A 57421-nucleotide genomic window follows, 5' to 3' on the forward strand; every position below is an offset into this window, starting at 1 on the left:
GTGTCAGGGCGCGCGGGGGTCCGGCTCGGACGTCGTCTCCAGGACGACGTGCACGACTCAGATGTCGACGACGTCGCTGCAGATGCTCGGCGACGGACGCAGGACCTCGGAGCACACGGAGGTGGCATGGCGCGCGGGATGGCCACGATGGCCGTCGTCGGGACCTCGGCGGACGCGGACCCGGTGAGCACGCCGGCAGACGGATCCCCGGTGGTGGCCGACACGGCGGACGCCGCGACCACGACGGTGGCGCCCGATGCGACCGGGACGCGGGGCGGTCCGGTCCTCGGCCCGCCACCCGGCCCGGTCACCGCGGGGCCGCGGACGGCCCCCGACCCGGCGTCCCCGGCGACGGTCGGTCCCGTCCCGGCCGCCCGGACCGCCGACCCGGGCGCCGCGACCGCACCTCTGGTGGCCGCCGCACCCGCCGCCGCACCCGCCGTTGCACCCGCACCCGCACCCGCACCCGCGGCCGCACCCGCCGTCGTGACCGATCGGCCGCGTCCGCGGCCCCGGCCGACGACGGGTCCCGCAGAGCCGACGTCGGGGCCCGCGGAGCCGCCGTCGACCTCCTGGGGCGCCCCGGCCGACCGGGCGACCACGGTTCCCGCCGTCGACCCGGCCGAGGCCGAGGAGTTCCTCCGGCAGTTCTTCGCCGAGGCCGACGAGCCGGGCGCGACCACCGTGAAGGGGGTCGCCGGGCCCGCCGTGACGGTGGACGAGCGGATCGCCGCGGTGCGCGAGGAGATCGCCCGGACGGGCACCTACGTGCACACGACCGCGGAGCTCACGTTCGGCGCGCGCGTCGCGTGGCGGAACTCCGCCCGCTGCATCGGCCGCCTGTACTGGCGCAGCCTGCACCTGCGCGACCGTCGGCACGTGACGGCGCCGGAGGAGGTCGCCGCGGAGTGCGTCGGCCACCTCGACGACGCCACGCGGCGCGGGCGCATCCGCTCCACGATCACGATCTTCGCGCCGGACACGCCTGCGGCCACGGGCCCGCGCATCTGGAACGAGCAGCTGGTCCGGTACGCGGGCTACCGCACCGGCGGCCGCGTCCTCGGCGACCCGCGGCACGTCGGCTTCACCGACCACGCCCGCTCACTGGGCTGGGTGCCGCCGTCGCCGATGGGGCGCTTCGACGTGCTGCCGCTGGTCGTCTCCGGCGGCGGGGAGTGGGCCGAGAAGGGCCCGCAGTTCTACGACGTGCCGGCCGCCTCGGTGCTCGAGGTCGACCTGCACCACCCCGACCACAGCTGGTTCTCCGACCTCGGCCTGCGCTGGCACGCCCTCCCGGTGATCAGCAACATGCGGCTGGACATCGGGGGCGTCTCCTACCCCGCCGCCCCGTTCAACGGCTGGTACATGGCGACGGAGATCGGGGCGCGCAACCTCGCCGACGCGGACCGCTACGACATGCTCCGCGAGGTCGCCGAGAAGATGGGCCTCGACACCTCCAGCGACCGCACCATGTGGCGCGACCGGTCCGCGGTGGAGCTGACCCTCGCGGTGCAGCACTCGTTCGACGTCGCGGGCGTGTCGATGGCCGACCACCACGGCGAGTCCGAGCGCTTCCTGCGCCACCTCGAGCGCGAGGAGCAGGCCGGCCGGAAGTGCCCGGTGGACTGGAGCTGGATCGTCCCGCCGATCTCGGGCGGGCTCACGCCCGTGTTCCACCGGTACTACGACGAGCCGACGGACACCGGCCCGATGTTCCGGGTCGACCCGCAGGCGGCCGCGTGGGGTGCGGGCTGTCCCATGTGAGCTTCGCTCACGTGAGCACTCAAGGTCGCGACAGCGACCTTGAGTGCTCACCTGCGCTCCGCGCACATCCAGCCCCCGTGGTGCTCGTCGACCCGGTACGGCAGGCCCGTGCGCTCGCCCAGGGCCACCAGGTCGTCGGGGGTGAAGCGGCGCAGGTGCCCGTACACCGGGTCGGGGACCTCCTCGTAGGGCACCGCCACGACGATCCGGCGGCGGGCGACGCGCACCATCTCGTCGACGATCACGCCGGACTCGCTCGCCGGCAGGTGCTCGAGCAGGTGGATCGCCGTGACGGTGTCCACCGACGCGTCCCGGAGGGGGACCGCGCGGGCGTCGCAGGCGAGGGTCCGGAGACGGTCCGCGGCCGCGGGCACCACCCCCGCCCGCGCGACGGCGGACAGGAGCGTCATCGTGCCCGGCGTGTGGTCGGTGGCCACCACGTCGAGACCCCGCTCGGCCATCAGGAGCGGGAGGAAGCCGAAGCAGGCCCCGAGGTCGGCGACGGTCGAGCCGGCCACCTCGTCGAGGGCCCGCGCGTGGACCGGGGCGAAGCCGGCCAGCGAGGCCTCCGGCGGAAGGCCGATCTCCGGGGCGGTGCGCGGGTGGCGCAGGACGGCGAGGGAGTTCGCGTAGAAGGTCGCCCAGGCGGTCAGCGGGTCGAGGATCGTCGACCGCACGATCCCGGTCACCACCCGCTCGAACACCGGCGCGGAAACCACGACGGAGCCGAGCTCGTCGGCGACGAAGGTCGAGACGTCGTCGTCGAGCTCGTCCGGCCGGAAGCGGTGGAGCACGAGCAACCGGTCGCCGAGCCGGTGGACCTCGAACCGGTCGGTGCGCAGGAGCGGCGTCCAGCCCTCGGAGAGCCGGACGGGCACCGCGGCCCGGTCGAGGTGGCAGACGACGACCGGGCCGTTCTCCCAGCGACCGGGATGGCCCGGCGCCAGCGGATCGATCCGCAGCGACCCCGCCGCGGGCGTCAGGGTCACCGACGTCACCGACCGATCATCTCGGACACCATGTCGTGGCTGACCTCGGAGAGGCCCGTGAGGTCGCGGACCACCCGGATGCGGTCGCAGAATTCGGCGTACTGCGGCAGGTCACAGGCCCCGAGGCCCCACGAGTACCGCGGCTCCGGGGTGAGCCAGATGGTCTCCCGAGCCCGCCGCGAGATCTCGGCGAACGCCTCGATGTTCGGGTCGTTCCCGTTGCCGCGCCCGTCCCCGAGCACGATGACGGTGGAGCGCCGGTTCACGGCGGAGGCGTGGTCCTCGAGGAACGTCCCGAAGGCCTCGCCGTAGTTCGAGTTGGCGTCCACGTCGAGCATGTCGCCGCCGAAGATCAGCCCGAGGGCGTCCTCGACGGTGTGGTCGGAGAACAGGTCGGTGACCTCGACCAGCTCGCCGACGAAGGCGAACGACCGGACCTGGCCGAACATGTCCTGCAGCCCGTGCACGAGGTGCAGGGTGAAGCGTGCCGTCGCCCGCACCGAGAGCGACACGTCCGCGAGGATCACCAGGCGGGGCTTGTCCTCGGTGCGGCTCACCGTGACCGGGGTGAACGGGATGCCGTCGAAGCGCATGTTGCGGCGCATCGTGCGGCCGGCGTCGATCCGCCCGCGGGGCGACTGGCGGCGTCGGTGGGTCAGTGCGCCGTGCAGGGTCTTCGCGAGCCGGCGCAGCGAGTCCTCGAGCTGCTGGCGCTCGTGCTCCTCGGCCCGGTCGACCTCGGCCTTGTGGGCCTCCTCGTCGGCGTGCCCGCCGTCGACGACCCGCTGCTCGATCTCCATGAGCCGCTCGAGGTGCCGCTTGATCGCCTCGGGCAGGTTCTCGAGCATCCCGGCGAGCCGGCGGCGGAGTGCCATCGCGTCGGACTCGTCGCCCTCGTCGTCGATCCCGTCCTCGACGCCCTGCAGCCACCCGAGGAGGGCCTCCTGCTGGGCGACGTTGAGGTCGGCGTCGACCTTCGTGCCCGACGCCGTCGCGATGTCGCCGGGCAGGCCGCCGCCGTGCAGGCGGTCGGTCTCGATCTGGACCTTCTCGCCGGTGTTGGTCTGGTCGGTGGCGCCGTCCTTGGAGAAGACGATCTCGTCGGTCATCGCCGCGAGGTCGATCTTGTTGGCCTCCTGGTGCAGGTTGTACTGCTGCGCCATGTCCTCCGGGTCGAAGAACTGCTTGATGTCGACCGGCTTGCCGTGCTCGTGGCCCTGCTCCGGGGTCTCCGACGGCTCGTCGGAGAGCGTGAAGTCGTTCAGCGTCCCGTCGTCGGAGAGGTCCTCGTGGCCGTGCCCGTGGCCGTGCCCGGTGTCGGACTTCCCGATCTTCACCAGGGCGAAGAAGGCGTCGAAGATCTCGTCGAAGGTGGCCTCGTCGCGGATGTCCTTGATGAGGGACACCTGCAGCGCGGCCTTCAGCGTCGGCCGGTCGGCCAGCACGCCGGGTTCGCGGGCGCACCGCATCGCGTCGAGGACCTCCGAGGTGGAGATCCGGACCTGACGGATGCGCAGGAGCCGCACGAAGCGGTGGATCGTGGCCTCCATCGGGGGCCTCCCTTCGCTGGTGGGTCGACCCCGACGGCTAGAGCGCGCGCTTCTTGCCCAGCCCGAACGACCGGTTGCCCTGCGAGGAGCTGACCTTGCGCGGGTTGGTCGGGTTCCTGTCCGAGCCGGTCCGCGCGGCCTCCTGGTTGTCCCGGCCCGGCGCGCCGTAGACGCCGGCGTGGCGCCCCGGCTCGTCCTTCGCCGCGCGCACCGCGCGCCCGTCGGGGCCGTCCTCGTCGTCGCTCACCGGCGCGGGGCCCGTGGAACGACCGTTCGTGGGGGCGTCGTGGGAGTGGTCGCCGTCGTGGCCATGACCGTGCCCGTGGCCATGACCGTGGCCGTGCGCGGCGTCGTCGATCGTGGCGTTCGGGTCGACGAGGCCGGGGAGGGCGTTGAGCGCCTTCGTCACGTCCTTGTCGTACTTCACGACGACGCTGACGGTGTCGGAGAGGATCTGCGAGTTGAGGTCGTCGATGCCGAGCACCGCAAGCGTCCGCGCCCAGTCGATGGTCTCCGAGATCGACGGCGCCTTGCGCAGCTCGAGCTCGCGCAGGCCGCGGACGACCTCGACCAGCTCGCGCGCGGCGGCCTCGGGCAGCCCGGTGTTCTTCGACCGGACGATGTCGAGCTCGCGCTCCGCCGTCGGGTAGTCGAGGAACAGGTGCAGGCAGCGGCGCTTGAGGGCGGCGGCCAGATCGCGCGTGTTGTTGCTGGTGAGGATGACGTACGGGGCGTTCTTCGCCATGAAGGTGCCGACCTCGGGCACCGAGATCTGGAACTCGCCGAGGGTCTCCAGCAGCACGGCCTCGAGGGCCTCGTCGGCGCGGTCGACCTCGTCGATCAGCAGCACGACCGGCTCGTCGGACCGGATGGCCTCGAGCAGCGGGCGCGGGGCGAGGAAGCGCTCGGAGAAGAAGACGGAGTCCTGCGCGCCGATGCGGTCGACGGCGGTGGGGATGTCGGGGGCGTCCTCGACGACCTGCCCGATCTTCTCCCGCAGGATCTGGGTGTAGAGCAGCTGCTTGCCGTAGTCCCACTCGTAGAGGGCCTTGGTCTCGTCCTGGCCCTCGTAGCACTGCAGGCGCAGGAACTTCCGCCCGGTCGCGACGGCGAGCATCTTCGCCAGCTCGGTCTTCCCGACGCCGGCGGGGCCCTCCAGCAGGAGCGGCTTCTCCAGCCGGGTGAGCAGGAAGACCGTCGTGGCCAGGCGTCGGTCGGCGATGTAGCCCTGGGCCGCGAGCGCCTCGACGACGTCGTCGACGGACTCGAAGGTGCTCGTGGTCGTCGTGGGCTGCTCGGACGTGCTGGTCACGCGGGGATCCTCTCCTGCGGCGGTCGTTCGGGGAACGCGGGGGAGACGCAGCGCAGCGGAGCTCGACCCGACGTGCCGGTGCCCGGCGAACCGTAAACGGTCCGCCGGGCACCGGGGAATGCGTCGCTCAGCTGAGCAGGTCGTCCAGGTCGCCGTTGAGGCAGTGGTCGACCACGGGGCGCACCGTCGTGAAGGTGCACTCCTTCGGGTTGCCCGGGGTGCAGGCGTCACCGAGGACGTGGTTGGTGATGCGGTCCACGTCGGCGTCGTTACCCGTGATGGTCTTCTCGTTCTCGTAGAACTTGGTCGGGCCGGTGCCCAGACGGTTCTTCGAGTACGAGTCCTGGGTGACGTCGGTGAACTTCTCCGGGATGCCCACGTCGCGGAGCAGTCGGATGGAGGCGGCGAGCGCGGCCTCCGCGGCCTGCACGTCGGTCATGTGCGTGGTGTCCACGCCCATGGCCTCGGCGATCTTCGCGAAGCGCTTGTAGGCGACCGGCATGTTGAACGCCCACACGCGGGGGAGCGCGATGGCGTTGTTCAGGCCGTGGTGGGTGTCGTAGAAGGCCGACACCGCGTGCGAGATCGAGTGGATGATCCCGAGGCCACCGGAGTTGAACGCCTGGGCGGCGATGTACTGCGCGTACATCATGCCCTCGCGGCCGGGGAGGTCCTGGCCGTTCCACACCGCGGCGCGGAGGTTCTGCGCGGTGAGCTCGATGGCCCGCAGCGCGTTGCCGAGGCTCGGCTCGAAGTTCAGGCGCGAGACGTAGGGCTCACTGGCGTGCGCGAGGACGTCGAACCCGCACTGGGCGGTGAAGTCGATCGGGCAGTCGTAGTAGAGCACCGGGTCGTCGATGGCCAGCGAGGTCACCGAGTTGTCGTCGAAGGCGACGTACTTGTGCGGGTTGTTCGGGTCCGTCGTGGTGTCGGTGATGACGTAGGCCCACGAGGTCTCCGAGCCGGTGCCGGCCGTCGTCGAGACCGCGATGTGCGGCGGGTTCTTCGGGTTCTCGGACTGATTGAAGCCCTCGAACTCGTTGACGTTGCGGCCGTCGTGCGCCACCGAGATGCGGGCGCCCTTGCAGGCGTCGTGCGAGGAGCCGCCGCCGATGGAGACGAAGCTGTCACAGGAGTTCTCCTGGTACAGCTTCACCGCGTCCATGACGTTGTAGTCCTTGGGGTTCGACTCGACCTGGTCGTAGATGACCGTCTCGATGCCGTGCCACTTCATGGACTCGCTGATCTTGTGGACGATGTCGGTACCGCGCAGGCCCGACGTCATGATCAGCGTCTTCTTGAAGCCCATCTTCAGGGCCTCGGGGCCGATCAGCTCGTGCGAACCCGGGCCGAGGAGCGCCCGGGGGAACGGGTGGAACTCCTTGATGGGGAACGGCTTGAGCAGCTCGTCGACCTGCATCGCGATCCTCTCGTCGTCTGGTGAGACCCGCCTGGGACTCGAGCCGGTCTCTCGTCGGGCCGGACGCTAGGCGTGCCCCAGGTCACCAGGCGAGGGTCACACCGTGATCCCGTTCACGGAGGCGGGAGATCACCTGCACCTTCGGAGGGTTTCGCGGGCTGCCCTTCGTACCGCGCTCGCTCAGCGCTGCAGTTGCCAGCATTTTGCGACAGTTCCGCGGGGTTCGTCCAGTGATCGCGGGGAACCTCGTCGGGGTGGACAGTGCGGACCTCTCCGGGCGGACGGCGGTGGTCACCGGCGCGAGCCGCGGCCTCGGGCGGGAGATCGCCCTCGGCCTCGTGACGGCGGGGGCGCGCGTCATCGGGATCGCGCGGCCGGGCTCGGCGGTGCCCGACGAGGTCGAGGCCCTGCCGCTCGACCTCGCCGACGTCGAGGCGATCGCCGGGGCGGTCGGCGACGTCGGGGACGTGGACGTGCTGGTCAACGCGGCCGCCGTCATGAGCGCGCGCCGGTCCAAGACCCTCGAGGTGTCCCTGGACGACTGGCGGGCCGTCCGCGACATCGACCTCGACGCCCCGTTCGCGCTGATCTCGGCGTTCGTGCCCGGGATGGCGCAGCGTCGGTGGGGGCGAGTGGTGAACGTCAGCGCCTGCCTCGGGCGCATGACCGGGCCCGGGACGGCCGGTGGCCTCGCGCCCTACCGCGTCGCCAAGGCGGGGCTGAACGCGATGACCCGCAACCTCGCCCACGAGCTCGGCAACGGCCGCAAGGGCGTGCTGATCGACGCCACCTGTCCCGGCCACTGCCGCACCGACATGGGCGGTCCGGACGCGCCGCGCTCGATCGAGGAGGGCGCCGACACCGCCATCTGGCTCGCCGGCCGCGACGCCACCCTCTCCGACCCGCCGCCCACGGGGCGGTTGTGGGAGGACCGCACCGAGGTGCCCTGGTAGGTCCTTCCCGACGGCGGGTGGGGTCGTCTCCGGGTCGCGCGCTCGGCTCGGCTCGGTGGTCAACGGACCCTCGGCGGGCTCACGAGGGGTTCGGGAGCCCGATGAGGGTCCGTTGATCACGCGGCGAGGCGCCGGAGGACCCGGACGGCGAGCCGGTCGAACGCCTTCGGGTCGTGCACCATCGCGGACGTCACCCGCACGACGGTCCAGCCGACGTCGAAGAGGTCGCCGTCCCGGAACGCGTCACGGTTCTGCCCGGTGATGTCGCGGTGGCTCGGCCCGTCGTACTCGAGGGCGAGCTTCGCGTGAGGCCAGGAGAGGTCGGGGTGGACGTACCGGCCGGTCAGCAGCAGGACGGGATGCTGGCACACCGCCGGAGGCACGCCCCGTGCGAGCAGGCCGAGGCGGAGCCGGGTCTCGGGCAGCGACTGCGCCAGCGGGTTCATCAGCTCGAGGACCTCCCGGACCTGAACGATCCCGCGGACCCCGGAATGCGCGTCGGCCACCGCCCGAAGGTCGTCGGCCGTGAACTTCTTCGCGAAAGCGAGGGCATCGACGGCGGCCACGGCCTCGACGAGCGGGGTGCGGCGGGCGAGGTCGAACGCCGTGCGCACGGGCGACGTGAGGTGTGCGCCGAGGGCGACCACCCGCTCCCCGGGGGCGAGGACGTCGACGCGCACGGTCACGCCGTCCGGTGGGTTCCGGCACCGGCGGCCGAGGATGACCTCGCGGTCGTCCCAGGGGCAGTCCGCTCCGTGGGCGAGGGCGGCCAGCGGACCGGCGACGACGCCGCGCCCGTTGCTCCAGAAGTGCAGGGCCTGCACCCGGAGCCGGATGTCCTCGAGATCGGTGTCGGCGCCGACGTACGTGTCCGGGTACAGCCGGATGAAGTCGGGCCCTCGCAGCCGGTCGGGGGTCAGCGCGCCGAGGCGCACCGCGACCGTGCCGCGGAAGGGTTGGGTGGTCGTCCTCGACAGGTGCGTCACATGGGTTCGGACGCAGCCCGGGGCGCGGTGGATCCGTTTTTCTCGCCGCGCGTGATCAGCAGTCCCGTAGCGGGCCGACAAGGGTGCCGCGAGCCCGCCAGGGGTCTGTTGATCAGCGGAATGAGGCGCACGGCGGGGAGGCGCGCTGGTGGGAAGGCGCAGCAGCCGGAGCGAGCCGGAACGACCGACCCGACCCGACGTCAGGACGCGGCGAGGGCGGCCCGGGCGAGGTCGAGGGCGCGCTCGGGGGCGACCCCGAGGTCGTGCATGCGGGTGGCGAAGGCCCGGGCGGCCTCGCGGGCCTCGTCGGGACCGTCCGAGGACTCGACGACGAACGTGCCGAGGCGGCCGCGGGTCTCCACGACGCCCGCCGCCTCGAGCTCGCGGTAGGCGCGGGCGACGGTGTTGGCGGCGAGGCCGAGGTCGACGGCGAGCCGGCGGACCGCGGGCAGGCGGGTGTGGGCGGGCAACGTGCCGTCGTGCACCAGCGCCGTGACCGACGCCCGCACCTGCTCGTAGGGCGCCACGGACGACGACGGGTCGACGTCGATCAGCGAGGTCGGGTCCGGTGCGGTCATCCGAACCCGCGCCCCAGGTCGTCGAAGGCGGCCACGACGAGGGACCGTAGCTCGGCGTCGGGGGAGGCCAGCCACACCGTGAACACGCCGCGCATGGCGGCCACGACGACGCGGGCGAAGACCTGGGGGCGCAGCTCGTCGGGGGACTGGCGCCACCGCGCGGCCGCGTCGAGCGCCACGGCGGCCTCCCACGCCTCGTAGCGGACGGCGGCCCGGGCGGCGACCTCCGGCACCGTCTCGATGAGCGCCAGGCGGCGGCGCAGCGCCGGTTCGTCGCCGGGCGAGTAGGTGTTGACCTGCAGGAACGCCTGGCGGGCGGCCGAGGTGGGGTCGGCGGTCGGGGGCACCTCGGCGAGGGCGGCGACCAGCGCGGCGAGGGCGTCGTCGAGCTGACCGAGGACGACGTCCAGCTTCGTCGGGAAGTAGCGGAAGAACGTGCGGCGGCCGACCCCGCCCGCCGCGGCGAGGTCGTCGACGGTGACCGCGTCGAACCCGCGCACCGTGAACAGCTCCAGCGCGACCGCCTCGAGGCGGCGGGCCCGGAGCGTTCGAGTGGCAGAGGTCACCCGATCAGTGTGCCCCGTGCTGGGACGCCCTCTCCTCGCGCGTAGCAAACGAGACCGCGATCACGCCCCGCCCGATCGGTCGGGACGGACCGTCCACGACGACCGTGTGAATGGCACCCAGTGCCAGTTAGCGTCCGACGCGTCCCGAGGTGGTCGAACGCAGGAGGTCGGTATGGCTGAGCCCACGCACGAGGAGACCCCGCTGGTCGAGGAGACCCTCGTCGAGGAGGTCTCGATCGACGGCATGTGCGGCGTCTACTGATGACCGCGGCACCGGTGGAGGCCCCCACGGCCTCGTCCCTGGAGGCCTCCACCGGCGCCTTCGACCCCGCCCGCCCGTACCGGCTCTCGACGTCGGTCTCGGTGCGTCCGGAGTCGTTCGGCGCCCTCGTCTACGACTTCCACACCCGCCGGCTGTCGTTCCTCAAGACCCGGGCCCTCGTCCGGGTCGTGGAGGCGCTCGCCGAGCACCCCGACGTCCACGGCGCCCTCGAGGCCGCCGAGGTCCCGCCGGAGCAGTGGGAGCAGTACCTCAAGGCACTCGCCGGGCTCGCGAAGGCGGGCACGATCCAGCCGCGGGAGACCACCACATGAAGCTCGTCGACCACTTCGTCGAAGGCCTGAACTCCCCGATCTGCCTGACCTGGGAGCTCACCTACGCCTGCAACCTCTCGTGCGTGCACTGCCTGTCGTCGTCGGGCCGGCGCGACCCGAACGAGCTCTCCACCGAGGAGTGCAAGGCGGTCATCGACGAGCTGCAGCGGATGCAGGTCTTCTACGTCAACATCGGCGGCGGTGAGCCGACCGTGCGCAGCGACTTCTGGGAGCTGCTCGACTACGCCATCGCCCACGACGTCGGGGTCAAGTTCTCCACCAACGGCGTGAAGCTCGACAAGGAGCGCGCGGCGCAGCTCGCGAAGACCGACTACGTCGACGTCCAGATCTCGCTGGACGGTGCGACGGCGGAGGTCAACGACCACGTCCGCGGCCCCGGGTCCTACGACACCGCGATCCGCGCGATGGAGAACCTGTACGAGGCGGGCTTCGGCGAGTTCAAGATCTCGGTCGTCGTCACCCGGCAGAACGTCGACCAGCTCGACGACTTCAAGGCGATCGCCGACCGGTACGGCGCCCAGCTGCGCATCACCCGCTTCCGCCCGTCGGGCCGCGGCGCCGACTCGTGGGACGAGCTGCACCCGACCCGCGAGCAGCAGCGTCAGCTCTACGACTGGCTGGTGGCCCGCGGCGAGGACGTCCTCACCGGCGACTCGTTCTTCCACCTCTCGGCGTTCGGCCAGGAGCTGCCGGGCCTCAACCTCTGCGGCGCCGGTCGCGTGGTGTGCCTGATCGACCCGGTCGGCGACGTCTACGCCTGCCCGTTCGCGATCCACGACCAGTTCCTCGCCGGCAACGTCCGGTCCGAGGGCGGGTTCCAGGGCGTGTGGCAGGACTCGGAGCTGTTCGCCGAGCTGCGCGGCCCGCAGTCGGGTGGGGCGTGCACCAAGTGCTCGCACTACGACGCCTGCCAGGGCGGCTGCATGGCGGCCAAGTTCTTCACCGGCCTGCCGCTCGACGGTCCCGACCCGGAGTGCGTCCTCGGCAACGGGGAGGTGGCGCTGGCGAAGCTGGAGATGGACACCGTCATCCCCAAGCCCTCGCTGGACCACTCGCACAAGAAGACCCGCGGTCCCCGCAAGGACGGCGGGCCGGTGCCGCTGACGTTGTCGGTGCGCCGTCCGGACAAGGCCTGCGACACCGACCCGCTCGCGGGCGAGGGTCGACGGCTGCCGGCGGGCATCCGCGCCTTCTAGGAGACGCAGACGCGGAGCTCGACCCGCCCCATGACCTCCTCCGGCGCCGCGGCCCCCTCGTCGCGGCGCCGGGGTGAGCCATCATGCTGACCGACCCGGCCGCGTTCGGTGCCTGGACGCTGCCCTCACGCGTGCTGTTCGGTCCGCACGCCACCAACACGTCGGCGGACCGCGGGCTCGGGTCCGTCGAGCACTACCGCGCCCGGGCGCTCGGCGGGGCGGGCGTGATCGTCACCGAGGTCGCGTCGGTGACGCCGGACGACCATCCGTACGAGTACGCGCCCCTGGCCGCGTCCTGCGCCGCGGGGTGGGCGGCCACGGCGGCCGCATGCGCTCCGGCGCTGGTGCTGGCCGGTCTCGGGCACGCGGGCTCGCAGTCCGCGGCGCGGGGGCTGCTGCGCGCTCCGTCGTCGGTGCCCGACCCGGCGACGCGCGTGGTGCCGCGGCCGCTGTCCGCGCCGGAGGTCGACGGGCTCGTCGAGGCCTTCACGACGGCGGGTCGTGCGGCCGTCGACGCCGGGTGCGGCGGGGTGGAGATCGCGGCGGGGCAGTACTCGCTGCTGCGCGAGTTCCGGTCGGGGCTCAGTACTCCGACGCCGGACGATCGTGTCCTGGTCACCGTGCTGGAAGCGGTGCGGGCGGCGATCCCCTCGGCCTGGGTGGGGCTGCGGTTGTGCGTCGACGAGCTCGCGCCGTGGGCCGGGATCACGCTCGACGGGTCCCTGGAGACGGTCGATCGGGTCGCGGACCTGGTCGACCACGTCGTGCCGGTGCGGGGGTCGGCGATGTCGGCCGCGGCGACGCGGCCGGACGCCCACGTCGAGCCGGGCTTCATGGCCGAGGCGTGCCGGGTGGTGCGCGCGGTCGTCGCCGGCCGCTGCGCGGTGGTGCTGGCGGGGAGCGTGGTCGACCCGGCGCAGGCGCAGGAGGCACTGGACGCCGGGGTGGCCGACCTCGTCGAGATGACCCGCGCCCAGCTCGCCGACCCGACCCTCGTCGCCACCGTGCGGGCCGGCCGTGTCCCGAGGCCCTGCGTGCTGACGAACCAGGCGTGCCGGGTGCGCGACGTCCGGAACCCACGCATCGGGTGCACGGTGGAGCCGTCGGTGGGCGCGCCCTCCCCGGATGGCAGCGAAGCGTCGTTGCTGTCACCGGGCGACAGCAACGACGCTTCGCTGCCAGGTGGGGGAGGGGAGCTCGTCGTCGCCGGGGCGGGGCCCGCCGGGCTGGAGGCGGCGCGGACGCTGGCGCTCGCGGGACGGGCGGTCCGGCTGGTGGAGCGGGACCGGGAACCGGGCGGGCTCCTGCGGGTGATCGCGACCCTGCCCGGCCGGCAGCGGTTCGCCCGGCTCGCCGACTGGTACGTCGACGAACTCGTCCGCCTCGGCGTGTCGATGCAGGTCGGAGCGGCGGTCGACGGTCCGCCGGACGTCGTGGCCACGGGCGGGCGGGACGCGGACCGCCCGGGGCTGTCGGTCCTCGACGTCCTGCGCGGGGCACCGCTCGACGGGCCCGTCGTCATCGACGACCCGCTCGGTGACGGCAGCGCGGTCGCCCTCGCCGAACACCTCGCGGCCACACACCGGGTCGCCCTCGTCACCGCGGACCAGATCGTCGGCAAGCAGCTCCACGACGTCGTCGGCGCCGCCTCGAGGCTCCAGCTCGCGGGCGTCGAACGCGTCCTCGAGCACCGGGTCGTCGAGCGGCACGCCGACCACGTGGTGGTCGCCGACGTCGTGACCGGCGCCCGGCGCACGATCGCGGGCACCCTCGTCGACGCCGGGCCGCGGGAGCCGAGCCACCACCCGTCGTCGGGAACGCCCATCGGCGACGCCCGGGCGCCGCGCACCGTCACCGCGGCGATCCGCGAGGGGCGCCGCGCGGCCGAGGAGATCCTCCGTGCTGGGTGAGCCGATCCGGGTCGGGCGCCTGACCGTCCGGAACCGGATCGTCTTCCCCGCGCACCTCACGAACGCGGCGGAGGGGAACCGACCGAGCGCGCAGCACGCCGCCTACTACGCGGCGCGCGCCGCCGGGGGAGCCGGGCTGATCATCGTCGAGGAGCAGGCCCTCGACCGGCCCTACGAGAAGGCCGTCCTCGGCACCGACCCCGCCGTCGTGCCCGGCTACCGCGCGATCACCGGGGCGGTGCACGCGCACGGGGCGGTGGTGCTCGCGCAGATCGGGCACAACGGCGCGCAGTCGTCGTCGCTGTACTCGCGCACGGTCGTCGAGGCGCCCGGCCCGATCCCCGACCCGATGTTCCGCGAGACGCCCGTCGCCCTCGATCACGCCGGGATCGCGCGGGTCGTCGACGGCTTCGCGACCGTCGCCCGCCACTGCGTCGCCGGCGGCTTCGACGGCGTGGAGATCCAGGGCTCGCAGGCGTCCCTCGTCCGCCAGTTCCTGTCGCCGCTGACCAACCGCCGCGACGACGGGTACGCCGACGGCGTCCGCTTCCTCCGCGAGGTGCTGACCGCCGTCCGCGCCGCGATCGGCGACCGCGTCCTCGGCGTCCGGTTGCAGGGCGACGAGGGTCTGGACGGCGGGCTCACCGCGGCCGACGCGGCCCGGGTGGCGGTCCGCATCGCCGATCTCGTCGACGTCGTGAACACCGCGGTCGGGGTCGCGACGGCCACGCTCCCCCTGATCGAACCGCCGATGGGGGTCCCGGCGGGGTACGCCGAGCCGGTGCCGTCGGCGGTACGGACGGCGCTGGCCGGCAGCGGCATCCCGGTCATCGGTGTCGGGCGCTACACCACCCCCGACCAGGCACGACGCGCGCTCGAGATGGGTGCGTGCGACCTCGTCGGTGTCGTGCGCGGACAGATCGCCGACCCGTCGTTCGCCACGAAGGCGCTGGCCGGGCAGCGGGTCCGGCGCTGCATCGGGTGCAACCAGGAGTGCATCGCGGCGGTCGGGCTCAACCGGCGGCTCGGGTGCGTGGTCAACCCCGACGCGGGGCGCGAGTCGGCGCCGGTGCCGGCCCCCCGTTCCCGACGACGGGTGCTGGTGGTCGGGGGCGGTCCCGCCGGTCTCGCGGCGGCGGCCGAGGCGGCGGAACGCGGCCACGACGTGCACCTCGTCGAGCGCTCCGACCGGCTCGGCGGGCAGCTCGCGCTCGCGGCGGCTGCCCCGGAACGGCGGGAACTGGCGCACGCGGTCGCCGATCTCGCCCACCGGTGTCGGGACGCGGGGGTGCGGGTGTGGCTCCGCCATGTGAGCAGAAACGGTCGTGATGACGACCCTTTCTGCTCACGTGCGGAGCACATCATCGTCGCGACCGGAGCCCACCCCGCCCCGCCGTCGGGAACGATCGACGTGACCGACGTGCTCTCCGGGGCCGCCTCGCCGTCGGGACGGGTGCTCGTGGTCGACGACCTCGGCGGACCGGCGGCGCCGAGCGTGGCCGAGCTCCTCGCGCAGCGGGGAGCTCGGGTGCGGCTGGTGACGAGCGGGATGGTCGCCGCCGAGGGGCTCGGGCCGCTGCTGGAGCGCGAGCGGTGGCGACGGCGGGTCGCGGCCCTCGGGGTCGAGCTGCTGACCGACCGCGTCCTGCTCGACGGCGGGATCCTCCACCACCCCACGGGCACGCTCGAACCGCTCGACGCGGACGCCGTCGTCCACGCCGGCCCCCGGGTCCCGGCCGAGATCGACCTCGCCGGGACCCGGGTCGGGGACGTCCTCGCCCCCCGCGACGCGGCGGCCGCGATCCGGGAGGGCACCGACGCCGCCCGCGCGATCTGACAGGCTCGCGGGCGATGGACATCAGTGCCGCCCGCTCGGCCGACACCGCCGAGGTCGACCTGCTGCTCGTGCCGGTCGGAGCCACCGAGCAGCACGGGCCGCACCTGCCGTTGGGCACCGACACGACGGTCGCCCTCGCAGTGGCGACCAGACTCGGACTCCCGACGACCGCACCCATCGCCTTCGGCGCCTCCGGCGAGCACGAGGGCTTCCCGGGCACGATCTCGATCGGCACCGAGACGCTCGCCGCGGTGCTCGTCGAGACCGGCCGGTCGGCGTGCCGCTGGGCCCGGCGGATCTGCTTCGTCAACGGGCACGGCGGCAACGTCCCCGCGCTGGTCACGGCGACGACGCTGCTGCGCTACGAGGGTCGCGACGTCGCCTGGCACGCCTGCGGGGTCCCCGGCGCGGACGCGCACGCCGGTCGGCACGAGACGTCGGTGATGCTCGCCCTCGCGCCCGACGACGTCGCCCTCGACCGTGCCGAGCCCGGCAACACCGCCCCGTTGCGCGATCTGATGCCCGCGCTGCGGGCCGGCTCGATCCGCGACGTCAGCCCCAATGGCGTGCTCGGGGACCCGACCGGCGCGTCGGCGGGGGAGGGCGCGGAGACGATCGCGGTGATGGCCGCCGCGCTGCGCGACGCGGTCGCCGACTGGCGGGTCACCGAGCACGGCCGCCTCAGCTGAGGGCCCGCCGGAACGCGGCCACGTCCACGAACGCCTCGAACCGCGCGACGAGCCCGTCGCGGATCCGCAGGACGTGCACCTCGGAGGCGTCGAACGGCCGGCCCGTCGCCAGCGCCTTGCCCCGCGAGCGTCCGATCTGCACCACCGCGTCGCCCGCCGCGAACAGGTCGACGATCTCCACCCGCGGGTCGACGTGCCCGAGCAGCGCGCGCAGGAACTCCCCGACGCCCGCCGGCCCCTCGTACGTGCCCGCCCACGGCAGGTCGCCCGCCTGGTACACCCGCACCTCCGGGTGCAGCATCGCGCCGATCGCCGCCGTGTCCCGCGCGGCGAACCCCTCGTAGAGCCGCCGCGCCACCGCCACGGCCTCACTGCTGGACATCCGTCCCCTCCGTCCTGGAATCTCCTCGTGTGCCCGAAGCGTCCGTCGTCGCGACCGCCCCCGACCAGGGCCGGAGCACTTCCCGGGAGGAAGTGCCGCGTGCGTTCGGGAAACCCGGGCGCCCGGCCGACGACGTCGTCCTGCGCCGCCGCGAGATCTTCGAGGCGGTGGCCCCGCTCCTTCCCGACGGCGGGGCGCGGCGGCTGACCATGGCGGGTGCGGCCCGCGCGGCGGGGCTGTCGGTCGGCGGGCTCTACCACCGCTTCGACGGGAAGCGGGCGCTCCTGCTCTACGGCCTCGCCCCGGAGAACCTCGGTCGGGCCTGCGCGGACTTCCAGGCGACGTGGGGGCACGTCGAGCCGGTGGAACTCGTGTCCCGCGCCCTCGACGGGTTCTCCGACGCCGTCGACCGGTGGGTCCGGCCCTCGGTCGACGCGGCCGGGCAGCTCGGCATCGACGTGCTGCACGGGGCGTTGGCCGACGCGATGACGACGGAGCTGGTCGGGATGGTGCGCTCGGTCCGACGAATGGCGCCCGGGATGACCGACGAGCGGGCCGACGCCCTCGAGCGGTCCCTGCGCCGGGTCTGCACCGCGCACGTGCTCGACCCCACCGCCCGCGACGGCGAACTGCGCGAGCAGCTCCGGCTCACCGTGGTCGGGGCGGTCTCCGGCTGACACCGGATGTCAGCGGTGGCACACGGCTGACACCGGACGTCAGCGGTGGGACACGGCTGACACCGGGTCCGGCCCGGGCGGCCGCGCCTAGACTCCCGTCCGCCATGAGCGCCCCCCGACTGCCGGACGGCTGGACCGTCCGCCCCGACCCCCGCACGTGGCGCGTCGACGGTGGCGCCACGTGGATCGGCGGGTCCCCGCCCCGGGTGCTGCGGCTCTCGGTGGCCGCGCGGAAGCGGCTGGACGGCCCCGAGCTCGTCGTCACGGACGCGACCTCGGCGGCCCTGGCGCGGCTGCTCTCCGACGCCGGCGTCGCGCACCCGGTCGGCGGTGACGGTCCGACGCCGGACGACGTGACCGTGGTGGTCCCGGTCAAGGACCGCTCCGCCGAGCTCGACCGCCTGCTCGTGGCCGTCCGAGCGACCGCACCCGGCATCGGGATCGTGGTGGTCGATGACGGGTCGGACGACCCGGGAGCGACCTCGGAAGTGGCCGAACGCCACGGCGCGAGGGTCGTCCGACATCGGACGAGTCGAGGTCCGTCGGCCGGGCGCAACACCGGGGCGCGGGCGTGCACGACCCCGCTGATCGCGTTCCTGGACTCCGACGTCGTGCCGGAGCCGGGCTGGCTGGACACGCTGCTCGGGCACCTGGCGGACCCGGCCGTCGGGGTGGTGGCGCCGCGGATCGTGGCGTTCTCCGACGGGGGACCCGAGAACGCGGTCACCCGCTACGAGCGCCGGCGCTCCTCGCTGGACCTCGGAGCCCGGCCCGCGCCGGTGACCGCGCGCTCCCGCGTGGCGTACGTGCCGAGTGCGGCGCTCGTGGTGCGGCGCGAGGCGTTCGGGGACGGGTTCGACGAGGCGATGCCGGTCGCCGAGGACGTCGACCTGGTGTGGCGCATCGCCGCCGCGGGCTGGCGGCTGCGCTACGACCCGGCCGCCCGGGTCGCCCACGAGCACCGCGCGCACGTCCGGGCGTGGCTCGCCCGCAAGGCGTTCTACGGCACGGGCGCCGCACCCCTGGCCCGGCAGCACCCGCGCCGCGTGCCCCCGGTCGCGCTCGCCTCGTGGACGGCGGCGACCGTGGCGCTGCTCGGCGTCCAACGGCCCTGGTCCTCCGCGGCGGCGGGGGTTGTCACCCTCGTGGCGACCGCCCGGCTCGCCCGGGGTCTGCGCAGGCCGGGCGAGCCGTGGCTGCGGGTCACCCCCTCGCGGCAGGAAAGCGTCGTTGCTGCCACCGGACGACAGCAACGACGCTTTCCTGCCACGGGGGTGCGGGTCACCGGGCCGGTGCCGCTGGCCCTCGTGCTCGCGCCCTGGGGACTCGGCGGCGCACTCTGGCAGGCGGCCGGGGCGCTGACCCGGCACTGGTGGCCCGTCGCGGCGGTCGGCGCGCTCGTCAGCCGACGCGTCCGACGGGCCCTGCTGCTCGCCGCCGTCGCCGAGGGGCTGGCCGACTGGGCGCGGTTCCGCGACCCGGGCGCGGGCCCGCTCGACGCGCTCGCCCACGTCGCCGCCCACCGCGCCGACGACCTCGCCTACGGTGCCGGGCTCTGGTGGGGCGCGTGGCGGCACCGCACGGTCTCCCCGCTGCTGCCCGACCTCTCCGGGAAGGGGCCCGATGCCTGACGCCGTCGTCCGGTCCGTCGCCGTCGGTCGCGCCGTCGAGATCGCCGGCCCGAAGGACCGCACCACGCTCACCGCGAGCGCGAAGGCGCCCGTCGACGGCCCGGTGGCGGTCCACCGTGAGCACCTCGAGGGCGACGAGCAGGCCGACCTCGAGAGCCACGGCGGCCCCGACAAGGCCGTCTACGCCTACGCCGCCGAGGACGTCGAGTGGTGGGCCGAGGAGCTCGGCCGCGCGGTCGACCCGCAGACCTTCGGGCAGAACCTCACGACGACGGGTCTCGACCTCCGGTCGGTGGTCGTGGGCGAGCGCTGGCGCATCGGCACCGCCGAGTTCGAGGTCGCCCAGCCCCGCATCCCCTGCTTCAAGCTCGGCCTGCACGCGGGCGACCCGAGGATGCCGCGCCGCTTCGTCGCCGCGGTCCGGCCCGGGGCCTACCTGCGGGTCCGGACGACGGGTCACGTCCGGGCCGGGGACGTCCTCGAGGTCCTCGGCCGGCCCGACCACGGGATGACCCTCGCCGAGGTGTTCACGATCTACCACCACGAGCGCCACCGGGCGGCGACCCTCCTCGACGTCCCGGAGCTCGCGCCGATGTACCACCGCTGGGCCCGCGACCGGACGTGAGCCCGTCCGCCGACCAAGGCTCCGGCGGCACCGATCAAGGCTCGGGACGGCGTGTGAGGTCGCCGTGGCGACATGGATACAGGTACCTGTCCGATCGGGCAGGTGAGCACGCTGCCCGGGCCGCCCGATTTACGTCGCCGTGTTCCGGGCTCCGCGCCGGACGGAGCGGCGGATGCCCGCAGACACGGGCGCACGATCACGATCGCCCCGCATCTTCGGAGTCGGGACGGGCACGGGGGCTGACCAGCGCCGCGAGTACCCGCGGCACGCCCCGACCAGGCGTTGCGAGATGGCGATCACGGGGGTGTGATGTGGCCGCCACCACGCTGACGGGCGTGACGGCGTCGTCGCGGCCGGGTCCGACCCGTGATCGCGGCTAGAACACCACCACTGACGACGTGCTCGCCTCTTGTGTCCCGTGCGAAAGCGGGCCTGGGCGTGTGAGGAGTGAATCCATGGCACGCATCCGGACCACCGTCGACGGCCTCGTCTACGAGGACGACGTCGAGCCCCGCATGCTGCTCGTGCAGTACCTGAGGGAACGACTGGGCAAGACCGGCACGGTGATCGGCTGCGACACCAGCAACTGCGGTGCCTGCACCGTGCACCTGGACGGCCTCTCGGTGAAGTCCTGCTCCGTGCTGGCCGTGCAGGCCAACGGCAGCGAGGTGCTCACCGTCGAGGGGCTGGAGCGGGACGGTCAGCTCCACCCGGTCCAGCAGGCGTTCCACGACAACCACGCCCTGCAGTGCGGCTACTGCACGCCGGGCATGATCATGCAGTCGATCGACCTGCTCGGTGACAACCCGGACCCCTCCGAGCAGGAGGTCCGTGAGGGCATCGAGGGCAACCTCTGCCGCTGCACCGGATATCAGAACATCGTGCGGGCGGTGCAGGACGCGGCCCAGAAGATGAAGCCGGGTGCCTCGCAGGCCGCACCCGTCGGGGGAGGCGCCTGATGACCACGGTCGAGAACAACGCACCTGCGCAGGAGATCGGGCGCGACCGGCGCCGCAAGGAGGACCGTCGGCTCATCACCGGGCGCACCCGGTGGACCGACAACCAGGTCCTCACCGGCCTGCTCCACATCTCCATCGTCCGCAGCCCCTTCGCCCACGCGGAGATCGGCAGCATCGACACCAGCGCCGCCAAGCAGGTCCCGGGCGTCGTCGCGGTCTACACCGCGTCCGACATCGGTGCCGACGCGGTGCAGCTGCCCTGCGCGTGGCCGATCACCAAGGACATGAAGTCCCCGCAGCGCCCCGCCCTGGCGGGGAGCCGGGTGAACTTCGCCGGCGAGGGCGTCGCCGTCGTCGTGGCCCGCACCGCGGCCGCCGCGAAGGACGCCGCCGAGCTGGTCGAGGTCGACTACTCCGAGCTCGAGCCGGTGCTCGACATGGAGGAGGCCCTCAAGGAGGGCGCGACCCTCGTCCACCCGGAGCTCGGCACCAACGAGAACGCCCAGTGGGTGTTCGACTCGGGCGAGGCCGGCTCGGGCGGGTCCGCGGCCGAGGCGATCGCCGCGGCGGAGAAGGCCGACGACCAGGTCGTCATCACGCGCCGCTTCCGCCAGCAGCGCCTCGTCCCGGTCTTCATGGAGCCGCGCTCCACGGTGGTCGACCCGACCGGCGAGCAGCTGGTCATGTGGTCCTCCACCCAGGTGCCGCACATCCTCAAGACGATGCTGGCGCTGACGCTCGGCCTGCCCGAGCACAAGATCCGCGTCATCGCCCCCGACGTGGGCGGCGGCTTCGGCGGCAAGATCGCCGTGGCGCCGGAGGAGGTCGTCACGCTGCTGGTGGCCCAGAAGCTGGGCAAGCCGGTGAAGTGGACCGAGACGCGCTCGGAGTCGCTGCTCACCGCGCACCACGGCCGCGACCAGATCCAGGACCTCACCGTCGCCGTCACGAAGGACGGCGTCATCAAGGGCCTGGACGTCAAGCTCCTCGCCGACATGGGCGCCTACCTCGGCCTCGTCGGGCCGGGCGTGCCGATCCTCGGCGCGTTCATGTTCAACGCGATCTACAAGATCCCGGCCTACCGGTTCGACTGCACCAACGTCTTCACCACCAAGACGCTCACCGACGCCTACCGCGGCGCCGGTCGTCCGGAGGCCACCTTCGGCATCGAGCGGATGATGGACGAGGTCGCCGTCGAGCTCGGGATCGAGCCGATGGAGCTGCGCAAGCGCAACTGGATCAAGCACGAGGAGTTCCCGTACACCACGGTCAGCACGCTGACCTACGACACGGGCAACTACGAGGCCGCGACCGACCAGGCCATGTCGATGTTCGACTACGACGGTCTGCGCCGGGAGCAGGAGGAGCGCCGCAAGCGCGGCGACGTCAAGCAGCTCGGCATCGGCATCTCGACCTTCACCGAGATGTGCGGGCTCGCCCCGTCGCGCGTGCTGGGCTCGCTCGACTACGGCGCCGGCGGCTGGGAGACCGCGTCCATCCGGATGCTGCCCACCGGCAAGGCCGAGGTCGTCGTCGGCGTCAGCCCGCACGGGCAGGGCCACGAGACCGCGTTCTCGCAGATCATCGCGGACAAGCTGGGCATCCCGTTCGACGACGTGGAGATCCTCCACGGGGACACCCAGTCGTCCTACCGCGGCCTCGACACCTACGGGTCGCGCTCGCTCGCGGTCGGCGGCATCGCGATGGTCAAGGCGGCCGAGAAGGTCGTCGAGAAGGCCAAGCCGATCGCCGCGCACATGCTCGAGGCGTCCGAGGACGACATCGAGTTCACGGCCGGCAAGTTCTCGGTCAAGGGCACCGACAAGGGCGTGGGCATCGCGGACGTGGCGCTCGCCGTGTTCGCCGCCCACGACTACCCGGAGGGCATCGAGCCCGACATCGACGCCCACGCGACGTTCGACCCGGAGAACTTCTCCTACCCGCACGGCACCCACCTGTGCGCGGTCGAGGTCGACACCGAGACGGGCTTCGTGCAGCTGCACAAGTACGTCTGCGTGGACGACGTGGGCACGGTGATCAACCCGCTGATCGTCGAGGGCCAGATCCACGGCGGTCTCGCGCAGGGCATCGCGCAGGCGCTGTTCGAGGACGCCCCGTACGACGAGTCCGGGACGCTGCTGTCGGGCACGCTGGTCGACTACACGCTGCCCTCGGCGGCCGACCTGATCAACTTCGACACGGCGAACACCTCGACGCCGTCGACGACCAACCCGCTGGGCGTCAAGGGCGTGGGCGAGGCGGGCACCATCGCCTCCACCCCCGCCGTCGTGAACGCCGTCCTCGACGCCGTGCGCCAGTACGGGGTCAAGGACATCGACATGCCGACCACGCCGTTCCGCGTGTGGACGGCGATCAACTCCGGCAAGGGCACCGGCACGCAGGCCGACGAGGCGAACGTCGCCTCGCCCGGCGCCGGCCTCGGCAGCATGGCCAAGAGTGACTCGGTGAAGAACCAGGGAGGCGCGCTGTGATCCCCGCATCGTTCGACTACGTGCGGCCGACGTCCGTCGCCGAGGCCGTCCAGGCTCTCGCCGACGGCGGGGACGACGCGAAGATCCTGGCCGGCGGCCAGAGCTTCATCCCCGTCCTGCGGCTGCGCATGGGCGACCCCTCGCTCGTCGTCGACCTCGGCGGCATCGCCGAGCTCCGCGGCGTCCGCGAGGAGGGCGACAAGATCGTCGTCGGGGCCATGACGACCCACCACGACGTCACCCGCGACGACCTGCTGAACCAGCACGTGAAGCTGATCAGCGAGGCGACGAAGACGGTGGCCGACTTCCAGGTCCGCCACCGCGGGACCCTCGGCGGCGCCCTGGCGCACGCCGACCCGGCCGGTGACCTCGCGGCGCCCGCGCTCGCGCTGGACGCCGAGTTCGTCATCGCCGGCGCGAACGGCGAGCGCACCGTCGCCGCGTCGGACTTCTTCGAGGACTACTTCACGACGGCCATCGGCCCGCAGGAGATCCTCACCGCGATCCGCTTCCCGAAGTACACGGGCTGGGGCGCGCGGTACGAGAAGTTCAACCGCGTCGCGCAGGCGTGGTCGATCGTCGCCGTGGCCGCCACGGTCAAGGTCGAGGGCGGCTCCATCACCGACGCCCGCATCGGCCTGACCAACATGGCAGGTGTCCCCGTCCGGGCGCGGGGTGTCGAGTCGGCCCTCGTCGGGCAGACGATGAGCGAGGAGACGGTCCGCGCCGCGGCGCAGGCCGCCGCCGAGGGCACCAGCCCCACGTCGGACGCCGACGCCGGGTCGGACTACCGCGAGCACCTCGCGAAGGTCCTGACCGGGCGCGCGGTGCTCGCCGCGGCCGGCTGACACGCTCGGCCCAACGCCCTACCGTGAGGCCCGTCCCAGCCCGGGGCGGGCCTCACGTGCGTCCACCCACTCGCCAGGAGGCGTAGATGCAGCTCGAGAACTCCTTCACCGTGCCGGTCGCGATCGACACCGTGTACGACGCCATGAACGACCCGGAGAAGATCACCCCCTGCTTCCCGGGCGCCACGCTGACCTCCGCCGACGGTGACGACTTCACCGGCACCGTGAAGGTGAAGCTGGGCCCGATCTCGATGACCTACAAGGGCAAGGGCACCTTCGTCGAGCGCGACAAGAGCGCGCACAAGATCGTCGTCGACGCCCAGGGTCGCGACTCGCGCGGGAACGGCACCGCCTCGGCCAAGGCCACGCTGACGATGTCGTCGGAGGGCCCGGAGTCCACCAAGGTCACCGTGCTCACCGAGATGCAGGTGACCGGCAAGCCCGCGCAGTTCGGCCGCGGCGTCATGTCCGACGTCGGCGACAAGATCCTCGGGCAGTTCGCCTCGTGCCTGGCCGACGAGTTCGCCGACGCGCCCGCGCCGGAGGCCGCTCCGGCCTCCGCGTCGAGCAACGGCGCGGCCGCCCCGGTGTCCTCGGGCGCCGAGGCCGTGTCCGGCGCGGCCACCCCGGTGTCGCACCCGGCCAGCCCGGCCCCGGTCGCCGCCGGCTCGGGTGCCCCCGAGGCCGCCCCGATGGCGTCGACCGTCGCCGAGGCCCGCACGCAGGACGACGCCGCCGCCAAGCCGGGCTCCAACCCGTCGTCCGGCGCGGGCCCCCGTCCGGTCCAGTCGACGCCGAAGCCCAAGCGGCAGCAGGCCGAGGCCATCGACCTGCTCGACGCCTCGTCCGACGCGCTGGCCAAGCGCCTCCTGCCGGTCGCGGGCGGCGTGGGCGTCCTCGCGATCATCCTGCTGATCATCCGGTTCGCCCGCCGCTGATCGACCCCTCCGACCGCAGGGCACTCCCGACACCGGGGGTGCCCTGCGGTCGTTGCGGGCCAGAATGTCGACCATGACGACGGGACCGCTCGCGGGGCTGCGGGTGCTGGAGATGGGCACGATCATCGCCGGGCCGTTCGCGGCCCGGATCCTCGGCGACTACGGCGCCGACGTGATCAAGATCGAGCCGCCGGGTCGCCCCGACCCGCTCCGTGACTGGGGGCAGGGGGAGTACCGGGGGCAGCACTTCATGTGGACCGTCATCGGCCGCAACAAGCGCTGCATCACCCTCGATCCGCGGACCGGTCGTGGCCGCGAGATCTTCCTCGAGCTGGTGGCGCGCACGGACGTGATCGTCGAGAACTTCCGCCCCGGGACGCTCGAGCGCTGGGGCCTCGGGTTCGACGTGCTCAGCGAGGCCAACCCGGGCCTGATCCTCGGGCGCGTGTCCGGCTACGGCCAGACCGGCCCGTACGCCTCGAAGCCGGGCTACGCCTCGGTGGCCGAGGCGGTCAGCGGGATGCGCAGCATCAACGGCTTCCCCGGGGAGGCGCCGCCGCGCATGGCGGTCTCCCTGGGCGACTCGCTGGCCGGGATGGTCGCCGTGCAGGGGGTGCTCGCCGCGCTGTACTCGCGGTCGGTGACCGGGAAGGGCCAGGTCGTCGACATCGCGATCACCGAGGCCTGCCTGTCGGTGCTGGAGTCGTCGATCCCCGAGTACGACAAGCTCGGCGCCGTGCGCCGCCCGGGCGGCACGAAGCTCGACGGCATCGCGCCGTCGAACATCTACCGGTCCTCCGACGGGCTCTGGATGGTCGTCGCGGCCAACCAGGACACGGTGTTCGGGCGGCTCTGCGAGGCCATGGGCCGCCCCGAGCTCGCGACCGACGAGAAGTTCGTGGACCACCTCGCCCGCGGCCGCAACCAGGATGAGATCGACGGGATCGTCGCCGACTGGGTCGCCGCGCGACCTGCCGCCGAGGTGCGCGAGATCCTCGACGGGGCCGGCGTCATCGTCGGGCCGGTGAACACGATCGCCGAGGTGGTCACCGACGAGCAGTTCCTGGCCCGCGACATGATCGTCGCCCACCACGACGAGCGCCTCGACGAGGACGTGCTCGGCCCCGGCGTCGTCCCCACCTTCGCCGGCACGCCGGCATCCGTCCGCCGTGCCGGTCCGGCCCTCGGCGCGGACAACCACGAGGTCTACGCGGAGCTCGGCATCTCCGACGCGGAGCTCGAGGAGCTCACGACCGCGGGCACGATCTGATGCGCGTCGGCCACGCCCGGCGCCTCGGCGACGGCGCCCTCACCGGCACCACCGTGATCCTCCCCGACCCCGCAGGCGCCGTCGCGGGTGTGGACGTCCGCGGCGGCGGGCCGGGCACCCGCGAGACCGACGCACTCGACCCCCGGACGCTCGTCGACCGCGTCCACGCGGTGGTCCTGTCCGGCGGGTCGGCCTACGGGCTCGCCGCCGCGACGGGCGTGATGGACACGCTGGGCGCCGCGGGGGTGGGGTTCCCGGTGGGCGGGCCGGGCGAGGTGGTCCCGATCGTGCCCGCGGCCGTCGTCTTCGACCTCGGCCGCGGCGGTGACTTCCGCGCCCGTCCCGACGCCGCCCTGGGGGCCGAGGCCCTCGCGGCGGCGACCGACTCCTGGGCCGACGGCGTCGTCGGCGCCGGCACCGGGACGCTCGTCGGCGGGCTCAAGGGCGGCGTCGGCACGGCGACGGAGACGACCGACGCGGGCGAGGTGACCGCGCTCGTCGTCGTGAACGCGGCCGGGTCGGCGGTCGACCCGCGGACCGGGGAGCTGTGGGCGGCCCGGCACCTCACCGCCGCCGATCGGACGCCACCGCCCCTTCCCGACGACCGGTCGGGTCTGCTCGAGCGGCTGGCCGCGGCCGCCGCGCCGCCGACGCTGAACACCACGATCGGCGTGGTGTGGACCGACGCCACGCTCACCGTGGCGCAGTGCTCGAAGCTCGCCGCGGTCGGCCACGACGGGCTCGCGCGGGCGATCCGTCCGGTGCACGGGATGACCGACGGCGACACGCTGTTCGGGCTCGCGACGACCACCCGACCGGCCCCGGACCTCGCCGGGCTGCAGGCGCTCCTGACGGCGGGGGCGGACGCCGTGACCCGGGCGGTGGGGAACGCGGTGCTCGCGGCGGAGTCCGTCGGCGGGTTCCGCTGCTACGCGGACGTGGTGGCGGACGCGGAGCGCAGCGGAGCCGGACCCGGGCGGACCGACGGATGAGGCTACGGGTGGCCACCTGGAACCTGTGGTGGCGGTTCGGGGAGGCCGACCGGCGCCGGCCGGCCGTGCTGGAGACGCTCCGGGCGCTCGACGCCGACGTGATCGGCCTGCAGGAGGTGTGGTCGCGCGACGGCGAGGACCTGGCGAGCGGGCTCGCGGCCGAGCTCGGGATGCACGCCGTCTTCGGGGCGTCGCCCGACGCGTCGTCGTGGACCTCGCGGCTCCCGGCGGACGCGGACTGCGGGATCGGCAACGCCGTCCTCGCCCGGTGGCCGGTGCACCCGTTGCACCTCGAGGGGCTGTGCGGCACGGGACGGGTGCTGCTGGGGACCACCGTCGACACCCCGGTCGGGTCGTGGCACGTCCAGTCCGCGCACCTGACGTCGTCGGCGAGCGGGTCCGCGGTGCGCTGCGAGCAGGTGCGGGTGATCGCGCGGCACGTGGTGTCGGCCCCGCCCACCGACCTGCCCCCGCTCGTGCTCGGCGACTTCAACGCGGAGGCCGCCTCCGACGAGATGCGCCTCGTAGAGGGGCACCTGACGGCGCCGGCCGAGCCGGGGCTGGTGCTCGTGAACACCCGCCGGTGGGCCGCCGACCCCGACGAGCCGACCTGGTCCCCGGCGAACCCCTACGTCGCCCCGAGCGGCTCCCCGCCGTCGCGCATCGACCACGTGCTGGTCGGGGCCGGGCGGGGGAGCGTGCCGCTGCGGGTGGGCGACGTGGCGCTCTTCGGCGACGGCCCGGCCTCCGACGGGGTCTGGCCGTCGGACCACCACGGCGTGGTGGTGGACCTCGAGGTGGCCGACCGTGCGTGACGTCCACGCCTGGCGCCGCGTGGCGTCCGGGGCGGCGCTGATCCTCCCGGACGGCTGCCTCGACGTGATCGTCCGTCCCGACGGCGAGGCGGTCGTCGCGGGCCCGGACGCCGTCGCCCGTGAACACGTCGGCGACGGCGCCTACCGGGGGGTGCGCTTCTCCCACGGCCTCGGGCCGCTGGTGCTCGGGGTGCCCGCGGACGAGCTGGTGGACCGGACGGTGCCGCTCGCGGACGTGGTCGGGCGGGTTCCCGACGTCGGGTCCTGGCTGCGGTCGCGCCTGCGGGACCTTCCCGACGACGAGCGGTGGGCGGCGGCCGTGTTCGACGCGTCGGCCCGCGGGGTGCCCGTCGCCGCGATCGCCGACCGCCTGGGCTGGTCCGCCCGCACGCTGCACCGCCGGTGCCGGACCCGCTTCGGCTACGGGCCGCAGCACCTCCACCGCGTCCTGCGGCTCCGACGCGCCCTCACCCGTCGTCGGGACGGCAGCGGGTGGGCGGCCGTGGCGGCGGAGGTCGGGTACGTCGACCAGCAGCACCTGGCCCGCGAGACCCGGGCGCTCACGGGACGGTCGCCGTCGGCGCTGGGCAGATGATCATGCCGAGCGCGACGGCCGAGGAGTCGCGCTCGACATGATCAACTGCCTAGGTGGTCCTCGGGCGGGTACTCGCCGGGCCCGGTCCGTGATCAACGAGCACCTGCGGTGGTCCGGCGGCCGGGCCGACCACCGAGGGTGCTCGCTCGCCTCAGGACGACGCGGCGAAGAGGTCGACGCCGACCCCGTCCGGGTCGAGCACGGCGGCGTACCGCTGACCCCAGAACGCGTCGAACGGCGCCAGGTGGCCGCGATACCCGGCATCGACCAGCCGCTCGTAGGCCGCGTCGACCTCGGCGGGGGAACCGCACTCCAGCGCCAGCCCCACCCGTCCGTTGCCCGTCGGCGGCGTGAACGACGGATCGAACGACGCCACGGTCTCCTCGGTGTCGAGCAACAGCCGCAGGCCGCCGAACGGGATCTCCACGTGCGGGGCGGGTTCGTCGGGCACCTCCAGCCCCAGGGCGCGGTAGAAGGCGAGCGAGGCGGCCATGTCGGAGACGACGATCCCGACGGCCGAGGGTGCGGGCTGCATGGCGTGGGAGGCTAGGGCGGTGACGGCGACGGGGTCGTGGATCCATCGGACACACGCCCTCGGATTCACCGCGCCGCTGTGCCCGGACAACCTCTGGGGACACCTGGTGGCCACCGCCGTGCCGGGCGTCGAGGAGTGGTTCGCCGGGGCCTACCGGCGCACCCTGGCGCTGCCGGGCGGACCCGCCGTCGTGAGCCTCCCTCCGCCGGTCGACGGCGCGGTGCACGCCGAGCTGCGACTCTCCGTTCCCGACGACGAGCCGGAGGGGGTCCGGCTCGCCCGGCGCCTCCTCGACCTCGACGCCGACCCGGTCGCGATCGACGGGCATCTGCGACGCGATCCCGTGCTCACCCCGCTCGTCGACGCGGCACCCGGTCGGCGGGTGCCGGGCAGCCCCGACCCCGACGAGTTCGCGGTCCGCGCGGTGCTGGGCCAGCAGGTCTCCACCGCGGCCGCCCGCACCCACGCCTCCCGCCTCGTGCGCGACCACGGCACCCCGCTGCCGGCGGGCCTGGCGCCGGAGGGCTCGTCGCTGACCCACCTCTTCCCGACCCCGCACCAGCTCACCGCCCTCACCGACGACGAGCTGGGCATGCCGGCGAGCCGGAAGCGCACGTTGCACGGGCTGGTCGCCGCGCTGGCCGAGGGCCGCGTCGACCTGCACGGACCCGACGCCCGCGAGCAGCTCGGGGCGCTGCGGGGGATCGGGCCGTGGACGGTCGACTCCGTCGCGATGCGGTCCCTCGCCGACCCGGACGCCTTCCTGCCCTCCGACCTCGGCATCCGGGTGGCCGCCCGGGAGCTGGGCCTCCCCGAGCGCGACCGCGACCTGATCGTCCGCGCCGAGGCGTGGCGGCCCTACCGCGCCTACGCGACGCAGTACCTGTGGGCCGCCCTCGACCACGCGGTCAACACCATGCCCGCCTAGGGCTCACTGCGGCGCGAGGTGTCGGCGCAGCGCCTTCTTGTCGACCTTCCCGGCGTCGGTCAGCGGCATCTCGTCGACGAACTCGACGTCCTCCGGGGCGTACATCGGCCCCTGCTTCTCGACGACGAGCCCGGTCAGCGCCTCGGGGTCCGGGTGCGTCCCGGGCTCGACGACGACGGCGGCGTGCACCGACTCCGACCCGTCGTCGTCCGGGGCGCCGAAGACCGCGGCCTCCCGCACGTCGTCGTGCGAGGCGAGGACGTGCTCCACCTCCGGCGTGTGCACGTGGCCGCCGACCACCACGACGACGTCGCCGAGGCGGTCGACCACGTGCAGGTAGCCGCGGTCGTCGACGTAGCCGACGTCGCCGGTGTGCATCCAGCCGTCGGCGTCGAGGGTCTGCGCGGTGAGCTCGGGCTGCTTCCAGTAGCCGTCGAACTCCATGCCGGTGCGGACCCAGAGCTCACCCGGCTCGCCGTCGGGAAGAGCCGCCCCGTCGGGGCCGTGGACCGACAGCTCCGTGGTCGGCAGGACCCGGCCGACGGTGCCGAGCAGGCTCTCGTCGTCGTGCTCCTCGCGGGTCAGCACGCTGATCCCGCCCGCCTCGGTCTGGCCGTAGAACTGCACGAACACCCGCCCGATCCGTCGTACCGCCTCGGCCGTGCGCGCGGGCACCGCCGGCGCGCCGCCGTAGATGACGGTGCGCAGGCTGGAGAGGTCGGTGGTGTTGAGGTCGGGGTGGTCGAGCAGCCGGTGCAGCAGCGGCGGGAGCAGCCACAGGTCGGTGATCCGCTCGCGTTCGATCGTCGCGAGCACCTCGCCGGGGTCGAAGCCGTCGAGCAGGACGACCGCCCCGCCCACGGACAACGTCCGGTCCGCGATGCCGCCGGCGGCGTGCGCGACGGTCGTGCAGACGAGCTGGCGCACCTCCTCCGGCTCCTCGTCGGGCTCGTCGGCGGTGGAGGGCCGCCAGGCGTGCTCGAGCATCCGCAGGTGGTGGCCGAAGGTGTAGGTGATGCCCTTCGGGTGGCCGGTGGTGCCGCCGGTGTGCCGGATCTGCTCCACGTCCTCGGCGTGGGCCCGGCACTCGACCGGGGTCGCGTCGGCGTCCGCGGTCAGCGCGTCGTCGAGCAGGATGCGCCGGACGGGGGCGCTGTGCTCCAGCACGGCGTCGGCGTCGTCCTCGTGGCCCGGGACGACCAGCACGGCGGCCGCGTCCACGTCGTCGACGATGCGTCCGCGGGCCTCGGCGGACAGGCCGGCGTAGGGCTGCGTGATCCCGGCGCCGAGCAGGTTCACCGCGTAGCGCGCGACGATCCCCTCCGGCTCGTTGCCCGCGAGGAGCACGACGATCGTGCCCGGTCGGATCCCGCGGTCGTCCAGCGCGTGGGCGGTCCGGAACACCGCGTCCCGCAGGTCGCCGTGCGAGAGGCGCCGGTCGTGGTGGACCAGGGCGAGGGCATCGGCGTGGTCCGCGAAGGCCTGGAGACGGGCCTCGACGTCGGCGCGGGGCGACATGACTCCTCCTCGAGTCGATCGTTGCATTACGCAACGAGTACCCGGGATGCGGTCGGAGCCGCCCCACTGTGAGCCGACGATCAGAAGAGCATGGAGTCGGCGGCCTCGAGGTCGAGCAGTGCCCGCTTGGTCTCCAGCCCACCCGCGTAGCCGGTGAGCGCGCCGTCGGCGCCGACCACCCGGTGGCACGGCACGACGATCGCCACGGGGTTGCGGGCCATCGCTCCACCGACCCGCCGGGAGTCGGACACCGGCAGACCGACCTTCGTCGCGAGGGCGCCGTAGGTGGTCGTCGTGCCCCACACGACGTCACGCAGCCCCTCCAGGATGCGGCGGTCGTGGGCGCCGGTCAGGTCCACCGGGACGCTGAACTCGCGCAGGTCCCCGTCGAGGTAGGCGTCGATCTCGCGGCGGGCGAGGTCGAGGTGGTCCTTCCCGACGACGGGTGCGGGCTCCGCGGGCGGGGTGAAGCCCAGGAGCGTCAACCCGTCCGCCGAGGCCGCCAGGTAGAGGGGTCCGATCCGCGTCTCGTGCAGCACCGTCATGCCCGGGAGAACACCGGTCCCGACCAGGCCGTTGCGGGTCAGCCTCCGGCGAAGGGGGGCAGCACGTCGAGGACGGCGCCGTCGGCGAGGACGTCGTCGCGCGAGTGGACCGCGGTGCCGTCGAGCAGGAAGGACGACGCGGCCAGCACCTTGACCAGCGCCTCGCCGTGATCGGCGGCGATCGCCTCGACCAGGGCGGCGATCGTGGTCCCGACCGGCACGGTGACCGGCTCGGAGCCACGCCCGGCCGCGGCCTTCGCGCCGGCGAAGTAGCGGACCGTGACGGTCAGGGTGCGGGTGTCGAGCGAGCTCGTCATCATCCTCCGATCGCGCTCATGGGTCGGTCGGGCTGCAGGAACCCGGGGTCGTCGATGCCGTGGCCGGGCTTCTTGCCCCACATCGCGACCCGCCACGCCGCGGCGATCTCGGCGTCGGTGCCGCCGCCGCGCAGGAACGAGCGCAGGTCGTTCTCGGAGCGGGCGAACAGGCAGGTGCGGACCTGACCGTCGGCGGTCAGGCGCGTGCGGTCGCAGGTGCCGCAGAAGGGGCGGGTCACCGAGGCGATCACGCCGACCCGCGCCGGGCCGCCGCCGCGGCGCTCCCAGCCGTCGACCAGGAACCGCTCGGCCGGGGCGCCACCGCGCTCGGCCGGGTCGGGCCGCAGGTCGAAGCGGGTGCGCAGCGACGCGAGGATCTGCTCGGCGGTGATCATGCGGTCGCGCTGCCACGAGTGGCCGGCGTCGAGCGGCATCTGCTCGATGATGCGCAGCTCGAAGCCCTCGGCGAGCGCCCAGGCGAGCAGGTCGGGGGCCTCGTCGTCGTTCAGGCCCGGCATGAGCACCGTGTTGATCTTGATGGGGCCGAGGCCCGCCTCGCGGGCGGCCGCGAGGCCGTCGAGGACGTCGCCGAGCCGGTCGCGCCGGGTGATCTCGGCGAACCGCTCGGGGCGCAGGGTGTCGAGCGAGACGTTGACCCGGTCGAGCCCGGCGTCGGCGAGCCGCTGCGCCCGCTTCGTCAGGCCGAGGCCGTTGGTGGTCACCGACATGTCCGGCTTCGGCGTGAGGGCCGCCGTGGCGGCGACGATGTCCTCGAGGCCGCGCCGGAGCAGTGGCTCGCCGCCGGTGAAGCGGATCTCGTGCACGCCGAGGTGCTCGACGGCGACGCGCACCAGACGGACGACCTCGTCGTCGGTCAGGGCCTCCTCGGACGGCATCCACTCCAGGCCCTCCGCGGGCATGCAGTAGGTGCAGCGCAGATTGCACCGGTCGGTCAGCGAGACCCGCAGGTCGGTCGCGACCCGGCCGTAGCGGTCGACGAGCCGGTCGTCGGAGGGACGGTCCGCAGCGGTGTCCGACGCCCCCGGAACGGAGGGGACGCCGAGGTCGAGGATGGTCATCGGTTTCCACCCTAACCACGATCGAGGACCTGCGTGAGCAGCATCTCTGCAGGTCGCGGACGGTGAGCCGCAGATGCGGGACACGTTGGAACGTGATCACGCACCTGCGGGTCGAACGCTCCGGAACCGTACGATCGGAGGGGAGTCGGGCCGTCGGCTGTCCGCAGAAGGAGCGGATCCGGGGCCTGGGCGTCCGGACCCGCTCCTCCTGTCAGGCGGTGGTGATGTCGCCGTTGGTCAAGGTGCCGGTCACGGTCTTACCGCCGATCCGCACCATGACCTGGTCCCGGCCGCCGGGCTTGTCGACCACGGTCAGGGTGAAGGGCACGGTCTGGCCGCGGCTGGTGACCGCGGTGCCGGTGACGGAGCCGCCGGTGGCGGTCTTCTGCACGCTCGTGATGGTGCGCGAGGAGGCGGTGGTGTCGGCCCCGCCGCCGGCGAGCGCGAACTTCCCGGAGGCCTGCCCGGCCGCGGTGGCCTGGGCGTCGACCGAGATCGAGTACCGCTGCCCGTCGGCGGCCGTGAGGGTTCCGGCGCCCTTCACCGTCACCGCGGCCGGGGCGGCGGTGACGGTCTCGGTGAACGTCGCCGCCCCGGGGACACCCGGGGTGGTGGCGGAGACGGTCACCTGCCCGGGGGCGGATCCGGCGGTCAGGGGCGGGGAGGTGGCCTGCCCGTTCGCGCCGGTGGTCACGGTGGCGGTGGTCGCGCCGCCGGGGAACGACGCCGACCCGGCAGTGACCGTGAACGTCACCGACGCCCCCGACACCGGTGAGTTGTCCGCGGGGTCGGTGACGGTCGCGACCAGCGGCTGGGCGAAAGGCCGGCCGGTCTGCGCGGACTGACCACTGCCGGAGGTCGCGGCGATGGCGCCGGCCGTGGCCGGGGCCGTGTAGGTGATCACGACCGAGCCGTTGCCCGAGTTGACGCCGTCCTGCACGGTGCCCCCGGACGACGAACCGCCGAGACCGCCGGCGCCGACGCCCGCGCGACCGCTCCCGCCTGGACCCCCGGTCCCTCCGAGTGCACCGGCACCGCCGCCGCCACCCCCGCCGGCCCCGATGTCGGTCGAGGAGCCGCCGGACCCACCGGCGCCTGTGGGTCCGGCGGCAGCGCCGCTCGAGGGTCCACCGTCACCGGGCGCACCGCCGCTGAGGTTGCCGGCGGTCCCGCCGCCGCCGGCGCCCGCACCCGCGACGATCACCGCGGGGGACGAGGCCGACGCTCCCCGCAGGACCGCGGAGGCGCCACCGCCACCGCCACCGCCGTCGCCCTGGCCCAGGCCTCCGCCTTGGCCGGGGAATTCCGCCGGTCCGCCGTTGCCGCCCGTGCCCCCGCTGCGGTAGCCGGCGCCACCGGGAGCGCCCTGGGAACTGTTCGGACCGGCCAGGCCCTTCGGCTGGCCGTCCGCGCCGGCCGCGCCGACCCGGACGGTGAACGTCTCGCCCGCCGTGGCGTCGGTGACAGTGCCCGTGACCCGTGCTCCCCGGCCACCTGCGCTGGTGTTCTGGCCGCCTCCGCCGCCGGCTCCCGCAACGACGAGGTCGAGGCTCGTCACACCGACCGGCACGACGAACGACGCGGTCTGGTCGGCCTGGTCGTACGTACAGCTCACCGTCCGGCCGGCCTGGGTGCACTCCGGCGGTAACGCAGCCCACGCCCCCGGGGCGGCGAGTGCCGCTCCACCCACCACGAGGGCGCCCGCCAACGCGCCCGACAGCAACGACCGACGAACCACGACCACTCCCACCGCTGACCTCACCGCTGCCTCTGCCCCGAACAGGTGAACCAGCGCGGACATTAGGCAGGTCGCTGCGTCGACGACCTAGGGAAAGTTCCCAGGTCCGGTCGGGCGGTCGCCGCCGGACCGCTGAGCGTCGACCGGGCTCGCTCGACCGGTCTGCTCATCCCCCACCCGGGTGACACGCCGAGCGGGGTCGACGTCCCCTGGGGACCGGGTGGGCGTCACTAGCGTCGGACCGTGACCACCACCGCGATCCGGACACCCCCGGTCGGTCGCGGGCCCGCCCGCCGCCGACGGCGTGGACGTGGCGTGCTCGCGATCCTCCTGCTGCTCGTGGTCGTCGTCGTCCTCGGGGGTCTCGCCCTCACCGCCGACACCCCGTCCCGGCCGGACACCGCCACCGTGGCGCGGGGGAGCGTCGTCGCGCAGGTCCGGGCGGACGGGGCGGTGGCGAGCCGGCTCGCGACCGCCGCGTCGTTCCCGGTCGACGGGGTGGTCGCCGCGGTCGACGTGATCACCGGGGCCACCGTGCGCACCGGCGACGTACTGGCGACCCTCGACGACGGGGCCGTCCGCCCGCGCGTGGATGCCGCGCAGGCCGCGCTCGCCGCGGACGAGCAGGCCCGGACCGCCGCCGCACGCGTGCCGGTGCCCGACCCGGTCGCCCTCGCCCGGCTCGACGCCACGATCGCCGCCGACCGCGCCGTGCTCGCCGAGGCCCGACGGGTGCTCGACGGCGGGGAGCTGCGCGCCGCGCAGGACGGCACGGTGACCGCGGTCCGGGTGCGCGTCGGCGACCGCGTCACGGCGGACTCACCACCCGCCGTCGGGATCGCGGACCTCACCGGCCTCGTGGTGCGCGTCGCGGTCGACCCGGCGCGGGTGGCGGACGTCGTCGTCGGACGCTCGGCGATCGTGACGGCGGGAGGTCCGGACGTGCGGGGTCAGGTCGCCGACGTCGCCCCCGTCCCGAGCGGGGACGGCCGGTACGCCGTGACGATCGACGCAGCCTTGCCCGACTCGGCGCGCATCGGGCTCCCGGCCCGGGCCGCCGTCGTGCTCGCCCGGCGCGACGGGGTCCTGGTGGTCCCTCCGGGCGCGCTGCGACCCGGACCCTCCCCGGGGACGGCGACGGTGCAGGTGGTGCCGCCTCAGGGTCCGCCGACACCGTCCGTCCGCACCGTCGGCGTCGGGCTCGTCGGCGACGACGCGGTGGAGGTGACCGACGGGCTCGCGGTGGGCGACGAGGTGGTCGTCGACGGCGCCGGGCCGCCGGCGACGGACTCGTAGGTCTCGCCGAGCCGGGCGACGCCCAGGTCGGCGGTCGCGGTCCCCGCGTTGCCGGTGTCGCGGTAGAGCCCGACCTTCCAGTAGCTCTGCTTCCCCGGATAGAGCGTGCCGCCCGGGGGTCGGAAGCCGGCCAGCTTCTGCTGTTCGTCCACCCAGACGTCGACGCGGCCCTTGGCGGGGTCGGACGAGAACACGATCCCGACGACGAGGTCGACCGGGCGGCCGGTGATCGCCGGGGCGATGTCGGTGGCGAACAGGCGCGACCCTCCGGGCCGGCCGAACCCGCCGCCGAGACGGAACGTCCCGTCCTCGATCCGCAGCTCGAGGGGAGGCGAGCCGGTGCCGTCGTTCTTCCACTGGGTCGCGAGCTGGAAGCCCGACGGGTTCAGGGGGAACGACGGCGGGAGGGTGTAGGTGAGCCGGAAGTACCGGGTCTCGCCCTCCCCGAACTCGTCGACGTCGGGCTCGATCTCGGCGCGCTGTGAGCCGCTGGGCACCGTGAAGCGGATCGCCTTCGGCGGCCCGTCGATCACCGTCACCGTCGAACTCCCGGTGATGTTGTACGGGGTGTCCTTGAACCCGCCGAGGCCCTTCGTGGCGATCGACCCGTCCCAGATCAACCCGGCCGTCGAGGACGGGGCAGAGATCGGCGACGTGGTGGTCGCCGGGCTGGTGGGCGAGGTCGTCGTCGCGGCCGCGACGCGCGGACGATCGGTGGCGATCGTCGGGGGCGTGGCCGTGGCCGTGTCCGGCGGGGCGGGTTCGGCGGTTTCGCTGGTCAGCCACACCTCGCGCGCGGCGGGGACGGCGGACCCGTCAGCGGCACCGCGCAGCCGGAGACGGACCTGCACCTCGGAGGTGGGGCCGGCGAACCGGGCGGGTGCCCGGTCGCGGACGGCGAGCCACGGACCCCACTGCCCGATCGCGTCGAGGCCGCGGGCCTGGAGGTCGACCGAGGTCCCGGGGGGCAGGTCGGCGGTGACGGTGCCGTCGAGCGCCGCGGCGGGTCGGAGCAGGCGTCGGGGCGCGACCGTCAGCACGCCCTCGGTCCGGGGCGTCGCGGGGCGTACCGCGCCGTCGGCGAGCACGACCCCCGTGTCGTCGCCGCCCTCGAGAGCGAGCTCGGCGGCCCAGGTCTCCCCACCCGGCGTGACGATGCCCGGGCCGGCGGTGGCCGCAGTGGTCCCGGCCAGCAGCAGCGCCGCGACGACGGCGCCGGTGGCCGCCGCGCGCCGACGAGCGAGCACCCTCGGTGGTCCGTCGGCCGCTCCGACCACCGCAGGTGCTCGATGATCACCGGTCGGGCGCCGCCGGTCAGCACGCGGGGACATCGGGGACCTCCAGGGCGGCGGCGGGGACGTACCGACCGGTGCCGAGCCGCAGCCAGCGGGACGCGACCGGGACGACGGAGGTGCTGGGCGGGGTCGAGGTGGTGGTCGGCGTCGTGGTGGTCGCCGGGCGCGCCGCGGCCTGTGTGGCGGGGGCTGATGGGGACGAGGTGGTGGTCGACGTCGTCGGAACCGCCCCCTGGGGCACCGCGCACTCGACCGCGACCCGGGCGCGCGGCGCGACCGCCCCGACGTCGGGCGCATCGGGCGAGGGCGCGGAGCGCACGGTCACGGGGTCGCCGCCGGTCGCGGTCCCGGCCGGGCCGGAGCCGGTCCAGAGATAGGTGACGTCGACCGGGGAGTTGTCGGTCAGCCGCAGGTCGCGGCGGAAGGTCCCGTCGGCGAGGTCGATCCCGGCCGGGTTGGCCACCTTCCGGCCGAACCCGTCGCGGCCGTCGTTGTACCCGTCGTCGCGGGCGGCCTGGGCCTGCGGGACGCCGCGGGGAAGGTCGGTGAAGGACTCGCGGTCGGTGCTCCAGTAGTCGTCCCGGACGTTCCAGGGGCCGACGTCCCACACCGGGGCCCAGGCACATCGACCGTTCCCCGCACAGACGCGGACCGTGTAGTCGCCGGTGCCGTCGGGGGCGAGCCCGCGGCGGGAGGGGAGGGCGACGAACCGGTCGTCGTCGGTGATGCGGTGCCCGTTGGCGGTCGTGTTGCCGACGAGCCCGATGCGCGTGGCGAACACGCGGGCGCTGAAGGGGCTCCCCGTGTCGGCCGACAGCCGGCGGGGCGCGGGGGTGGCGTCGGCGGTCAGCCAGAGGCGACGCAGGGCGGGGGAGGTGCCGGCGGAACCGGCCACGAGCGTGACCCGGACCTGCACCTGCAGCGTCGCGGCGGGCAGCTGTGCCGGTCCCTGCGCTCCCGTCGGGACCCACTCCGACCAGGACCCGTCGTCCCGGAGTCCGCGCACGGCGACGAGGACCTGGGCGCCGGCCGGGGTGTCGGCCGTGGCGCTCGCGGACACGCGGTCCGCCACCCCGCCGAGCCGTCGCGGGGCCAGCAGCAGCGTGCCCTCGGCCGGGGCGGGTCCGGAGGTCGTCGTCCGGGGCGCGGCGTCCCGGAGGCGCACCGCGCCGTCCGCGGCGACCACGTCGACGTCGTCGCCGCCGTCGACGGCCAGCTCCGCGCCCCAGGTCTCGCCGGAGGGCACCGCGAGGGCTGCCGGCGCGGCCGGCGCGGCGACGAGCACCCCCGCCGTCACCAGGACCACCGCGAACCGCCTCGCACGCTGCACGGTGATGATCAGAACGAGGTCCGACGTCCGCCGCAATCCGTCACGGCGCGACGCATGTGAGTGATGGCCGACCGGGTGAATTACACCGATGTCATGATGGTCGTCGAGACGCTCGCCCCGACCTCGGGTCACCCGGTAGAGGTGTGCGGTCCACGATCGTGTGAAGGAGTCGCACGCCGATGCGCACCTGCGTGGTGCACGACGAACGGGAGCAGACCCGTCGACGGCTGGAGCTGCTGCTGGCCGGGTCGGGCGAGGGCGACGAGGTGGTGGTCGCCGACGACCTCGAGGCCCTCGTGGCGCGCGTGACGGCGGGGCCGGCGGACGTCGTCGTCCTCGGGCTCGCGCGCTCCGCGCAGGTGGTGGCCGCCGTCCGCGCGGCCGCGCCGGCGGTCCCGGTGCTGGTGGCGGGCCCGTCGGACGATCCCGCCGTCGTCGCCGAGGCCCTCGCCGCCGGGGCGGCGGGCTACCTGCGGTGGGACGCGCCGCGCGCGATGACGCGCACGCTCGCCGCCGTGGCCGTGGGCTCCGCCGCCGCCGGCGACCTGCTCGGTCCGTCCGAGGAGGGCGTGCACGTGGACCTCGCGGTCCAGCGCGGCCTCGACCTCTCGGTGCGGGAGGTGCAGGTGCTCGTCGGCGTCAGCCGAGGGATGACCAACGCCGACATCGGCCGCCGGCTCTACCTGTCCGCGGCCACGGTGAAGTCGCACGCGGCACGGCTGTTCCGCAAGCTCGGCGCGACCGACCGCGCGGAGGCGGTCGGTCGCGCCTGGGCGCTCGGGGTGTTCAGGCTCGGGCCTTGATCTCCACGCGCGCGACGGAGCGCAGGTGCACCTCGTCCGGCCCGTCGGCGAGGCGCAGCGCGCGGGCCCAGGCGTAGGCCGACGCGAGCGGGAAGTCGTCGGACACCCCGCCGCCGCCGTGCACCTGGATCGCGCGGTCGATCACGCCGCACGCCATGCGCGGGCAGACGACCTTGATCGCCGCGATCTCGCTCGCCGCGCCGCGGGAGCCCACCTTGTCGATGAGGTCCGCGGCCTTCTGCACGTAGAGGCGGGCCTGGTCGATCTCGATGCGGCTCTCGGCGATCTGCTGCTGGACCACGCCCTGGCCGGCCAGTGGGCCACCGAAGGCGATGCGCTCGTTCGCGCGCCGGACCATCGCGTCGAGCGCGCGCTCGGCCATGCCGATCAGGCGCATGCAGTGGTGGATGCGGCCGGGACCGAGGCGGGCCTGGGAGATGGCGAAGCCACCGCCCTCCTCACCGAGCAGGTTCGACACCGGCACCCGGACGTCGTGGAACTCGATCTCGCAGTGCCCGTGCTGGTCCTGGTAACCGAACACCGGCAGCGCCCGGACGATGTTCACGCCCGGGGTGTCGCGCGGGACGAGGACCATCGACTGCTGGCGGTGCTTCGAGGCCTCGGGGTCGGTCTTGCCCATGACGATGAAGATCGCGCAGCGCGAGTCGGCGGCGCCCGAGCACCACCACTTCTTGCCGTTGATGACGTACTCGTCGCCCTCGCGGCGGATCTCGGTGGTGATGTTCGTGGCGTCGGAGGACGCGACGTCCGGCTCGGTCATCGCGAACGCCGAGCGGATCTCGCCGGAGAGCAGCGGCGCCAGCCAGTCCTGCTTCTGCTCGGCGGTGCCGAACAGATGCAGCGTCTCCATGTTGCCGGTGTCCGGCGCCTGGCAGTTGATCGCCTCCGGGGCGATCACCGGCGACCACCCGGTCACCTCGGCGACCGAGGCGTACTCGAGATTGGTCAGGCCCGACTCGGACGGCAGGAACAGGTTCCACAGGCCGCGGTCGCGGGCCTCGGCCTTGAGGGTCTCGACGACGGGCGGGAGCTCGTGCTCCGCGGGGGTACCACGGCGCGCCTCGCGGAAGGCGTCGTACTCCGCCTCCGCGGGGAGGATCGACTCCTCCAGGAAAGCGCGCATCCGCTTCGTGTAGTCGTCCGCTACGGCACTGGGGGCGAAGTCCACACCCGCGACTCTCCCACCGCCGGGGGCGGTGCGCGAGGGAGGTCGGCCACCCCGACGGCGGGTGGTGACGGTGGATCACCGGAAATGCCCGCCGATCGGGTGGGCGGCGCCGTAGGTACGGCTCTACACTCCGGCTCCGTGACGCACTTCCGGATCGCCGAGGCGGCGCGGCTGCTCGGGGTCAGCGACGACACCGTGCGGCGCTGGACCGACGGCGGCGCCCTGCCCGTCGAGGCCGACACCAGTGGCCGCAAGGTCATCGCGGGGGCCGACCTGGCCGCCTTCGCGCGCGCCCAGGCCCACGCCACCCCCGACCCGTCGGGCGTCGGGCGGTCGGCCCGCAACCGCTTCGTCGGGCTGGTGACCGACATCCAGAGCGACAAGGTCATGTCGCAGGTCGAGATCCAGTGCGGCCCGCACCGGGTCGTGTCGCTCATGAGCACCGAGGCCGTGCACGAGCTGTCCCTCGAGGTCGGCTCGCTCGCGGTCGCCGTCGTCAAGGCCACCCACATCATCGTCGAGACCCCTGGAGGGACCGCGTGAGGACCCGATTCCGTACCGCACTCATGGCCGGCGCCGCTGCCGTGCTGGGGCTGGCCCTCACCGCGTGCGGCGGATCCGACTCCGGGTCGGGCCAGCAGGCCGGTCAGCAGGCCCCGGCGCGAACCCTCACCGTGTCGGCGGCCGCCTCGCTGACCAGCGTCTACCAGCAGCTCGGCACGGAGTTCCAGAACGCGAACCCCGGCACCACCGTGAAGTTCAACTTCGGCGGCTCGGACTCGCTGGCCCAGCAGGTCGTGCAGGGCGCCCCGGCCGACGTCCTCGCGACGGCGAGCTCGAAGACGATGAACACCGCCGTGCAGGCCGGCAAGATCCAGGGCGAGCCGGTCATCTACGCGACCAACTCGCTGCAGATCGCGGTCGCCCCGAACAACCCGAAGGGCATCACCGACCTCGCGTCGCTCAACCGGCCCGGGATCGTCTCCGTCGTGTGCGCCCCCGCGGTGCCGTGCGGCGCGGCGGCCGAGGCCGCCGAGAAGGCCGCGGGCGTGACGCTCACCCCGGCCAGCGAGGAGCAGGACGTCAAGGGCGTGCTCAACCGCGTGCAGACCGGCAACGCCGACGCTGGCCTCGTCTACGTCACCGACGTGAAGTCGACGAACGGCAAGGTGCAGGGCGTGAGCTTCCCGCAGGCGAGCGCGCAGGGCGCGGTGCAGTCGTACCCGATCGGCGTGGTCACCGGCTCGCAGAACGCCGACCTCGCGCAGAGCTGGATCAGCTTCGTCCGGGGCGAGCAGGGCACCGCGGCGCTGCAGCAGGCGGGCTTCGTCACCAAGTGACGCACTCCGCGTGAGGACCACGATCCCGCGGGTCCTCTGGGTACCGGCGGCGCTCGCGTGGCTCCTGGTGGCGATCCCCGTGGCGGGGCTCGTCGTCCGGGTGGACTGGCCGAACTTCCTCGGCCTCGTCACCACGCCGTCGGCGCTCGCGGCCCTGCGCCTCTCCCTGGAGACCGGGCTCGCGACGATGGTCCTGTGCCTGCTCCTCGGCGGGCCGCTCGCCGTGGTCCTCGCGCGGTCGTCCCTGCCCGGGCTCGCGTTCATCCGGTCGGTGGTGCTGCTGCCGCTGGTGCTGCCACCCGTCGTCGGGGGCCTGACCCTGCTGTTCCTGTTCGGGCGGACCGGCCCGGTCGGCAGCTTCCTCGGCCGCGAGTTCGGCATCACCATCCCCTTCTCGACGACGGCCGTGGTCCTGGCCCAGACCTTCGTCGCGATGCCGTTCCTCGTCGTGTCGCTCGAGGGGGCGCTGCGGACGGCGGGGGAGCGGTACGAGGCGGTCGCCGCGACGCTCGGGGCCTCCCCGACGACGACGTTGTGGCGGGTCACCGTCCCCGTCGTGCTGCCCGGCCTGATGTCGGGCAGCGTGCTCGCGTTCGCCCGCGCCCTCGGCGAGTTCGGCGCGACGATCACGTTCGCGGGGTCCCTGGAGGGCACCACCCGCACGCTGCCGCTGTTCATCTACCTGGAGTCCGAGAGCGACCTCGACGGCGCCGTCGCGATGTCGCTCGTGCTCGTCGTCGTGGCGATCGCGGTCATCGTGATCAGCCGGACGCGGGACCTGCGGTGAGCCGGCTCGAGGTCGGGGTCGCGGTGACCCGCGGGTCGTTCGCGCTGGACGTGTCGCTGACCGTCGGCTCCGGCGAGGTCGTGGCCGTGCTCGGCTCCAACGGCGCGGGCAAGTCGACGTTCCTCGGCGCGCTCGCCGGGCTGTACCGGCCGGACCGGGGGTCGATCGTCCTCGACGGCCGGGTGCTCGACGACGTGCCCGTCCACAGGCGCCGGGTCGGGCTGCTCAGCCAGTCCGCGCTGCTCTTCCCCCACCTCACCGCCCGCGACAACGTCGCCTTCGGACCGAGGTCCACCGGTTCCGGACGACGGGCCGCGCGGGAGACCGCCGACCGCTGGCTCGCCGAGGTGGACGCGACAGCGCTGGCCGACCGGCGCCCGTCGGAGCTCTCCGGCGGCCAGGCCCAGCGCATCGCGATCGCGCGCGCCCTCGCGTGCGAACCCGAACTGCTGCTGCTCGACGAGCCCTTCGCCGCGCTCGACGTCGACGTCACCCCCGCCATCCGCTCCCTGCTGCGCCGCGTGGTGCGGGCCGCCGGGGTGACCACCCTGATGGTCACCCACGACGTCCTCGACGCCGTCGTCCTCGCCGACCGGCTCGTGGTGCTCGACGCCGGCCGGGTCGTCGAGTCCGGGCCCACCGCCGACGTCCTGCGCCGGCCGCGCTCCGCGTTCGCGGCCCGCATCGCCGGGCTCGACCTCGTGCCCGGCCGCTCCTGCCCCGAGGGCCTGCGCACCGCCGAGGGCACGGTGATCGGCGGCGTGCACCCGGAGCCGGTCGCCGACGGGGAGTCCGCCGTCGCCCTGTTCTCCCCGACCTCGGTGGCCGTCTACCGGGAGCCGTCCAAGGGCTCGCCGCGCACGATGGTGCCGGTCCGGCTGGCGGCGATGGAGCCCCACGGCGAGCTGGTGCGGCTCCGCGCCGGTGTTCCCGACGGCGGGCCGGGCTGGGTCGACGGCCTCGCCGCCGACGTCACGCCGGCCGCCGTCGCCGACCTGGGCGCCGACCCGGGCGACGAGCTGTGGTTCTCGGTGAAGGCCGCCGAGGTGGAGGTCTACCCGGCCGGCCGGTGAGGGTGCACCCGACCCGCACGGACGGCACTCTCGCAGCTTCTGTGTGCGCGAACGTGCCGCTCGTTCGCAGCGAGGGCGCGGCCGACCGGACCAGCCGCCGCACCCGTCGTCGGGAAGGGCCTACGTGTCCGACGGACCGCCGAACAGCGGCTCGTCGACCGAGCGGATCTCCTGGCTGGGCAGTCCGCCCGGGTGCTCCCGGCGGACGCGTTCCAGCGCGGCGAGGGCGATCCCGAGGTGGTGGCGCTTCGAGGTCTCGTAGAAGGTCTGGGCGTCGGCCGAGAGCTTGGGCGACCCGTGCAGCGGCTTGTCCGAGACGCACAGCAGCGTCGCGTTGGGCACCCGGTAGCGGAACCCGTTCGCGGCGATCGTCGCCGACTCCATGTCCACCGCGACGCTGCGGCTGGTCTGCATCGCGGCGAGCGTCAGCTTCTGGTTGAGCTCCCAGTTGCGGTTGTCGGTGGTGTGCACCGTGCCGATCCGGTACTCCGCCCCGGCCTCCTCGAGCGCCTCGAGCAGGAACGAGTTGAGCCGGTGGTTCGGGATCACCGGGACGTTCAACGGCAGGACCTCGTCGAGCACGTGGTCGAAGCGCTGATAGCCGGTCGCGAGGACGAAGTCGCCCTTCTGCTGGTGGTTCCGCAGACCCCCGCAGTGCCCGATCATGATCATGGTGTCGGGGCGCAGCACCGCCACGTGGTCGGTCGCGGTCTTCGCGTTCGCCGGGCCGACGCCGATGTTCACCAGCGTCACGCCGTCGCCGTCGGGCAGCACGTGGTGGTAGGCGGGCATCTGGACGTCGTGGTCCGGCCGGACGGCCTCCGGCCAGCGCTCGAGGAACGCCTCGACGTGCATCGCGTAGTTGGTGAACAGCACGTGCCGCTGGAACGCCGCGGCGGGCGTGCCGGTGTAGTGGCCGAGCCGGTCCACCGAGAGCTGCATCCGCTCGGGGCCGAAGAGGAAGAGCTTCTTCGAGCGGGCGTCGACCCGGTCCTCGTCGAGCGCCGCGAAGAACGACGGGTCGTCGAAGGCGAGCGCCGGGCGCGCCGGGCGCACCGTGATCCGCGCCCCGCCGCGCAGCAGGGCCTCCAGCTCGCGGCACAGGTAACGCCGGATCGCGGCCGTGCGGGAGAACTCGCCGGTCAGACGCGGGTTGACCGTCGACCACGGGCGCACGACCTCGATCGTCGAGTACCACCCGTCGTCGTCGATGGCCGCGAGGGTGTCGACCAGGTGCCGGACGGCGTCGTCGTAGCCGTCGAGGGTCGCGCCGTCGGCGCTCGCGGTCGTGCGCGGGTGGGTGGCGGTCACGGCCTTCGATGCTCCCAGTCCGTCCCGACGGCGGGGCGGTGAGGGTTCACGCTGTCGGTGCATCGTGCGATCGTGAGCCGGACCACGATCGGACCCGTCATGGAGGTCACCCGGTGAGCGCCCCCGCTGTCCCGTCCTACGCATCCGGAATCTCGGACGAGCCGCTGCTCGGCGACACCATCGGCGATAACCTCGACCGCACCGCCGCCCGTTTCCCCGACGGCGAGGCGCTCGTCGACCGGGCGCAGGGGCTGCGCTACACGTGGTCGGAGTTCGTCGCGGAGGTCGACGCGCTGGCGCTGGGCCTGCTCGACCTGGGGATCGTGAAGGGCGACCGGGTCGGGATCTGGGCGCCGAACTGTGCGCAGTGGACGCTCCTGCAGTACGCGACGGCGAAGGTCGGCGCGATCCTGGTCAACATCAACCCGGCCTACCGCACCCACGAGCTGGAGTTCGTGCTCAACCAGGCCGGGGTGCGGCTGCTGGTCGCGGCCCGGTCGTTCAAGACCTCGCAGTACGCCGAGATGATCGCGCAGGTCCGGCCGGACTGCGCCGGGCTGGAGACGGTGATCATCACCGACTCGCCGGAGTGGTCGGCGCTGTTCGTGGCCGGGGACGTGTCGCGGGTGCGGGCCGTGCAGGCGGAGCTCTCGACCGACGACGCGATCAACATCCAGTACACCTCGGGCACCACCGGGTTCCCGAAGGGCGCGACGCTCTCGCACCACAACATCCTCAACAACGGCTACTTCGTGGGCCGGCTGTGCGGCTACACCGAGGTCGACCGGGTGTGCATCCCGGTGCCCTTCTACCACTGCTTCGGCATGGTGATGGGCAACCTCGCGTGCTCGAGCTCCGGGGCGACGATGGTGATCCCGGCGCCGGGCTTCGACCCCGAGCTCACGCTCGAGGCGGTCGCCGAGGAGCGCTGCACCTCGCTGTACGGGGTGCCGACGATGTTCATCGCCGAGCTCGCGCTGCCCGACGTCGAGAGCTACGACGTCTCCGCGCTGCGCACCGGGATCATGGCGGGCTCGCCGTGCCCGGTGGAGGTGATGAAGCAGGTCGTCGAGCGGTTCGGGATGACCGAGGTGTCCATCTGCTACGGGATGACCGAGACCTCGCCGGTGTCGACGCAGACCCGCGCGGACGACTCGCTGGATCGCCGGGTGTCGACGGTCGGGCGCACGATGCCGCACCTGGAGTCGAAGGTGATCGACCCGGAGACCGGGCTGACGGTGCCGCGCGGGACCCCGGGGGAGCTGTGCACCCGCGGCTACTCGGTGATGCTCGGGTACTGGGAGCAGGCCGACAAGACCGCCGAGGTCATCGACCGGGCGCGCTGGATGCACACCGGCGACCTCGCGGTGATGGACGACGAGGGCTACGTCAACATCACCGGCCGGATCAAGGACATGGTCATCCGCGGTGGGGAGAACGTGTACCCCCGCGAGATCGAGGAGTTCCTCTACACCCACCCCGACATCCTCGACGCGCAGGTCATCGGGGTGCCCGACCAGCGCTACGGCGAGGAGCTCATGGCGTGGGTGCGGCTGCGTGACGGGGTCTCCGAGCTGACCGCCGAGCAGGTCCGGGAGTTCGCCACCGGGAAGCTCGCGCACTACAAGATCCCGCGCTACGTGCACGTGGTCGAGGAGTTCCCGATGACCGTGACGGGCAAGGTCCGCAAGGTCGAGATGCGCGCGTCCGCCGTGGAGCTGCTCGGCCTCGAGGCGGCGTCGCCGACGGCGTAGCCGGGTCCGCCGCCCTTCGTGCGTGAGGGGAACCCTCACGCCACAAGAGCGCTCGAATCCTCCCCTCGCGCACGGCCCATCCCGGCTGGGCCCTTCGCGAGGTGCACACCTGGCAGGTCCAGCGGCCCGGGAGGCTGCCTGACGTGACCCTCATGGTGCGGGCGGTCGCGCGGACACCCGGTCCGCCCCGCGACGGTGTGGCTTCCCTGCCACTGGATGACAGCAACGACGCTTCGCTGCCACGAGGGGGAAAGGCGCGCCCGTGATCTCCGGCGACCACGTCGCCCGTGCGGGATACGATGGTCCGATGCGCTCCGGCACGCTGCCGGGGCGCGTTCTCGTCGACGAGAGAACGGGTGAGCACGGTGCCGACCGGCAAGGTCAAGTGGTACGACGCCGAGAAGGGGTTCGGCTTCCTCTCCCAGGAGGAGGGGGCCGACGTCTACGTCCCCAAGGGGTCGCTGCCGAGCGAGGTGGAGGCCCTGAAGTCCGGTCAGCGCGTGGAGTTCGGGATCGCCGAGGGGCGCCGCGGGCCGCAGGCGCTGCAGGTCCGCCTGGTCGACCCGCTGCCGTCGGTCGCCGAGGCCAAGCGTCGTTCACCGGACGAGCTGCACGGGCTCATCGACGACATGATCAAGCTGCTCGAGGTCAAGGTCCAGCCGGACCTGCGCCGCGGGAAGTACCCGGACCGGCGGAACACCAAGAAGCTCGCCGAGGTCGTCCGCGCGGTCGCCCGCGAGCTCGAGGGCTGACCCGCCCGGACCCCGTCGCGGGCTCCTGCACGGGCCTCCCCACCTCGTCGTCGCGACGTCGTCGGGCATCACGGCGACGAGGTGGCGGTGACGCCGCGACCGAGCGCGGACGGGCGTGCGTCAGGCCGTGCCCGACGCCGCCGCGAGCACCCAGGTCGAGCGGGTCGAGAACAGACTGCCCTGCGGCGTGACGGTCTGGCTGGCGCCGAACTGCTGCACCTCCACCCGCTCGAGGCGCCAGCGCGGATCGGGGAGCACCAGCCGGAACTGCCCGCGCGCGTTCGGCGGGAACACCTGGCTGCGCCCGCTCTGCTGCGCGCCGGTGTCGTCGACGTAGGCGAACGCGACCTGCCACGGCGTCGCGAGCACGGCGTCCGGGATGGTCAGATCGACCGCGACACCGGCCGGCAACGGCAGGGTGGCGACCGCCGACGGGTCGGTCTCGCAGTCGGTGACCATGAGGTCGCAGTACACCGTCGGCTCGGCCGCCACGGAGGCCCCGCCCGCGGTGAAGGTCACCTCACCCGGGTCGTCGGGACCCGAGGTCACCACCAGCACGGTCACCACCGCGGCGATCACGACGACGATCGCGACGACGGCGATCCACACCCACCGGGGCACCGCCCGCAACCGGGTGAGCATCAGGCGGAACGGCGGGGGAGCAGGGAGCGGCCGCGCGAGGTGAGCACGGTCTGCACGGTACCGATCACCAGCACGCCGCTGATCACCGTGAAGCCGATCCACCACGTCGGGGGCAGCAGGACGCCGAGGGTCCCGCCGAACACCCACGTGAGCTGCAGGATCGTCTCGGAGCGCCCGAACGCCGACGCCCGCGCCGCTTCGGGCAGGTCCCGCTGCACCACCGCGTCGAGGCACACCTTGAGCAGCGCCGAGGCGGTCGCGCCCACCAGTCCGACCACGGCGGCCGTCGCGAGCCCGCCCAGCACCGCCGCCACCACCGTCGAGGTGAGCGCGGCACAGAGCGCGGTGACCAGCAGCAGGTCCGGCCGGTCGAACCGGCGCCGCGCGCCGAGGGCGTTGCCGAGGAACCCGCCCGCCCCGGCCGCGGCCCCGACGACCCCGAGCAGCAGCAGCTGGCGCCCCGGGGTGCCCTCGGTCTGGGCCTTGACCACGAACGCGGCGAACAGGGTGAGGAACCCGGTGAGCGCGCGGATCGTCCCGTTCGCCCACAGGGCCGTGACCACCTGCGGACCCATCCGCACGCGCCGTCGGGAAGCTCCCGGGCGGTCCCGATGGCCCGGCTCCGCTCCGCTGCGCGGGCGGGGGATCAGCACGGTCTCCATCTCGCCCTCGGTGACCTCCACCCGGCGCGGGATGCGCAGGCACAGCCACACCGCGGCGAAACAGATCCCGGCCGTCAACCACGCCGCCCCGGGTGAACCGAACAGGTACGAGACCCCCGCCGCGAGCGCCCCGAACACCCCGGAGGCGACCAGGCCGAACACGGTGAGCCGGGAGTTCGTGGTCACGAGCGTGATGCCCGGCGGCAGCACCCGCGGCGTCACCGCGGCCTTCAGCACCCCGAAGGACTTGGACAGCACGAGGATGCCGAGCGCGGCCGGGTAGAGCGCCCACGTGTCCATGAACAGCGCGAGGACGACCGCGAGGGCCCCCTGCCCCGCCGTCGAGACGGCGAGGGCCACCCGGCGACCGCGCTGGATGCGGTCGAGCAACGGACCGATCACCGGGGCGACGAGCGCGAACGGCGCGACCGTGATGAGCAGGTAGAGCGCCACCTTGTCCTTGGACTCCGCGCTGGCCGCGGAGAAGAACAGGGTGTTGGCCAGGGCGACGGCGAGCGTGGCGTCGGAGGCGTAGTTCGCCATCCACGCGTAGGTCAGCGCCGTCAGCCCGGAGCGGTCGGCGCCGTCGGCGGACGCCGCGCGGTGGAAGGCCCGCACGCCGGCCCGGGTGAGGTTGCGGGTGCGCCACGCGGCGACGCGGGTGACGGTGATCTTGCGGGGCCCCGGGTCGTCGTCGTCCTGCCCGGTCAGGCGCCGGGTGGGCGGCGGCTCGTCCGGACGACGGGTGTCCCGCTCGCGCCGGCGCCCGGCCGACCAGCCGGCACGGCCGGGGTCAGGGTCGGGATCGGGGTGGGACACGGGTCCATCGTCGCCCACGACCGGCCGTTGATCATCGACGATGTGGCGTTCCTGGCGTCGGACGACAGCAGTGACGCATTGCCGTCATGACGGCCCCGGGAAGCCCCGAGGCCGTCGGGGTGTTCTCGTAGACTGGTCCTCGATCCTCCCCACCTGCTCAGGAGTCGGTTCCCGGGTGTCTCCCGCTGCTCTGTCCGAACTCACCGCGGTCCTGCTCGCCGATCCCGGCCTGCGCGACGTCGCCGACGCCGCCGGCCGCGACGCCGCGGTCGAGGGCCCCACCGCACTGCGGCCGCTGCTCGCCGCGGCACTGGCGGGCGCGCAGCGGACCGTGCTGCTCGTCTGCGCCACCGAGCGGGAGGCGGACGACCTCGCGGCGTCGGTCGGGGAGCTCGTCGGCGAGGACACCGTGGCGTACCTCCCGAGCTGGGAGACGCTGCCGCACGAGCGGCTCTCGCCGCGCGCCGACACCGTCGGTCGCCGGGTCGACGTCCTGCGCCGCCTGGCCCACCCGGGCGAGCGGCCGCTGCGGGTCGTCACCACCGCCACGCGCTCGCTGATCCAGCCGCTGGTCCCCGGGCTCGGCGACCTCGAGCCGGTGGTGCTGCGCGAGGGCGTCGAGATCGAGCTGGGCGACCTGGCCGAGCGCCTGGTCGGCCTGGCGTACGCGCGGGTGGAGATGGTGGAGAAGCGCGGCGAGTTCGCCGTGCGCGGCGGCATCGTCGACCTCTTCCCGCCGACGGCCGACTCCCCGGTGCGCATCGAGTTCTGGGGCGACGAGGTCTCCGAGATGCGCTGCTTCTCGGTGGCCGACCAGCGCTCCCTGCCCGACGGGCCGCACGCCCGCCCCACCGAGGTCGTCGCGCCGCCGTGCCGCGAGCTGCTGCTCACCCCCGAGGTCCGCGAGCGCGCCGCCGCGCTGCACGCGGTCCACGGCGGTGACGCCGCGCTCGGCGAGCTGCTCGGCAAGGTCGCCGCGGGCATCCCCACCGAGGGCATGGAGTCGCTGATCCCGGCGCTGCTGCCCGGCGAGCTCCGGGTGCTGCCCGAGTTCCTTCCCGACGACGGGTCGGTCGTCGTCTGCCACCCGGAGCGGGTCGCGCGGCGCGCGGCCGACCTGGTGCGCACCGGCCAGGAGTTCCTCGAGGCGAGCTGGCTCGTCGCGGCCGACTCCTCCGACGGTCGTGCCCCGATCGACCTGGGCGCCTCCGCCTACCGGGACCTCGACGTGGTCCGCGCCGCCACCCGCGCGGCGGGCCACCCCTGGTGGACGCTCTCGAGCCTCGCCACCGACCCCGATATCGAGGACGACTCGCACACCCGCGAGGGCACCCGCGTCGTGCGCACCGGGATCGTCGGCGTCGACTCCTACCGGGGCGACTGGGAGAAGGCCGCGGTCGACCTGCGGGCCCACGCGGCCGCCGGCGGCGCGGCCCTCGTCGTCCTGCCCGCGGCGGGCACCGCCGAGCGGGCGGTCGAGCAGCTGCGGGAGTTCGTCGGCGAGGACGTCCCGGTGCTCTCGGGGACCGCGGAGCCGCGGCCCGGCAGCATCGTCGTCACCCGGGGCCGGCTGGCCGACGGCTTCGTCGCCGAGGCGAGCCGCCTCGTCGTCGTGACCGAGTCCGACCTCACCGGGGCCCGGAACGCGGGCGCGGACACGCCGACCAAGCGGGCCGCGGTGAAGCGGCGCAACGCGGTCGACCCGCTGACCCTGCAGCCGGGGGACTTCGTCGTCCACGCCCAGCACGGCATCGGCAAGTTCGTCGAGATGACACAGCGGACCACGGGCACCGGCAAGGTCGCGACCACCCGCGAGTACCTGGTCCTCGAGTACTCCAGCTCGAAGCGCGGCCAGGCCTCCGACCGGCTCTTCGTGCCCACCGACCAGCTCGACCAGATCAGCCGCTACGTCGGCGGTGAGCTGCCCACGCTGAACAAGCTGGGCGGGTCGGACTGGTCGAAGACGAAGTCGAAGGCCCGCAAGGCGGTCCGCGACATCGCCGCCTCGCTGGTCCAGCTCTACGCCGCCCGCCAGGCCGCGCCCGGTCACGCGTTCGCCCCGGACACCCCGTGGCAGCGCGAGATGGAGGACGCGTTCCCCTACACCGAGACGCCCGACCAGGCGGTCGCGATCGACGACGTGAAGGCGGACATGGAGAAGGCGGTCCCGATGGACCGCGTCATCTCCGGCGACGTCGGCTACGGCAAGACCGAGATCGCGGTGCGCGCGGCGTTCAAGGCGGTGCAGGACGGCAAGCAGGTCGCCGTGCTCGTGCCCACGACGCTGCTCGCCCAGCAACACCTGCAGACCTTCACCGACCGGATGCGGAACTTCCCGGTGACGGTGCGCGGCCTGTCCCGGTTCACGCCGGGCAAGGAGGCCGACACGACGATCAAGGGCCTGGCCGACGGGACGGTGGACGTCGTCGTCGGCACCCACCGCCTGCTGCAGACCGGGATCACCTGGAAGGACCTCGGGCTCGTCGTCATCGACGAGGAGCAGCGCTTCGGGGTGGAGCACAAGGAGCACATCACCGGGCTGCGGGCCCACGTCGACATGCTCTCGATGTCGGCGACCCCGATCCCGCGCACGCTGGAGATGAGCCTCGCGGGCATCCGCGAGATGTCGACGATCCTCACCCCGCCCGAGGAGCGGCACCCCACGCTGACCTACGTCGGCGCGTACGACGACAAGCAGGTCGCCGCCGCGGTGCGCCGCGAGCTGCTGCGCGACGGGCAGGTCTTCTACATCCACAACCGCGTGCAGTCGATCGACGACACCGCCGCGCGTCTGCGTCGACTGGTGCCCGAGGCGCGCATCGCCACCGCCCACGGGCAGATGGCCGAGGAGCGGCTCGAGCGCACCGTCAACGAGTTCTGGGAGCGCGAGCACGACGTGCTCGTCTGCACCACGATCGTCGAGAACGGGCTGGACATCTCGAACGCGAACACGCTGATCGTGGAGCGGGCGGACGCCCTCGGGCTCTCCCAGCTCCACCAGCTGCGCGGACGTGTCGGCCGGGGCCGGGAGCGGGGCTACGCCTACTTCCTCTACCCCACCGACAAGCCGCTGACCGAGACCTCGCACGAGCGGCTCGCCACCATCGCGCAGCACTCCGAGCTGGGCGCGGGCACGGCGGTCGCGATGAAGGACCTCGAGATCCGCGGGGCCGGCAACATCCTCGGCGCCGAGCAGTCCGGGCACATCGCGGGCGTCGGCTTCGACCTCTACGTCCGGCTGGTCGGTGAGGCCGTCGAGGCGTTCAAGAAGCACACCGACGCCGCGGGGGAGGACGACGAGCCGCTGGCCGAGGTGCGGGTCGACCTGCCGATCGACGCCCACGTGCCGCACGACTACGTCGACACCGAGCGGCTGCGCCTCGACGTCTACCGCAAGATCGCTGAGGCGGGCGACGGCGCGGCGCTGGACGCGGTGAAGGAGGAACTCGTCGACCGGTACGGCGAGCCGCCGGTGCCGGTGACGAACCTGCTCGCCGTGGCCGCGTTCCGCCAGGCGTGCCGCCGCTACGGGATCACCGAGGTGTCGGGCCAGGGCAACCTGATCCGGTTCGCGCCGGTCGACCTGCCGGAGTCCGCGCAGATGCGGCTCAAGCGCCTGCACCCGCGCGCCCAGCTCAAGGCGGCCTCGCAGACGTTGTCGCTGCCGAAGCCGACCGAGGGCCAGTCGGGCGCGGGCGGGCAGAAGGGCCCGGTCAAGATGGGCGCCCCGCCGCTGCGCGACCTCGAGCTCCTCGCCTGGTGCGAACAGCTCTTCGTCGCGCTCTACGGCGAGCGCCCCGCGGCCGCGAAGGTCCCGGCCGGCGTCTGAGGCGGGTCAGGGCCCGCCGACGGGGAGCAGGAGCACGGTGCCGGTGGTCTGGCCGTTGCCGCCGCCGGCGCTGCAGGACGCGCCGAGGAACAGCACCGCCGCCAGGATCACCAGCACGGCGAGGAAGCCGCCGAGGATCGCGCCTACCGGGATCCGGCTGCGGCCGCCGGGGGTCTTCTCGTCGGTGGTCGGGCGCTTCTCGAACGGGGTGTCGGGACGGTCGTCGCTACTCACGGGTCCGGCTTCCCGCGCCGGCGCCGGTCGATGCACCACCCGCGGAGTGATCCCCGCCTAGGGTCGCCCGCGTGACCCGACTCGCCCTCCTGGCCACCGGCGGTACCATCGCGACCCGCGGCACGGCCGACGGCCGCGCGGTGTCGGCGACCGCTGCCGACCTGCTCGCCACGACGCAGACCGACCTCGACGTCACGCCCGTCGACGCGGCGGGCCGGTTGAGCTTCGCCGCCACCCTCGACGAGCTCGCCGCCCTCGCCCGCACGGTCCGCGAGACCTGCGCCTCCGCCGACGGCGTCGTCGTCACCCACGGCACCGACACCCTCGAGGAGACCGCCGCGCTGCTCGCGCTCACCCACGACGGCGCCACCCCGGTCACGATCACCGGCGCCCAGCGGCCGTTCGACGACCCGGCGCCGGACGGCCCGACGAACCTCGCGGCCGCCCTGCGCTGGGCCGCGCACGGGCGGCCCGGGGTGACTGTCACGTTCGCCGGGCACGTGTTCCCCGCGGTCGGTGTCCGCAAGGTCGACGCCGAGGCCCTCACCGCGTTCGCGGCGCCGGGGCGCGGCCCGCTCGCGAGCGTCGACGGCGACCGGGTCCGCGAGCACGCGGTCGCCCCGCCCACCGGTCTCGCCGACCCGCCGTCGGGGCTGCCGCGCGTGGACGTCGTCGCGCAGTACGTCGGCGCCGACGACCACGCCATCACCGCGGCCGCCGACGCCGGGGCACGGGGCGTCGTCATTGCCGCGTTCGGCGCGGGCAACGCGACCCCACCCGTCGTCGGGAAGGCGCGGGAGCTGCTCGACCGGGGCATCCCGGTGGCGGTGGCGAGCCGGACGGGTTCCGGCCCGGTCGCCGGGCTCTACGCCGGTGGCGGCGCCGAGCTGGCGCGCGCGGGCGCGCTGTTCGCCGGGGACCTCTCTCCGTGGCAGACCCGGTTGCTGCTCGCGGTCGCCCTCGCCGCGCACCCGGACGACCCGATCGGGGCAGCGCAGGAGTGGATGGCACGCGTCGGGGTCGGGTGACCATGAGAAGGTGTCGCGCGTGCTGCGCCGGATCCTCCCTGCCGTGACCGCTGCCGCGATCGCGCTGACCGCCCTCACGGCCTGCTCCACCTCCGGGCCCCAGGTGGGGGCCGGGACGGCGGCCGTCGTCGGGAACGCGACGATCTCCACCGACCTCGTCGACCAGCGGCTGCGCACCGCGGCGCCCCTGCTCGCGCAGGCGGTCCAGGAGCAGGCGCAGCAGGACGGACGGCAGTCCTCCGGCCTCGACGCGACCACCCTCGCGAGCCAGAGCCGGGACCTGCTGACCACCGCGATCCTCCACGAGGTGGTCCTCGAGGCGAGCCGCCGCGAGGGCGTCGTCGTCGACCCCGCGCTGGTGGAACAGCGGGTCGAGGCGGCCGGCGGTGTGCAGGCCGCGACGGCCGCGGGGTACGACCTCGACACGCTTCGCCAGCTGATCTTCGACCAGATCGCGGTCGCCGAGATCGGGCGGCGGCAGTTCGACCGGCTGCAGGTGACCGTCGACGTCGGCACCTTCGCGGACAAGGCCGCCGCCCAGCAGGCCGCCGCCCAGCTCGCCGCCGAGCCCGGGATCGGTCCGCTGGCCACGCTCCCCGCCCAGGCCCGGATCGTCGGCACCACGCTGCGGCCCGGCACCACCCAGCCCGGGGAGCAGGTCCGTACCGCCTCGTCGCTGCTGTTCGGCCTGCCCGGCCGCACGGTGAGCATCTCCGCGCCGCAGCAGGACTCCACCCCGGGGGCGGCGACGCCGGACCCGACCACGCAGCCGTGGACCGTCGTCCGCGTGCGGGACCGGTCGCTGAACGCGCCGGCGCCGACCGGCGACACCGTCCCGGCGACGCTCGTCGACACCCGCACGATGACGCAGTTCGGCCTGCGGGCGATCCAGCCCGTCGCCGCCGAGCTCGGCGTGCAGGTCAACCCCCGGTACGGCACGTGGGACCCGACGCAGGTCCGGGTCGTCGCCCCGCCCTCCGCCGCGGGCACGATCACCCCGGTCGCGCCGGGCGTCACCTTCACCACCGCCCCGTGACCCACCCGCCCCGGACCACGGTCCCCGTCGACCCCCGGCTCGGGGCGGTCCTCCCCGCGAGCGCGGTCCGCCTCGTCGCGGCCGCATCCGCGGTGCTGCTCGACCCGTCCCTGCCGGAGCCGGTCGCGGCCCGGTTCGCCGCCGACCTGGGGGCGACCCCGCTGACTCCCGACAATGCAGCTGAGTACGCCGATAGGGGGTCGGGGCCGGCCGGGGCGGTCGTGCTCGTCGCGGAGCGCGACCCGCAGGCGCCGTCGGGGGCGGAGCTGCTCGAGGCGGTCGCCGTGATGGACCGGCTGCGCTCGCCCGGCGGCTGTCCGTGGGACGCCGAGCAGACCCACGAGAGCCTGCTGCGCTACCTCGTGGAGGAGACCTACGAGCTCTACGACGCGCTCGCGGCCGGGGACGTGGCCGCCACGCGCGAGGAGCTCGGCGACGTGCTGCTCCAGGTGCTGTTCCACTCCCGGGTGGCGGCCGAGGGCCGGGACGGCACCGGCTTCGACGTCGACGACGTGGCGGCCGAGCTGGTGGCCAAGCTCGTCGGGCGCCACCCGCACGTCTTCGCGGACGGCGAGACGGTGGCCACGGCGAGCGACCAGGACCGCCGCTGGGAGGAGCTCAAGGCCGCCGAGAAGCAGCGGGAGTCGGTGCTCGACGGGGTCGCCCTGGCCCAGCCCGGCGCCGCCCTGCTGGCCAAGTACGTGAGCCGGGCCCGGCGCGCCGGGATGCCCGACGACGTCCTCGCGACGCTCGCGGCGACCGACTCCGCGGTCGCCCGCGCCGTCGTCGCGGCCGCCGGACCCGGGGGCGACCCGGAGGGTGAGCTGCGGGCGGCCGCCGTCGCGTTCGCCGACCGCGTGCGTGCGCTGGAGGCCACGGAGGCCGGTTCGTCCCGGGATGTCGGTTTCTGGCGTCGCGCTCTGCAGCGGGTCGACGACGTGAAGTGACGGTCAACCCTGGTGCTTCCGTCGCCAGATCGTGAAGGCTAGCCT

Annotated in this window: 52 protein-coding genes and 1 pseudogene; 32 read left to right on the forward strand and 21 right to left on the reverse strand. The window is 74.0% G+C overall.

Annotation, left to right across the window (positions count from 1 at the left end; all coding sequences use genetic code 11):
- Positions 1–126 precede the first annotated feature (126 nt).
- Positions 127–1764: a nitric oxide synthase oxygenase gene (locus BJ983_RS26745; protein WP_425484794.1), complete on the forward strand. Its 1638-nt coding sequence runs from the start codon at positions 127–129 to the stop codon at positions 1762–1764.
- 47 nt (positions 1765–1811) lie between these two features.
- On the opposite strand, the gene mftM is transcribed toward BJ983_RS26745, so the two are convergent.
- From mftM to mdo, 4 genes are all read right to left on the reverse strand, one after another.
- Positions 1812–2762: a mycofactocin oligosaccharide methyltransferase MftM gene (gene mftM / locus BJ983_RS31920; protein WP_179796594.1), complete on the reverse strand. Its 951-nt coding sequence runs from the start codon at positions 2760–2762 to the stop codon at positions 1812–1814.
- Positions 2759–4303: a VWA domain-containing protein gene (locus tag BJ983_RS26755; RefSeq protein WP_179796595.1), complete on the reverse strand. Its 1545-nt coding sequence runs from the start codon at positions 4301–4303 to the stop codon at positions 2759–2761. Before BJ983_RS26755 ends, mftM begins: the two co-directional genes overlap by 4 nt.
- 37 nt (positions 4304–4340) lie before the next feature.
- Positions 4341–5615, reverse strand: coding sequence for an AAA family ATPase (locus tag BJ983_RS26760; protein ID WP_179796596.1), 1275 nt, complete (start codon positions 5613–5615; stop codon positions 4341–4343).
- A 127-nt stretch (positions 5616–5742) separates the two neighbouring features.
- A complete protein-coding gene (mdo, locus tag BJ983_RS26765) occupies positions 5743–7035 on the reverse strand; it encodes an NDMA-dependent methanol dehydrogenase (protein WP_179796597.1) in 1293 nt (430 codons plus the stop codon).
- 254 nt (positions 7036–7289) lie between these two features.
- Here mdo and BJ983_RS26770 point away from each other — a divergent pair, with 254 nt between their 5' ends.
- Positions 7290–7988, forward strand: coding sequence for an SDR family NAD(P)-dependent oxidoreductase (locus tag BJ983_RS26770; protein ID WP_179796598.1), 699 nt, complete (start codon positions 7290–7292; stop codon positions 7986–7988).
- 116 nt (positions 7989–8104) lie between these two features.
- On the opposite strand, the gene BJ983_RS26775 is transcribed toward BJ983_RS26770, so the two are convergent.
- The 3 genes from BJ983_RS26775 to BJ983_RS26785 all read right to left on the reverse strand — a co-directional run bounded on the left by BJ983_RS26775 (position 8105) and on the right by BJ983_RS26785 (position 10118).
- Positions 8105–8974 carry an endonuclease domain-containing protein gene (locus tag BJ983_RS26775; RefSeq protein WP_179796599.1) on the reverse strand — a complete coding sequence of 290 codons (870 nt, stop codon included), beginning with the start codon at positions 8972–8974 and terminating at the stop codon, positions 8105–8107.
- A 200-nt stretch (positions 8975–9174) separates the two neighbouring features.
- The gene (locus BJ983_RS26780) at positions 9175–9552 is read right to left on the reverse strand and encodes a GntR family transcriptional regulator (RefSeq protein WP_179796600.1); all 378 of its coding nucleotides are present in this window, start codon (positions 9550–9552) and stop codon (positions 9175–9177) included.
- The gene (locus BJ983_RS26785) at positions 9549–10118 is read right to left on the reverse strand and encodes an acyl-CoA-like ligand-binding transcription factor (RefSeq protein WP_179796601.1); all 570 of its coding nucleotides are present in this window, start codon (positions 10116–10118) and stop codon (positions 9549–9551) included. Before BJ983_RS26785 ends, BJ983_RS26780 begins: the two co-directional genes overlap by 4 nt.
- Before the next feature lie 172 nt (positions 10119–10290).
- Between BJ983_RS26785 and mftA the strand changes: the two genes are divergently transcribed.
- The 6 genes from mftA to mftE all read left to right on the forward strand — a co-directional run bounded on the left by mftA (position 10291) and on the right by mftE (position 16365).
- Positions 10291–10380, forward strand: coding sequence for a mycofactocin precursor MftA (mftA, locus tag BJ983_RS26790; RefSeq protein ID WP_018332344.1), 90 nt, complete (start codon positions 10291–10293; stop codon positions 10378–10380).
- Entirely contained in the window at positions 10380–10712 is a 333-nt protein-coding gene (mftB, locus tag BJ983_RS26795; RefSeq protein WP_179796602.1) for a mycofactocin biosynthesis chaperone MftB, read from the forward strand. Before mftA ends, mftB begins: the two co-directional genes overlap by 1 nt.
- Positions 10709–11929: a mycofactocin radical SAM maturase gene (gene mftC / locus BJ983_RS26800; protein ID WP_179796603.1), complete on the forward strand. Its 1221-nt coding sequence runs from the start codon at positions 10709–10711 to the stop codon at positions 11927–11929. Before mftB ends, mftC begins: the two co-directional genes overlap by 4 nt.
- An 83-nt stretch (positions 11930–12012) precedes the next feature.
- Positions 12013–13839 carry an oxidoreductase gene (locus tag BJ983_RS26805; RefSeq protein WP_179796604.1) on the forward strand — a complete coding sequence of 609 codons (1827 nt, stop codon included), beginning with the start codon at positions 12013–12015 and terminating at the stop codon, positions 13837–13839.
- On the forward strand, positions 13829–15676 hold the full coding sequence (locus tag BJ983_RS26810; RefSeq protein ID WP_179796605.1) for an FAD-dependent oxidoreductase: 1848 nt from the start codon (positions 13829–13831) through the stop codon (positions 15674–15676). Before BJ983_RS26805 ends, BJ983_RS26810 begins: the two co-directional genes overlap by 11 nt.
- A 14-nt stretch (positions 15677–15690) precedes the next feature.
- Positions 15691–16365 carry a mycofactocin biosynthesis peptidyl-dipeptidase MftE gene (gene mftE, locus BJ983_RS26815; RefSeq protein ID WP_179796606.1) on the forward strand — a complete coding sequence of 225 codons (675 nt, stop codon included), beginning with the start codon at positions 15691–15693 and terminating at the stop codon, positions 16363–16365.
- Here the strand turns inward: mftE and BJ983_RS26820 are convergent.
- The gene (locus tag BJ983_RS26820; RefSeq protein WP_179796607.1) at positions 16358–16747 is read right to left on the reverse strand and encodes a nuclear transport factor 2 family protein; all 390 of its coding nucleotides are present in this window, start codon (positions 16745–16747) and stop codon (positions 16358–16360) included. The two genes, mftE and BJ983_RS26820, sit on opposite strands and share 8 nt — an antisense overlap.
- Before the next feature lie 29 nt (positions 16748–16776).
- On the opposite strand from BJ983_RS26820, the gene BJ983_RS26825 reads away from it, so the two are divergent.
- The 11 genes from BJ983_RS26825 to BJ983_RS32575 all read left to right on the forward strand — a co-directional run bounded on the left by BJ983_RS26825 (position 16777) and on the right by BJ983_RS32575 (position 28589).
- Positions 16777–17424 carry a TetR family transcriptional regulator gene (locus BJ983_RS26825; RefSeq protein WP_179796608.1) on the forward strand — a complete coding sequence of 216 codons (648 nt, stop codon included), beginning with the start codon at positions 16777–16779 and terminating at the stop codon, positions 17422–17424.
- Between the two features lie 104 nt (positions 17425–17528).
- Positions 17529–19055 (forward strand): mycofactocin biosynthesis glycosyltransferase MftF, encoded by a 1527-nt coding sequence (gene mftF / locus BJ983_RS26830; protein ID WP_179796609.1) that lies wholly within the window; start codon positions 17529–17531, stop codon positions 19053–19055.
- Entirely contained in the window at positions 19048–19680 is a 633-nt protein-coding gene (locus tag BJ983_RS26835; protein WP_179796610.1) for an MOSC domain-containing protein, read from the forward strand. Before mftF ends, BJ983_RS26835 begins: the two co-directional genes overlap by 8 nt.
- 455 nt (positions 19681–20135) lie before the next feature.
- Entirely contained in the window at positions 20136–20639 is a 504-nt protein-coding gene (locus tag BJ983_RS26840) for a (2Fe-2S)-binding protein (RefSeq protein ID WP_179796611.1), read from the forward strand.
- Positions 20639–23131: a xanthine dehydrogenase family protein molybdopterin-binding subunit gene (locus tag BJ983_RS26845; RefSeq protein ID WP_179796612.1), complete on the forward strand. Its 2493-nt coding sequence runs from the start codon at positions 20639–20641 to the stop codon at positions 23129–23131. The genes BJ983_RS26840 and BJ983_RS26845 overlap by 1 nt, the downstream gene beginning before the upstream one ends.
- Positions 23128–23979, forward strand: a complete 852-nt coding sequence (locus BJ983_RS26850; protein ID WP_179796613.1) for an FAD binding domain-containing protein — start codon at positions 23128–23130, stop codon at positions 23977–23979. The genes BJ983_RS26845 and BJ983_RS26850 overlap by 4 nt, the downstream gene beginning before the upstream one ends.
- 86 nt (positions 23980–24065) lie before the next feature.
- Positions 24066–24917: an SRPBCC family protein gene (locus BJ983_RS26855; RefSeq protein ID WP_179796614.1), complete on the forward strand. Its 852-nt coding sequence runs from the start codon at positions 24066–24068 to the stop codon at positions 24915–24917.
- Between the two features lie 73 nt (positions 24918–24990).
- The gene (locus BJ983_RS26860) at positions 24991–26187 is read left to right on the forward strand and encodes a CaiB/BaiF CoA transferase family protein (protein ID WP_246325664.1); all 1197 of its coding nucleotides are present in this window, start codon (positions 24991–24993) and stop codon (positions 26185–26187) included.
- Positions 26187–27179: a P1 family peptidase gene (locus tag BJ983_RS26865; RefSeq protein ID WP_179796616.1), complete on the forward strand. Its 993-nt coding sequence runs from the start codon at positions 26187–26189 to the stop codon at positions 27177–27179. Before BJ983_RS26860 ends, BJ983_RS26865 begins: the two co-directional genes overlap by 1 nt.
- Positions 27180–27187: 8 nt before the next feature.
- A complete protein-coding gene (locus BJ983_RS26870) occupies positions 27188–27994 on the forward strand; it encodes an endonuclease/exonuclease/phosphatase family protein (protein WP_179796617.1) in 807 nt (268 codons plus the stop codon).
- Positions 27987–28589: a helix-turn-helix domain-containing protein gene (locus tag BJ983_RS32575; RefSeq protein WP_179796618.1), complete on the forward strand. Its 603-nt coding sequence runs from the start codon at positions 27987–27989 to the stop codon at positions 28587–28589. Before BJ983_RS26870 ends, BJ983_RS32575 begins: the two co-directional genes overlap by 8 nt.
- A gap of 151 nt (positions 28590–28740) precedes the next feature.
- On the opposite strand, the gene BJ983_RS26880 is transcribed toward BJ983_RS32575, so the two are convergent.
- The gene (locus tag BJ983_RS26880; RefSeq protein ID WP_179796619.1) at positions 28741–29124 is read right to left on the reverse strand and encodes a VOC family protein; all 384 of its coding nucleotides are present in this window, start codon (positions 29122–29124) and stop codon (positions 28741–28743) included.
- Between BJ983_RS26880 and BJ983_RS26885 the strand changes: the two genes are divergently transcribed.
- A complete protein-coding gene (locus BJ983_RS26885; protein WP_246325665.1) occupies positions 29123–30052 on the forward strand; it encodes a DNA-3-methyladenine glycosylase family protein in 930 nt (309 codons plus the stop codon). The genes BJ983_RS26880 and BJ983_RS26885 overlap by 2 nt on opposite strands.
- Positions 30053–30055: 3 nt before the next feature.
- Here the strand turns inward: BJ983_RS26885 and BJ983_RS26890 are convergent, their stop codons facing one another.
- From BJ983_RS26890 to BJ983_RS26910, 5 genes are all read right to left on the reverse strand, one after another.
- Positions 30056–31570, reverse strand: a complete 1515-nt coding sequence (locus BJ983_RS26890) for an AMP-binding protein (RefSeq protein WP_179796621.1) — start codon at positions 31568–31570, stop codon at positions 30056–30058.
- An 80-nt stretch (positions 31571–31650) separates the two neighbouring features.
- Positions 31651–32115, reverse strand: a complete 465-nt coding sequence (locus tag BJ983_RS26895; RefSeq protein WP_179796622.1) for a methylated-DNA--[protein]-cysteine S-methyltransferase — start codon at positions 32113–32115, stop codon at positions 31651–31653.
- Positions 32116–32153: 38 nt separating this feature from the next.
- Positions 32154–32432: a MoaD/ThiS family protein gene (locus BJ983_RS26900; protein WP_179798301.1), complete on the reverse strand. Its 279-nt coding sequence runs from the start codon at positions 32430–32432 to the stop codon at positions 32154–32156.
- Complete coding sequence (moaA, locus tag BJ983_RS26905; protein WP_179796623.1) at positions 32432–33511, reverse strand: GTP 3',8-cyclase MoaA; 1080 nt, start codon at positions 33509–33511, stop codon at positions 32432–32434. The genes BJ983_RS26900 and moaA overlap by 1 nt, the downstream gene beginning before the upstream one ends.
- A gap of 211 nt (positions 33512–33722) precedes the next feature.
- Positions 33723–35249 (reverse strand): hypothetical protein, encoded by a 1527-nt coding sequence (locus BJ983_RS26910; protein WP_179796624.1) that lies wholly within the window; start codon positions 35247–35249, stop codon positions 33723–33725.
- Positions 35250–35492: 243 nt separating this feature from the next.
- Here BJ983_RS26910 and BJ983_RS31275 point away from each other — a divergent pair, with 243 nt between their 5' ends.
- Positions 35493–36545 (forward strand): efflux RND transporter periplasmic adaptor subunit, encoded by a 1053-nt coding sequence (locus BJ983_RS31275; RefSeq protein ID WP_343054368.1) that lies wholly within the window; start codon positions 35493–35495, stop codon positions 36543–36545.
- Positions 36546–36592: 47 nt separating this feature from the next.
- Here the strand turns inward: BJ983_RS31275 and BJ983_RS26915 are convergent.
- Both BJ983_RS26915 and BJ983_RS26920 read right to left on the reverse strand, forming a co-directional pair.
- A pseudogene (locus BJ983_RS26915) lies at positions 36593–37876 on the reverse strand (heparin lyase I family protein); the annotation flags it as partial.
- Complete coding sequence (locus tag BJ983_RS26920) at positions 37860–39170, reverse strand: hypothetical protein (protein ID WP_179796626.1); 1311 nt, start codon at positions 39168–39170, stop codon at positions 37860–37862. The gene BJ983_RS26920 and the pseudogene BJ983_RS26915, both read right to left, overlap by 17 nt.
- A 179-nt stretch (positions 39171–39349) precedes the next feature.
- On the opposite strand from BJ983_RS26920, the gene BJ983_RS26925 reads away from it, so the two are divergent.
- Positions 39350–39973, forward strand: a complete 624-nt coding sequence (locus tag BJ983_RS26925) for a helix-turn-helix transcriptional regulator (RefSeq protein WP_179796627.1) — start codon at positions 39350–39352, stop codon at positions 39971–39973.
- Here BJ983_RS26925 and BJ983_RS26930 read toward each other — a convergent pair.
- Positions 39957–41162, reverse strand: a complete 1206-nt coding sequence (locus tag BJ983_RS26930) for an acyl-CoA dehydrogenase family protein (protein WP_179796628.1) — start codon at positions 41160–41162, stop codon at positions 39957–39959. The genes BJ983_RS26925 and BJ983_RS26930 overlap by 17 nt on opposite strands.
- Before the next feature lie 138 nt (positions 41163–41300).
- Between BJ983_RS26930 and BJ983_RS26935 the strand changes: the two genes are divergently transcribed.
- The 4 genes from BJ983_RS26935 to BJ983_RS26950 are packed head-to-tail and all read left to right on the forward strand — an operon-like array spanning position 41301 to position 44362.
- Entirely contained in the window at positions 41301–41705 is a 405-nt protein-coding gene (locus BJ983_RS26935) for a TOBE domain-containing protein (RefSeq protein WP_179796629.1), read from the forward strand.
- 23 nt (positions 41706–41728) lie between these two features.
- On the forward strand, positions 41729–42502 hold the full coding sequence (modA, locus tag BJ983_RS26940; protein WP_179798303.1) for a molybdate ABC transporter substrate-binding protein: 774 nt from the start codon (positions 41729–41731) through the stop codon (positions 42500–42502).
- 10 nt (positions 42503–42512) lie between these two features.
- Complete coding sequence (locus tag BJ983_RS26945) at positions 42513–43289, forward strand: ABC transporter permease (RefSeq protein WP_179796630.1); 777 nt, start codon at positions 42513–42515, stop codon at positions 43287–43289.
- Complete coding sequence (locus tag BJ983_RS26950) at positions 43286–44362, forward strand: ATP-binding cassette domain-containing protein (protein ID WP_179796631.1); 1077 nt, start codon at positions 43286–43288, stop codon at positions 44360–44362. The genes BJ983_RS26945 and BJ983_RS26950 overlap by 4 nt, the downstream gene beginning before the upstream one ends.
- A gap of 120 nt (positions 44363–44482) precedes the next feature.
- Here BJ983_RS26950 and BJ983_RS32580 read toward each other — a convergent pair whose 3' ends face one another.
- A complete protein-coding gene (locus BJ983_RS32580) occupies positions 44483–45673 on the reverse strand; it encodes an AMP nucleosidase (RefSeq protein WP_343054370.1) in 1191 nt (396 codons plus the stop codon).
- Between the two features lie 113 nt (positions 45674–45786).
- On the opposite strand from BJ983_RS32580, the gene BJ983_RS26960 reads away from it, so the two are divergent.
- Together BJ983_RS26960 and BJ983_RS31925 are read left to right on the forward strand one after the other, a co-directional pair.
- Positions 45787–47427, forward strand: coding sequence for an AMP-binding protein (locus BJ983_RS26960; protein WP_179796633.1), 1641 nt, complete (start codon positions 45787–45789; stop codon positions 47425–47427).
- A gap of 365 nt (positions 47428–47792) precedes the next feature.
- Complete coding sequence (locus BJ983_RS31925; protein ID WP_343054456.1) at positions 47793–48179, forward strand: cold-shock protein; 387 nt, start codon at positions 47793–47795, stop codon at positions 48177–48179.
- A 120-nt stretch (positions 48180–48299) separates the two neighbouring features.
- Here the strand turns inward: BJ983_RS31925 and BJ983_RS26970 are convergent, their stop codons facing one another.
- Positions 48300–48821: a DUF2771 family protein gene (locus tag BJ983_RS26970; protein ID WP_179796635.1), complete on the reverse strand. Its 522-nt coding sequence runs from the start codon at positions 48819–48821 to the stop codon at positions 48300–48302.
- Entirely contained in the window at positions 48821–50302 is a 1482-nt protein-coding gene (locus tag BJ983_RS26975) for an MFS transporter (protein ID WP_425484795.1), read from the reverse strand. The genes BJ983_RS26970 and BJ983_RS26975 overlap by 1 nt, the downstream gene beginning before the upstream one ends.
- 175 nt (positions 50303–50477) lie before the next feature.
- Here BJ983_RS26975 and mfd point away from each other — a divergent pair, with 175 nt between their 5' ends.
- Positions 50478–54131 carry a transcription-repair coupling factor gene (mfd, locus tag BJ983_RS26980; protein WP_179796636.1) on the forward strand — a complete coding sequence of 1218 codons (3654 nt, stop codon included), beginning with the start codon at positions 50478–50480 and terminating at the stop codon, positions 54129–54131.
- Between the two features lie 6 nt (positions 54132–54137).
- Here the strand turns inward: mfd and BJ983_RS26985 are convergent, their stop codons facing one another.
- Positions 54138–54365: a hypothetical protein gene (locus tag BJ983_RS26985; RefSeq protein WP_179796637.1), complete on the reverse strand. Its 228-nt coding sequence runs from the start codon at positions 54363–54365 to the stop codon at positions 54138–54140.
- Between the two features lie 71 nt (positions 54366–54436).
- On the opposite strand from BJ983_RS26985, the gene BJ983_RS26990 reads away from it, so the two are divergent.
- The 3 genes from BJ983_RS26990 to BJ983_RS27000 are packed head-to-tail and all read left to right on the forward strand — an operon-like array spanning position 54437 to position 57376.
- A complete protein-coding gene (locus BJ983_RS26990) occupies positions 54437–55393 on the forward strand; it encodes an asparaginase domain-containing protein (protein ID WP_179796638.1) in 957 nt (318 codons plus the stop codon).
- 43 nt (positions 55394–55436) lie between these two features.
- Positions 55437–56429 carry a hypothetical protein gene (locus tag BJ983_RS26995; protein ID WP_179796639.1) on the forward strand — a complete coding sequence of 331 codons (993 nt, stop codon included), beginning with the start codon at positions 55437–55439 and terminating at the stop codon, positions 56427–56429.
- Positions 56426–57376 carry a nucleoside triphosphate pyrophosphohydrolase gene (locus tag BJ983_RS27000; RefSeq protein ID WP_343054372.1) on the forward strand — a complete coding sequence of 317 codons (951 nt, stop codon included), beginning with the start codon at positions 56426–56428 and terminating at the stop codon, positions 57374–57376. The genes BJ983_RS26995 and BJ983_RS27000 overlap by 4 nt, the downstream gene beginning before the upstream one ends.
- The last annotated feature ends 45 nt before the right edge of the window (positions 57377–57421 follow it).

The sequence above is a fragment of the Actinomycetospora corticicola genome (assembly GCF_013409505.1).
Lineage (GTDB): Bacteria > Actinomycetota > Actinomycetes > Mycobacteriales > Pseudonocardiaceae > Actinomycetospora > Actinomycetospora corticicola.

Coding starts and splice junctions, on each gene's coding strand:
- BJ983_RS26745 (WP_425484794.1), top strand. CDS start 127: ATGGCGCGCGGGATGGCCACGATGGCCGTCGTCGGGACCTCGGCGGAC.
- BJ983_RS26755 (WP_179796595.1), bottom strand. CDS start 4,303: ATGGAGGCCACGATCCACCGCTTCGTGCGGCTCCTGCGCATCCGTCAG.
- mdo (WP_179796597.1), bottom strand. CDS start 7,035: ATGCAGGTCGACGAGCTGCTCAAGCCGTTCCCCATCAAGGAGTTCCAC.
- BJ983_RS26780 (WP_179796600.1), bottom strand. CDS start 9,552: ATGACCGCACCGGACCCGACCTCGCTGATCGACGTCGACCCGTCGTCG.
- mftA (WP_018332344.1), top strand. CDS start 10,291: ATGGCTGAGCCCACGCACGAGGAGACCCCGCTGGTCGAGGAGACCCTC.
- mftB (WP_179796602.1), top strand. CDS start 10,380: ATGACCGCGGCACCGGTGGAGGCCCCCACGGCCTCGTCCCTGGAGGCC.
- mftC (WP_179796603.1), top strand. CDS start 10,709: ATGAAGCTCGTCGACCACTTCGTCGAAGGCCTGAACTCCCCGATCTGC.
- BJ983_RS26805 (WP_179796604.1), top strand. CDS start 12,013: ATGCTGACCGACCCGGCCGCGTTCGGTGCCTGGACGCTGCCCTCACGC.
- mftE (WP_179796606.1), top strand. CDS start 15,691: ATGGACATCAGTGCCGCCCGCTCGGCCGACACCGCCGAGGTCGACCTG.
- BJ983_RS26820 (WP_179796607.1), bottom strand. CDS start 16,747: ATGTCCAGCAGTGAGGCCGTGGCGGTGGCGCGGCGGCTCTACGAGGGG.
- mftF (WP_179796609.1), top strand. CDS start 17,529: ATGAGCGCCCCCCGACTGCCGGACGGCTGGACCGTCCGCCCCGACCCC.
- BJ983_RS26835 (WP_179796610.1), top strand. CDS start 19,048: ATGCCTGACGCCGTCGTCCGGTCCGTCGCCGTCGGTCGCGCCGTCGAG.
- BJ983_RS26840 (WP_179796611.1), top strand. CDS start 20,136: ATGGCACGCATCCGGACCACCGTCGACGGCCTCGTCTACGAGGACGAC.
- BJ983_RS26845 (WP_179796612.1), top strand. CDS start 20,639: ATGACCACGGTCGAGAACAACGCACCTGCGCAGGAGATCGGGCGCGAC.
- BJ983_RS26855 (WP_179796614.1), top strand. CDS start 24,066: ATGCAGCTCGAGAACTCCTTCACCGTGCCGGTCGCGATCGACACCGTG.
- BJ983_RS26860 (WP_246325664.1), top strand. CDS start 24,991: ATGACGACGGGACCGCTCGCGGGGCTGCGGGTGCTGGAGATGGGCACG.
- BJ983_RS26865 (WP_179796616.1), top strand. CDS start 26,187: ATGCGCGTCGGCCACGCCCGGCGCCTCGGCGACGGCGCCCTCACCGGC.
- BJ983_RS26885 (WP_246325665.1), top strand. CDS start 29,123: ATGGCGTGGGAGGCTAGGGCGGTGACGGCGACGGGGTCGTGGATCCAT.
- BJ983_RS26880 (WP_179796619.1), bottom strand. CDS start 29,124: ATGCAGCCCGCACCCTCGGCCGTCGGGATCGTCGTCTCCGACATGGCC.
- BJ983_RS26890 (WP_179796621.1), bottom strand. CDS start 31,570: ATGTCGCCCCGCGCCGACGTCGAGGCCCGTCTCCAGGCCTTCGCGGAC.
- BJ983_RS26895 (WP_179796622.1), bottom strand. CDS start 32,115: ATGACGGTGCTGCACGAGACGCGGATCGGACCCCTCTACCTGGCGGCC.
- BJ983_RS26900 (WP_179798301.1), bottom strand. CDS start 32,432: ATGACGAGCTCGCTCGACACCCGCACCCTGACCGTCACGGTCCGCTAC.
- moaA (WP_179796623.1), bottom strand. CDS start 33,511: ATGACCATCCTCGACCTCGGCGTCCCCTCCGTTCCGGGGGCGTCGGAC.
- BJ983_RS26925 (WP_179796627.1), top strand. CDS start 39,350: ATGCGCACCTGCGTGGTGCACGACGAACGGGAGCAGACCCGTCGACGG.
- modA (WP_179798303.1), top strand. CDS start 41,729: ATGGCCGGCGCCGCTGCCGTGCTGGGGCTGGCCCTCACCGCGTGCGGC.
- BJ983_RS26970 (WP_179796635.1), bottom strand. CDS start 48,821: ATGCTCACCCGGTTGCGGGCGGTGCCCCGGTGGGTGTGGATCGCCGTC.